This is a genomic window from Paraflavitalea pollutisoli (assembly GCF_029360705.1).
In the GTDB taxonomy this organism is placed as follows: Bacteria; Bacteroidota; Bacteroidia; order Chitinophagales; family Chitinophagaceae; genus Paraflavitalea; species Paraflavitalea pollutisoli.
In genome coordinates this window covers 461,371-519,041 of the sequence record NZ_JARKMX010000004.1, presented here as the reverse complement: position 1 = coordinate 519,041, position 57,671 = coordinate 461,371, and the positions used below count along the sequence as shown (strand labels likewise).

The following is a 57,671-nucleotide window of genomic DNA, read 5'->3' as shown; positions in this document are numbered from 1 at the left end:
GCGCGCAGTTCTTCGTTCTGCTCGGGTTTGGTGTAGTCGCGTTTACCTTGTACACCTGCTTTTTCACGCAGTTCGTGTTGCGCTTTGATCTGGATGCGGATCGCGTCGTGTGCTACTTCGAGAGCCTTTACCAGGTCTTCTTCGCTGCACTCTTTCGATTCACCTTCCACCATCATCAGGTTCTTTTCAGTAGCTGCGATGAGGAAATCCATATCGGCAGTGGCGAGTTCAGTGCGGCTGGGGTTGACAACGAAGTTGCCACCGATCCGTGCTACACGCACCTGAGAGATCACTTCTTTAATCGGAATATCTGATACGGCGAGGGCAGCAGAAGCGGCGAGACACGCGAGCGCGTCGGGCACTACTTCTTTATCGCTGGAGATCAGCGTTACCAGCACCTGTACATCGCAGAAATAATCTTCGGGGAACAGGGGGCGCAGGGAACGGTCGATCAGGCGGCTTACCAATACTTCATAATCGTTCAGGCGGCCTTCTCTTTTGAAGAAAGAGCCTGGGATACGGCCGGCAGAGGCGAATTTTTCGTTGTAGTCTACTACCAGGGGGAAGAATTCTTGTCCTTCTTTGGGTTCTTTGTTGGCTACTACAGTGGCCAGCATAATGCTGTTGCCCTGGCGAACGGTAATGGAGCCATGAGCCTGGCGTGCCAGTTTACCGGTCTCGATGGATACCATACGGCCACCACCGATGTCGAATGTTACACTAATAGGTTGAGAGAGCATGTTGTCTCATTTTTTGATTGGCGCACGCAAGCATGCAGGCGGGAAGTTGTGGCTTGCGGGCAATCGGTTTAAAATACAATTTCTGTGTGCTGGATCAGCAGGTCAGTAAAACAAGTATTCCCAACCGGTAACTTCAGTTGGGAATAATATCTTAGAGCTTGTTCTGACTATTTTCTGATTCCGAGTTTCTCGATCAGCGCGCGATAACCCTGGAGGTTATGCTTGCTCAGATAGGTCAGCAGGCGCTTACGTTGGCCTACCATCTTCATCAGACCACGCTGAGTAGAAAAGTCATGCTTGTTTTTCTTGAGGTGGGCGGAAATTCCGTTGATGCGCTCAGTCAGCAAAGCAATTTGACCTTCGATAGAACCAGTGTTGGCAGCTGTTCCACCATACTGCGTGAAAATATCTGATACTTTTTCTTTAGTTAAATACGGCATCTCATTTTTTTTTAAAAAACATCCAAATTTTTACTTCTTCTATAATTTGGCGGCAAAGGTATGGTTTTAATCGCGATTTCAATATCTTGCCAGCCCGTTTTTTTTACACATCGTGGATAACCGGGGCACGGAAACGATTGACTGTCCAGATCGCAGTATCCGGCTTGTGCTGGCCGCGAAAATACGGCATATCGACCGCTATCACCTTTAAAACCAGGCATGAGCTATCACTTTGCATTGATCGGTTGCGGCCACATCGGCCAGCGCCATGCAGCACAGATTGCCCGCTTCGGCCGGCTGGATGCCGTTTGTGACCTCGACGAGGCACGCTCCCAGTCCGTCGCCAACCAGTATGGCGCCCGGTCGTACACCTCCATCTCAGCGATGCTGGCTGCCGAAAAACCGGCCGTGGTCAGTGTCTGCACGCCCAACGGCCTGCACGCCCCCCACACCATCCTGGCCCTGGAAGCCGGCTGCCATGTATTGTGCGAAAAACCCATGAGCATTTCCCGCGAAAGTGGCCTGCGCATGATCGCCGCCGCCGAAAAGGCCGGCAAGCGCCTGTTTGTCGTCAAACAAAACCGCTACAACCCGCCCGTAGAGGCGATCAAAGCCCTGATCGAAGCCTGTAAACTGGGCCGCATCGAAAGTTTCCAGGTCAACTGCTTCTGGAACCGCCCCATCGCCTATTATACCAACAGCTGGCACGGCACCCGCGAACTCGATGGCGGCATCCTCTATACCCAGTTCAGCCATTTTATCGACCTGTTGTACTGGCTGCTCGGCGACGTGAAAACCGTACAGGGACTGCGTGCCAACTACAGCCATGGCGACCACATCGAATTTGAAGATACCGGCGCGGCGCTGCTGCAGCTCGAAAACGGCGCGGTCGGCACCGTGCAATACACGGTCAACAGTCACCACAGTAATATGGAAGGATCGATCAGCATTTTCGGGTCCAAAGGCACCGTGAAGATCGGTGGCCAGTACCTGAACCAGATCGACTACTTTTCCGTGACCGGAGAGCAGGCACCTGCCTTGCCGGCCGGACAAAGTGCCAACCATTACGGCTTTTACCAGGGCAGCATGAGTAACCATGATAAGGTGTACCAGCACTTGCTTTGCGCACTGGACGATCCCGCTTATCGTTTTGTAGAGGCCGCGGAAGCGTTGAAGAGTGTCGACATTATTGAAAGGATCTATGCGGCATCTCCCCTCCTACCTTAAATTGCAGCCCCTGGTATGAAGCAACTCGTATTTACCGTCACCAACGACCTCAATTTTGATCAGCGCATGATCAGGATCTGTACGTCGTTGAGCCAGGCAGGATACGGGGTCACTTTGGTGGGCCGCACCATGCCCGACTCGATCCCGCTGCGGGAACAGCCCTTCCGGCAGAAGCGCCTGCGCTGCTTTTTTTCGGCTGGTAAGGGTTTTTACCTGGAATACAACATCAGGCTCTTTTTTTACCTGCTATTCACCCAATTAGACCTTATTTGCGCCATCGACCTGGATACCATCCTACCCTGCTATGGGGTGTCGGTACTGCGCCGCAAACCCCGGGTATATGATGCCCATGAGCTGTTTTGCGAAATGAAGGAAGTGGTGACCCGGCCGGCCATTTACCGGATCTGGAAGCGGGTGGAGCGCTTTGCCGTACCTCGTTTTCCGAAGGGATATACCGTCAACGAACCCATTGCACAAGTTTTTAAAGATTTGTACGGCGTTGACTATGAAGTAGTAAGAAATGTACCGGTAGAAAAACCGCTGACCATACCGCCCAAGCCCGAAAAGTACATCTTGTACCAGGGATGGGTCAATGAAGGCAGGAGTTTCGAAACGCTCATTCCCGCCATGCAACAGGTCGATGCCCGCCTGGTCATCTGCGGCGACGGCAATTTTATGGAACAGTCAAAGTCACTGGTAGCGGCACATGGGCTCGAAAACAAGGTCATTTTCAAAGGACGGGTACTACCACACGAATTAACTCATTATACCGTTAATGCCTGGATTGGCGTGACCCTGTTTGAAAATAACGGGCTGAGCAACTATTTTTCGCTGGCCAACCGGTTCTTTGATTATATGCAGGCAGGTATTCCACAACTGGGTGTGGATTATCCAGTTTACCGGGAAATAAACAATCTGTACCAAATCGCTGTTCTTATTGACGATCTGAGACCGGACAATATTGCGGTTCAACTTAACAGGTTGTTAAATGATGAACAATTGTACAGGGACTTGCAACAAAACTGCCTTGCAGCGAGAAATGTATTTAACTGGCAACAGGAGGAGAAAAAACTGATTGCTTTTTATTCATCGTTTAGTTGAGCATAAAAATATTTTGGAAAAGTTCTTACATATCGTTTCTTCCGATGTTCCCTTTCCCGTCGATTATGGCGGCGTGATCGATGTCTACTGTACCGTGAAGGCCCTGCACGAAGCAGGTGTAAAAGTGCATCTGCACTGTTTCGATGATGGCAAAGGCAAACAGCCTGAACTGGATCAGTACTGCGAAGTCGTTCACTACTATCAACGCCTGAGTGGCCACAAATGCATTTCGCCCAAGCTGCCGTACATGGTAGCTTCCCGTAGCTGTAACCAGTTGCGCGAAACCTTGCTCAAAGACGATTACCCCATTTTACTGGAAGGCATTCAATGCACCTATCTGTTGAATGACGAACGCTTTGACAAGCGGCAGGTATTCGTGCGCCTCATGAATGTAGAGCACGAATATTACGAACAGCTTTGCAAGACGACCACGGTACTGCAGCCGCTGAAAAAGATCTACTACCACCACGAAAGCCGTTTGCTGAAGAATTACGAGAAAAACATAGCCGACAAGGCCGTGTTCCTCGCCCTATCGGAGAAAGACGTATCGATCTACCGGCAAAAATTACAGGCTCAAAACGTGATGTGTCTGCCCCCCATGTTGCCCTTTACCGAAGTGGAAACAGAAGCGGGCATCGGTTGTTTTTGTTTGTACCATGGTAACCTCTCCGTAGAAGAAAACGAAGAAGCCGCCATCTGGTTGCTCAATAATATCTTCAACAAGATCGATGTGCCCTTCATCATTGCAGGCAAACACCCTACTGCGCGCCTGCAACGGGAGGTGGACCTGCATGGGCACGCCTGCCTGATCGCCAATCCATCGGCGCAGGAGATGGCGGACCTGATCCGCAAGGCGCAGATCCATGTATTGCCCTCTTTCTGTCGCAAGAGCCGTTCCGTAAAACTGATGAATGCCCTGTTTGGCGGTCGTCACTGCGTGGTGAACCCTACGATGGTGGCCTGCTCGGGCCTCGATACCGCCTGTCATGTGGCTACGACGGCCGAAGCCTTTCAATCGATCATCATCCAGCTGTACCACCAGCCATTCGATGAGCACGAGCTGAAGTTGCGGAAAGAGATTCTCACCCCGTTCATGAACCAGGGACAACTCACGAAGCAACTGATGAACATCATCTGGCAGAAACAACCCGAAAGCAGCAGCGGTTGCTGTGGTGGTGGATGTCATGATTAAGAAAGGCAACCAGGCAGAAAGGCAACGAGGGAACAAGGTTTGAATACAAGGCAACGAGGCAGAAAGGCATCAAGGCAACGAGGACTACAGGAGTTTTTACAAGCCGATGAAGTAACGCAGCCTATAGAGATCGAAGCGTTTCAAAGAAGGATTGCCCGACCGCAGGTTACGTTGAATCATCTTACCAAATAATTGATAGTATAGTACCGGCGCCCATAGCAGGCGCCATTTTTTTAACCATAGGTACACGCGAAAGAGCTTTATATGCCGGGCCAGCAGATCGGGTGCTACTTCCCGGCTAATCGCTTTTAAATTAACCAACGCCTGTTCCGATTTACGGATAAAGACATCGGCCGTTTCCAACCCTTCATGCACCACCGGATTATCGATATAGACAATCGGAATATGTTGCTGTTCCAGTTGGATACCGATCAGCGTGTCTTCATGTCCATAGCCTTCGGTAATGGCTGCATCCCGCCAGGTATCGAATACCGATCTGGCCACAAGAAAATTATTGGTCATAAAAGCAGGCTGGTGTTGCTTACCCGGGTCCCTGCTTTCCCGCGCTGAACCATACCGCCAATGCAGGCGCAAGGCTTGGTCATCAGGTGGGTGCTGTTGATAGATGCGTCCGCCAACTATCACCGTAGCCTTGGCAGTCAGAGCCTGCTCATACCGCCGCAGAAAATCATCGTGGGGGATGCCGCTATCCCCGTCGAGAAAGAGCAGCCACTCCCCTTTCGCTTCCCGTGCCAGCAAGTGGCGGATGCGGGCGCGGCCCTGGTTGCTGAACTGCGCCACACAACGTACGCCCGGCAAGGCAGCGATGGGGGCATTGGTCATCAACGTAGCCTGATTCGATCCATCATCCATCACAATGATCTCGCCGCCCCCCTGTAAATGGGAAAGCCCGGCGCTGAGCCGGGCTATCAAATGATTTACATCCTGGTTGTATACGGGGATCAGTATGGAGATCATACTATACGATGTCGATGCTGGCGTTGTCGATGACCCGGCCACGCTCGGTACGCACCATGCGGGCGGGAAATTTATTGATCACGATGTAATCATGCGTTGCCATCACGATGGCCGTACCATAATCGCGGCTGATGTGGAAGAGCAATTGCATGATCTCGTCGGAGGTTTCCGGGTCGAGGTTGCCGGTAGGCTCGTCTGCCAGGATCAGTTTGGGCGAGTTGAGCAGGGCGCGGGCTACATCCACCCGTTGTTGCTCGCCACCACTCAATTCAAAAGGCATTTTAAACCCTTTGGATTTAAGGCCCACTTTATCGAGTACATCTATGATCTTTTCATCCATGAGCTTTTCGTCCTTCCAGCCGGTAGCGCGCAACACGAACTTGAGGTTATCGTTCACATTGCGGTCGGTCAGCAGTTGGAAATCCTGGAACACCACGCCCAGGTTGCGGCGCAGGAAAGGCACTTTCTTCCAGTCCATCGTGCGCAGGTTGAAGCCCACTACGGAGCATTCCCCTTCATTCAGCGGCAGGTCACCATACAGGGTTTTGAGCAGGCTCGATTTGCCGGTACCGGTCTTCCCGACCAGGTAAACGAACTCCCCTTTCTGTACCCGCAGGTTGACGTCCTGCAGTACGAGATTGGTGCCCTGGTAGATGTTAGCGTGCGATAATTCTATGATAGCATCCTGCATAATAACCGGTTAAGTCAAACAAAAATAAAGAATTATGGCATAAGATGGTAGCGTCGGGCGGCATTTCCGGGTATATCACAGCACTGGCGGCCCTGGTCGTTGGCTTGCCGGGGTGTATTTCGTCAGTGCCTTTCAGTCGCGTCGCCACCAAACTGCGGCTGGGGGCGCCCTCTGTTGTTGTGTCGTGTCTTGCCCCTTGCTAGCTGGTTGTCGCGTCTCGTAGCCGACTGCTCCCCCTTCAACAGCCCTGACAGCCGCCGGTTACAGCCTTCTTCCCATCAGCACCAACGGCGTTTGATCACCCGGCATGGTGATATGTCGCTGGTAGGCAAAACCCAGTTTTTCCAACAGCCGAATGGAGCGCCCGTTGTCTTCGTTCGCAATGGCCAGCAGTTGTTTGAACTGCAGTTGTTCCCGGGCGTAATCGATCACGGCTGTGGCCGCTTCCTGCGCATATCCTTTGCCATTGTGTGCAGCGAGAAAGGCGAAACCGATGTCTTCATGTTGCAGGGCTTCACGCCTTATGAGGCCACACATACCGATCGGCTCCAGCGTCTCTTTCAGCGTTACTTTCCAAAGGCCAAAGCCATTGTCCCGGTAACTTTTCAGCGGTACATTGTGAATGTAGTTGATGGCATCATCGATGCTACGCACCTGTTTGTCGCCGATAAAGCGCAGCCAGGCGGGCTCATTGAGCAGTTCGAGAATAAAGGGCGCATCGCTGGTATCGAAAGGCTGTATCAGGAGTCGGCTGGTCGTGGCAATGGTCATGAAATGTTTTGCTTGTTCTTGTTGATGTGCCGGTGATGGACTCACCGGGTTGGTTGTTGGGTAAACGTAAGATAGCTGTTTATTCGCTGCCACAAGCCCTTGAACGACCCGATACTTGTGCGCGACTGACCCGTCAGTTGGGTGGATCGCACTGGTGTTCTATCTGATAAGGCAAGCGGTGGCTTCCGCTACTGGATTACCACTTAACCCACGGCGGAGGTCGCTTCAATGATCCGCTTGATGGTAACCAGCACGTCTTCCCACCCTGCCATCGAGTTGCGCCACCAGTCTTCGCTGCGAAAATTGGTTTGTTGGATGGTTAGTACCGTCTTGTTATTCGTCTCTTTCAGACTCATAGTGATGGTCGTGTAGTTATCGGGCAGGTCTTCCAGGCCGGAGTAGGGCGTCCAGTAAGTATGGCGCAACAAATGCGGCGATACGGCATCGAGTACGATGCCTTTGTCGATGATCTCCATGCCGCCTTCGCGGTGTATGTATTGAACGGAGCTACCGGGTTTCCAGTCGGAGACGACCTCTACACCGGGCAGGTACTGCGGGATCAGGTTTGGGTTGATCAGGGCGTTCCACACCTTGGCGGCGCTGGTGTTGATCTCAATGGATTTTGTAATGGTCTTTTCCATATTTGCCGGATTTTAGCGTACGGTTAAAGGTACGTACACTAATCACGTTCCCAGCGTCTTTTGGGTGTACCCTCCTGGCGGATGACTGTCCAATCCTGACTGCTGGCCTGTTTGAGCAATCTTTTCCGCAGTTTCTTTGGGTAAAAGATCTTCAGGGCTGTTTTCTTCGGAGGGTACCTTTTGAGCAGGTCCAGGCGCGCCAGGATCTCATAGGCGGCCGAGCCACAACGCATGCCAAACAGGGCATAATCGTAAGGTGTTTGCTGTTGATACGCGATCGACAGGCTGTCGAACAATTGCTTTTGCGGCATCGTCACGGGAATGACGATCACCTGGTAGCTTTGCCTGTTCGTGGATCGTTTAGGAATGGGGTACCTCGATCAAATCCCACAGATTTCCATAGAGGTCGGCAAAAACAGCGACCTTGCCCCAGGTTTCCTGCACCGGCTGACGGACGATGGTAATGTTGTGTTGCAACAGGTTGCTGTAAGCGCTGTCAAAATCGTCGGTATGAAGAAACAGGAATACGCGACCGCCGGTTTGGTTGCCTACCCGGCTGGCTTGCTCGTCGTTCGCCGCCTGGGCGAGCAGCAGACAACAACCGTTGGCATCGGTGCCAGGCGGCGCCACCACCACCCAACGCTTCGTCGGCGACAGCTTCGTATCCTCTATCAGGGTAAAATGCAGCTTCTGGGTATAGAATTCGATGGCTTCATCGTAGTCTTTCACGACCAATGCTATGCGGGCGAGCGTTTGTTTCATGTCCTGGCTTTTTGCGGGTGCAAATTACTACGCGGCACCTGATCTTCGTCCGATTTTTGCCGGTCCTTTTCTCGCCGACTGACTTTTCCGCCAGGTTTTCTGGCCATTTACTACGGCCATGACCTGTCATCTCCAACTATTCACCCATCATTACGCCCTTATTCGGCCCCGAACGGCCTGCTAATTCCTCATCTTATTGTGTTTCAACGGCGCTCAATATCATATCGGGTTCATGCCCGCTTGCGGTCATATACACAGATGTTCCGTAGATATCCCGTATATGTCTCGTAGATATCTCGTAGATATTCCGTCCCTATATAGGTACGAGACATCTACGGGATAAGTAGCTGTTATCATCTTGACAGCTACGGAATATCTGAGTATCGTTGGTACATCAAAAGGCCTTTCGGCATGCGGGGACGCCGAATAAACGTAGCGGAATTAGCCATTAAATGGTGGTAAAAAGGAAGAATTCGAGCGGAAACTAGCGGATTAAGCGAATCAGGGCGAGATCGTCGCCAGGTTTTAGCCCAAACTGGTGTTCGAGCGTTTTCAGCTTTTTTTCGGGCATATCAGGATGGTCTTTGCCCTGCTGATCGATGGTGAGGAAGGCGATCGGGTCGATGGCGGGCGCGGCATCGGCGGTTAGTTCGGTGAACGATCCGAGGCCATGGGTAGCGATTGTAATATCCTCTATCGACGATAGTTCCATCTTTTGCGGCAGCGAATCGTACCAGGTAGCAGCGTCGTCTGCGAGGTGAAAACCGAGGTAGTCGGATCTGTTGTCGTGGTCGTAGGCAGTAACCGTACCGTTCACTACCACATACCCATCTCCTACGCCAACGAGCATGCCATTATTTTCCTGGGTATCTACCACCAACAACACGAGCGTCGTGAGCAGTTCGTCGTTGTCGAGCAGGAGGCGGTTTTTCATGTCCGTTAATTCGGTCATCAGTTCAATAAACACCGAACGGAGCAATATTGTGGCAGAAGTCGCCTGGGTTTCGGGACGGGCATGTTCCAGCTCCTGTCGCTGGCGAAGCACTTTTCGCAGCAGCTTGCCCGTGAGCGTTGATGCAAAATGGCTATCCGTACCCATGGTGCAGCCATCCATGACGGCGCCAATAACGAAGCGCGCCCCGAGGTGATCGACTAAAAAAAAGTCCTCGCAGCGGTTACTGTTTAAGTGACCAATCTGTAAAGCCGTATATATGTGCATGGGGAAGTAGCACAAAGGTAGCAGAATTCCTGCTACCAATACCATCATGAAGCCAATATGCTTCAGCACGTAGAGATGCCCCTACTCTACTTTCCGCATCTTGCCAATGATCTTTACCTGTTCAGATACGATGGAATAGATCAGCTGGTATTGGTCCGTAATGGCCTTGAGGTCTGATAAAGTTTTGCGGACCGACTGGGCAGACTTGTCGGCGCCGGGTGCCATCTCCTGCCGGCGTTGCTCCAGCAACTGTTGCAGGCGGGCGCGGATGGGATATTCGCTGGCCTTCTGGTCGAGCTTGACCAACTCCTGTTTTTCCAAGACCTTCTCGGCATTCTGAAACTGGTCGTCGACCTGCTTGACCAATGGTGCAAAATCGGGTGATGCATACTGTGCGGCCGACCGTTGTGCGTAATACGAGAGGGAAGCAATATGCGAATTGAGCAAATGGCTGGTAGCTACAAACTGGTGGTAATGCGGCAATCCGGGTTGCTTGTTCTTCGGCTCGGAGAGCATCCGCTGAAAATGATCCGACATATTCGCCAGCGCTACAAAGGCCTCTTTGCGCGCCAGGCGGTAATTGCTGTTGGCAGGCACCTGTCCGGTGAAATACGAAGCGACTACATCGAAATAACTGCGGCTCGCCTTGATGGTCTGCTGGATATAGGTATCGATCTGCTCGTGCTCCCAGAGGGGCAATACAAATTTCGATACCAGGTAAGCAATGAGTGAGCCAATACCGGTATCGATGATCCTATCTGTGAGGGCTTCTGTCAGACCGCTGGGGTTCATAAAGTGCAGGCTCAATACCACGTAGATGGTGATGCCGGCCGATCCGATGAGGTAATTCAGTTTGATATACGTGTAGGCCAGGATCATGGCGATGAGCATGATGATGAAGATGGCCGTATTGTCTTTGATCAGGTAGAGCGACCCGAAGGAGATGGCAGCACCGATCAAGGTACCGGCCAGGCGGTGAATGTTGCGCTGCCGCGTGATGCTGTAGGCCGGTTTCAGGATCGTGACGATGGTCAACAGGATCCAGTAGCCATGTCCGAGGGGATACAGCAACGAGATGATGTACCCGATCATCATGGCCAGCGTGACGCGGATGGCGTGCCGGAAATGGGAGGATTGCAGCGACAGGTTGTCGACCAGGAGGCGGATGTTGAATTCCTGTCCGGGTGAGTCTTGCTCCTCCAATCGATCAGGATCGATCTTTTTGTTTTTACTGATGCTGCGGTCGTAGGTAGAATAGTGCGCGAGGATGCCGATGCGCTCTACCAGGTCTTCGATGCTGTACAGGATATGGCGCAGCTTGATGAGCCCTTCGATGGTATGCGGATTGAGGGCCGCATCGCGGTGGGCGAAGAAGGTCTCGCTGGTGGCTTTAAAGGCTTCGTCGAGCGAGTTATCGTCTTTATAGGGCAATCCCTCCTGCACGGCCAGGCCAATGCGGTGCAACTCGTCGGAGGCCTGCATGATCATCTTGTGGTAGACCTGGAGGATCTGGCTGTCGTCGAATTCTTTGTGCAGGGCGTCGTAGTCTTGCTGGGTGGTCATGATGCGCTCGAAGAGGTCCATGCTGTCGAGGAACATCATCATGAGGATGCGTCCTTTGCTGGTGGATTCGAATAGGACACGGCGGGCGCGGAAAAGCATTTCGCGGAGCTCATCCTGGTGCAGGTGTACGGATACCTGGATGCGCATCATGTCGCGGTAGAGGGCTTCGTCGTTGCGTTCGCGGTCGTAGAAGGCGGCTTTGATGCGGAGGTAGTCCGCGATGCCCATGAGGTTTTCGCCCAGCAGTTGCTGAATGGGTTTGTAGGGCCGCAGGGAGTACAGGGTAAGGCTCAATATCGCATACCATATGCCGCCGACGGAAAACCAAAGGGCGTCGCGCCAGATATTGGCGGAGGCCAGGTGGCTGTCGACGTTGAAGATGAATACGAGCAGGGCGATGAGACCGATGGCGTTGACGCGGTTGCCATACACGCCCACCAGGGAAAAGAGCAGGCCAAAGATGATGATCTCGGCACTGATGAACCAGGGTGAGTGGCGGGTGAGGCCTACGATGACGACGATGATGAAATTGAGGAGGATGCTGACCAGCATGCCGTTGCGGCGATGCTGGGGCGGTCCGGGGGTGTCGGTGAAGCTGACGACGAGGGCGCCGAGGGGGATGGCCATCATGCGGTCGAGCAGACCGAAGTGATGGAGGATAAGGGCGGGAATGATGGCGCCGGCCGTGATACGAACACCTGCATACAAATACTGACTACTGATAAACTTCCTGAATTCCCGGGTATAATCCATAGCGTGTAATCATAACTAAATTACACCGGGAATTGTTGCGGACCGATGGTGGGGCGGTTTAAATTTCTGTGAACCATCTTGTTGTAAAATATTTTTTTCGAACATGGGTGGAGGGGCGGTTTCGAAAACGCAGACGGGATGTGGGTTTCAAGGAATTGTGAAAAAAACAAGCAATTTTCATCCACAGGCTGTGGATTTTAAATCTAAAATAATTTTGGTGCAATGTAATTTCTCCCTACTTTTGCACTCCCAACAACGATATAACGGTCCTGAAAATGAGACAGTTACCAAGTTGAAAGGAAATGGTTAGAACTCGTAGCTCAGTTGGTAGAGCACAACACTTTTAATGTTGGGGCCCTGGGTTCGAGTCCCAGCGGGTTCACTAAGAAAAGAGATCATCGGAAGGTGGTCTCTTTTTTTGTGTTCATAGTAATCTTTTGCGTATACTTTTTCGCTTTTCTAATGTTCATAATACGATTATTAATCCTGCTACTCCACTGCAAATGGAAGCAACAGGACTTCGTTCCTGACAAGCCCTACATTTCCTGCCGTACGATATGGAGCATTTCTATTTTGAAAAGTGATCTTATCAAACCAAAAAGTATCTTGTCCACTAAATAAAAATCGTTACCTTCTCATTTTTAAAGATTTACATTCGCGTCTCAATATGGGCAAAATCCCCTTTAAAGTCTCGGCGAGGACGGCTAAATTGATTGGGCAGGAGAACTTTGCAAATGCCGACGGTGCAATCATTGAGTTGGTTAAGAATTGCTACGACGCAGATGCGACTCACTGTATGGTTTTTTTTGATATTCCTTATCCCAAAGTCCCGGAAACCCTTAGCGTTCAAGAGCACAAACATCTATCATCCATCAAAGGATTTAGTGCTTCATGGTATCAGGCCAAAGGGAAAAATTATATACTTTCTCAGAAGATCAGGGAACAACTTAAACCTCTGCAAGATTTTCTAAATTCTCAAGCATCAATTTACATTGTCGATAATGGAACGGGAATGAATGAAAGTACTATTCTGAACCAATGGATGGAGATAGGAACCGGAAACAAGGAAGTAACATTCACATCGGATAGTGGACGCGTAAAGACCGGTGCGAAAGGTATTGGTCGTTTTGCCTTGGACAGATTAGGTACACAAGCAGAAGTCTATACTTATTCTCGTCAAAAAAATAATAAATCAGGTTATTATTGGTACATGGATTGGCAACAATTCAACCAGCCTAACAAGAACTTAACTGAAATTACTGCAGAACTAACAGAAAAAAACACAAGCCTTTTTGACTACATACAATCGAGTCTATCCCAATATACCAAGGCAATTGGCCTTTTTAAAAGTAGAGCTTTTGCCGGCGGCACGATAATCAGGATCACTGATTTAAAAGATGCTTGGGATGAAAAAGCAATTGCTGCCATATTTAAGAGCTTGGAAGCTCTAGTCCCACCAATAGAAACAGGTGTTGAATTTAATTTGCAATTACAGCATCTTCAATCACCAAAAGAATATGGGCAGGTAGAAACAGCTTATTTTGATGATTTTGATTATAAAATAGAAGGACATTATGATGCCGTAAAATTAAAGATGGCGTGTGTGATCACGAGGAACGAACTGGATATGAATATTGTTAAGCGCGAATATTCTCACTTATTTAAAGGGGCGAAAGCCCCTTATGACCTAACCAGCTTGTCAAAGCCTTCTGTCAAAATTTCTAAATCCATTTTCGAGCTTTTAACTTGGCCTAAAGACAATGACAATACATATCGGCTGCAAAAAGTAGGGAGTTTTTCCTTTAGCTTTTACTACCTAAAAATTCGAAATTCATCGAAAGAAGAATATCCGAATAAGGATTTTAGTGGCAGCGAAAGAGCAGCCATTATGGAGAAATTCGGAGGTATCAAAATTTACCGCGATTCGTTTAAGGTAAGACCCTATGGGGAAAAAGGGAATGATTGGTTAAAGCTCGGAGAAAGGGTATCCCAAAGCCCTGCAGGGGCAGGTCAAAGGATTGGAGATTGGCGGGTTGGGCCCAGGCAAATAGCAGGCGCAGTCTATATATCTCGAATTGCCAACAAGCAAATCATAGACAAATCTGACCGCGAATCTCTGGTAGAAAACGACTCTTTTAAAATTTTTACCAGCATAATCATCGAGGCTATCCATCTTTTTGAATATGATCGCTCAGTTATTCTCAATAAATTCTACAAAGACGCTACAATTCGAAAAGAAAATGAACGCAAGAAGGCAATCCAAGCAGAAGCCGAGAAATTAGCTAATAAGATGATTGAAGAAAGGAATAAAGTATCTCAAAAAAGAAATACCGATTATTCTGTTCAAGGTAGGCGACAAATAGCTGCTCAAGAAAAAAAGGCCATTAAAAAAATCATAACTTCTGGCCTAGAAAGCTTTACAGCAGCTGAAAAAGATAATGGAGAAATAGCGCAAGTGCGCGCCCTCGCAAGTTTAGGATTAATTGTAGCCTCTTTTTCACATGAATTAAAAGGAATAAAAAATAACGCTGAAGAGATTGAAGTATTGGAAGACATATTTAAGCAGTTAGAGCCAACTAGTCGCCAATTATCCATGGAATATAAGGATGGCTTAAAAATTATTTCCGTACTACGGAAAGACATGAACAAGATTTTGCACTGGATGAATTATGCTCTGTCCTCAATCAAAAGTGATAAAAGAACAAGAACTTTATTAAATTTCGATACCTATTTGAAAGGATTAAAACAAAGTTGGGAAAAAGCGCTAACAGACAGAAATATACAATTAAAAACTTTTGATAGAACTACAACATCTTATGATTTTCGAGCTAATGAAGTAGATATGGACACCATTTTTTCCAATCTCATATCCAATTCTGTAGACGCCCTCAATAACGCAAAGGGAAAAAGAGAAAGAACCATAAAAATATCAGTCGCATTTAATAACAACAATATCCGAATAATTTACGAAGATACAGGTCCAGGGCTAGATAGGGTCTTCAAAAAAGATAAAGACCAAATATTTTTACCATTCATTACTTCTAAAAAAGACAAGGAGGGTAAGAGCATTGGAACAGGACTGGGCATGTACCTTGTTAAAGGCACTGTAACTGATTATAACGGCACCGTGACAATCGTAGATTCAGCCCACGGCTTTAAATTAAGGATTGATCTTCCAGCAAGAAAACACACTTCCTATGAAATATAAAATTGGATTCATCGATGAAGACGCAGATCAGGTCGATACATATGAAAGACGACTACGAAAGAAAGACTTTGAGGTCATCGGGTATAAAATTGAAAAGGGGGTTACATTAGATAACCTACTAAGCCAAGTTTATAATTCCAACATTGACCTTTTAATGGTGGATTTCCTCCTTTCTGATAGGGGAATACTTGATTTTAATGGTGATGAGGTAGTACGAGAATACCAGAAGATCAAACCAGGCTTTCCAACAATTGTGTTCACCAATTTAGAAGGACAGGCTTTTCCAAAAGTAGACAACCCAAACATTGTATATGAGAAGGAGATGACCCTTAAAGAAAATATCGACAGATTTACGGAAATTCTCCGGAAAAACATCCTCGTTTACCAAAGGTATATTCAAGAACGGAAAGATCTCATCGCAGTATTGTCGGAAAAAGCGGCGACCAAAGGACTTGATGCTAAAGATAAGCATTCATTGTCCGTAGCGCAGTTTGAGTTACAAAATCTGGATAAGCGCGCTGCTCCCGAGGCTCCTATGCAGTTATTGAATATCGACAAAATCGAAACCCTTACAGAGACAACAAAAGAAGCTGAGGCTTTTTTAGAAGAACTGATTAAAAATCAAAAAAAGAATGACCCTAAGAGGTAAAATCCCTTGCAGGCGACTAAACCCCAGCCGCAATCCTTCAGGAGAAAACTGGCGAGAACACAAAGCAGACCTTAAACAGGATTTTAATCGTCATTGTGCCTATTGTGACAGTTTTGACGGATTCAGAGATGCTTTTTTCGAAGTAGACCATTTTATCCCAAAGGATTTCTTGTTGCTACATGGCACTATTAGCCTGACGGCTTACCGCAATCTGGTATATTCTTGCCGACACTGCAACAATGCTAAAAGAGCCCAATGGCCTTCCGCCAGTGAGACTGTATCGCACAACGGCAAAGAAGGCTTTATTGATCCTTGCTCCGTAGAGCTGGACGACCATCTATACCGCACAAAAGAAGGAGCCATCTTGTGGAAAACACCGTTAGGTAAATGGATGTGTCAAAAAGGATTTAAGTTTGACGAAAGACAGGATGTCATCAAGCTACTATATAACCTTAACAGGCTTCGCGTACTCATTGAAAAATTGACAGCCATCAACGAAACAATGGATAAAAAAAGCAAAGAGTATAAAAAGGTACAGCTCAAAATAATGAAGTTAGCTGTCACTTATTGCGAATATCATCGTGAATTAATGGATTTTTATAATTAGATGAACAAACAAATTGCGCTTGCACTCAGAAAGAATTGTTCTACGGAACCATATAATGTTGATCGAGTAATTGTATCTGCATTTGTTTATATAAACAGGATCAATGTTAGATATAATGAGTTTTTATTAAAATATATTATAAGAGCTGATGAGGAAACGGAGTATAAAACCCTTGTTTGGTTTTTAGGACTTCTGAAAAAGCACAATGTATCTTGCACCATCGAAGACCTGATCGAATTATTTGAGTTTGTGATTTCCCCTGAAGACCGTGTAATCACAGGTGCAGTGTATACACCTTCCTTGATCAGAAATTTTATCATTGACAAAACTATCCCTGACACCCCAAATACAACTATCCGAATTGCAGATATTGCCTGCGGTTGTGGTGGCTTTTTGTATGATGCTGCTAAAAGATTAAAAGAACTTACAAGCAAAACCTATGCGTCAATTTTTGCGGAACAGCTTTATGGATTAGACATACAACCCTACTCCATAACGAGAACACAATTGCTATTAACATTGCTAGCAGTATCTTCAGGAGAGGACAAGTCCCACTTTTCTTTCAACTTATATACTGGCAACACTCTTGAATTTGATTGGAAACATGTGATCCCTTCCTTTCAGGGTTTTGATGTCATCGTAGGCAACCCTCCTTATGTATGTTCAAGAAATATAGATGACCAATCAAGGCTTTTATTACCCAACTGGAAAGTCTCAAAAACTGGCCATCCTGATCTCTATATCCCTTTTTTTCAGATAGGTCTGGAGAATTTATTACCAACTGGCAAGTTGGGTTACATTACTATGAATACTTTTTTCAAAAGTGTTAATGGTCGCGCAATACGAAATTACTTTGGGGAAAACTCTTATCAATTCTCTATCATTGACTTTAATAAAATACAGTTATTTAAGGCTCGCTCCACTTACACTTGTATTTGTCTTTTGGAGAAGAAATACTCGTCCACAATCTCTTACTTTCGATGCACGAATTTAGAGCAATTAAAAACTCCCATTAACTATATTAATTTTCCCTACGCAGACTTGAACGGATGGAAAGGCTGGAACCTTAATCTCAATCAAGCACTTATTAAGGTCATTGAAAATACTGGAACTGCTTTTCACAAAAAATTTAAGACAAGGAATGGACTAGCTACGCTTAAGAATAACGTTTATTTATTCAATCCGAGTAGTCAAAACAAACGTTATTATTACTTAGAAGACGGCGATTTTGTTTACCCTATTGAAAAAAACATTTGTAAGGACGCAGTAAACACTAATTTGTTAACTACAGAAGCTACAATAAATAAAATAAAAGAAAAGATAATATTTCCTTACGAATATATTGAAGAAAAGGCGGTACCAATATCGCTGTCAGTATTGAAAAAAAAATACCCCAATGCCTTCAATTATTTAAATCAAAAAAAGAAAATATTAGCTACCCGTGATAAAGGCAAAGGTGAAAAATACACTCCCTGGTTTATATATGGGCGTAACCAATCACTAGAAAAACTTCGACACAAGCTTTTTTTTCCTCACATCACACCACAGACACCCAACTTTGTTTATAACGCAGATCCTGATCTACTTTTTTACAATGGAATGGCTGCTATCGGAGCTAATAAAAAAGAGTTATTGGTTTTGAAAAAACTGTTTTCTTCAAGAATATTCTGGTTTTATATTTCAAACACTAGCCGGTCTTATGGATCAGGCTACTACTCTTTATCAAGAAACTATCTTAAAGATTTCGGCATCTTCAATTTTACAAAAAAACAGACGATTTATATACTGTCTGAAAAAGATCCAAGAAAATTGGATGCGTATTTTGAGAATCTATACCAGATTCAACTTCCGGATTAAATTTGTTGAGTAATATAAAAAAACAAAAAAACAATCGGAAAATGCAGCAACGCTGCTCAAAAATGAGGCGCTCTCTCGAGGAGTAAGCTTATAAATGCGACCTCATGCCAACTAACCACTATAGAATTGTCCTTCTCAAATAAAAAGAGACTGCTCACTTTGTGCAGTGCATGAGACAGTCTCTTTTAGGTAAGTATAACCGATTGGTCACCTGAGCCAATCAACCAATCTTTCCTATATTATTTAAGGTATCCATAATATTCATCATCCGTTGCACAATCCCACCAGATAGGCATCGACCAAATGTTCGGATCTGCGGCATGCGGATTTAAGGCCAATGTATTTACCGAGTTGTAATTGATTTCATACGTGGGCGGCAACATCCAACGACGCATCCAATACCTGGGGTCCGCTTTAGTGGTGCCTGTTAATTGTGCTGTGCCTGTAAACAATGGCCCTCTGTCGTACCCGGGATAAACAACGCCAAAACCACCTACATTACCGGCGCTGAAATTAAACCGGCGCATATCATTCCAGTTTTCAATACTGCACCCCATGGCAATGAATTTTTGCAACATGATGTCCTGCATCGTCAAGTTTCCCGCCCCCTGGCTAACTGCATCGCTTGCCAGATAGGTAGTGATGTCTGCCGGATTCATAGGCTGCATATCGGGATTGGTGGCACCGTACGATCCCCGCCACTCGGTCAGCTTCGTTTGCATCATATCCAAATGGGCCTGAATACCTGCTTTATAGGCGGTGTAAGCATTCGCAGGGTCATTTTTCCGTAAATACACCTCTGCTTTAATGAAACACATTTCATGGTACGTCAGTATCTCAAAATCGGACACAGGATGGATCTGAAACGATCCGGTAGAACCGACCACACCCGCACCATAGGCTGCTGTATTAACATACCAGTTGACATCGGTAGCAACCTGCGTGGCTATGCCTGATGTAGGCAGGGAGTTACTACGCAAACTGACAAACACCGTATCGCCGGCATTCAGATAATTGGTATTATTGACAAACATGGAACCAGCCGTATAGGTTACCGTAACATCGCTTCCGTTAACAGTAAAGATCTTCTGTGCTGCGGTGATAGCAGCTATGAAATTAGCCCGTTCTGTGGCATCGGCGATGGTATATTTAATATTCGTATTGGCAGCAGCAAACGTTGGTGTTGCAATGGAAGTAGCACCACCTTTCAACAAGCGGGTGGCAGGTCCATAAGAATCGACGCCGATGGAACGTTTCCAGGTGAAAGAACTAACCTTTCCGCTACCATCCAGCTTAACATTCGACATGTAAGCCGGCACAATTTTAGTCATGCGTGGGTCGGTTATCCCTGCATTACGCATATTGGTCAACAGGTTGTAATGGAATTGGGAAATACGTTGATTGTTGCCATACGCCGCATAATTCCAGTTGCCGTTTGTTACCACCGGATCACCTATCAGGTAATCGGTGACCGTGCTGTTGTTGAGGCCTGGCTCTGTTACGTTGTCGCTAATGCTTTGTGGACCTTTCGACAAACAGTATAGTATTGAATCGGCATTGTACAGGTCTGCTTTTTTCGACAACTTCAGCATGTACCGGGCTTTCAATCCCCAGCATAACTTTGTCCATTTGTCTACATCGCCCTTGTTAATCATATCACCGATGGACAGCGCCGGGGCTCCGGCTTCCTGTGTTTTACCGAACAGACTGATGGCTTCGTTCAACTTGTCCATGCAGCCCTTGTAGATAGTTTTACCGTCATCAGGCTTTGGGCTCGGATTGCCGGTAGCCGACTCGATGTAAGGCATTTCGCCATAGAGATCCAACATTTGCATATACCCCAATGCATGGAATACATCAGCCGCCGCCATATAATGATAGGCTCCTTGTTTCTGGGCTGTGTTATACATATCAACGATATTGGAAGAGGTAGCTACAAACCACGATTGGTAAGGCGTGGTAGAATTGGCGTTGGAGCATTGCCAGGTGGTGGAAAAGGTGTTTTGAGCCGCAGCAATGGCATAATAAACGCCCGACTGGCAGGATGTACGGAAATTGGCTACTCCCGCAGAATACATATAAAAATGTTCGATCCAGGGAAGCCTGTTTTGAACCAGTACGCTTTGGTTATTCGGATTGTCAGGATCGGTATTTACATCCAACCACTTTTTACAGGATGCCGTTCCCAATACCAGTATGCAACCGAGTATGATATATTTGAATTTATTCATAACCTGTTTTTGTAATGATTTAAAAAGAAAGATTTACCCCGAATGTGAAACTGGCTACTGCAGGCACGCCCAGGTAGTCGATACCCGTAGAGCCCGAACCTCCTGTGCCACCTGCGGCGCTTACTTCGGGATCCATTCCTTTATAGTTGGTCAATGTAGCCAGATTGGTTCCGATGGCCGATACGCTGAGTCCTTTGATGATCTTTTGCCCCTTCAACATACTGGTAAAGTCGTAGGTGACCGATGCCGAACGCAGCTTTAACCAATTCACGGAATTAAGGAAGTTATAGGAGTTGGCTGCGTAGTTGGCCCAATAGCGCTGGATCATTGCCTTGCCGTCTACCTGTGTAGTTCCAATGGTATAGGTCTTACCGGCTTCATAGGTTTGCGTAAATTCCGCACCCGTTGAGCTGTTAACCCCGGAAACTGTCACCGATTGCCTGTCGTTCAGCAACGTTAATTTGCTTAACCCATTTAACACCAACGCATATTCGGAACCATTAAATACATCCCCGCCCTTGCGGATGTCCAGCAGAAAAGAGAAGGACAGATTCTTATACCTGAAGTTGTTATTAAATCCACCAATGAAATCCGGTTCACGATTCGCCACCACCGGGTTCAGCGTATTCAGTTTATACAATCCGGTAGTGGGATCTACCTGGTAGCGCCCGGTGGGAATTTCAACGCCTTTTGCATCTACTTCACGCAGATACGGCTGGCCGGTCAGGCCAAGGAAATAACCGCCATTGGGAATAGAAGCAGCTTTTACAGTTCCGAACTGGGCATCGGTAGGATAAAAATAGGCTACACCAGGAAGGAACGCACCCAGCCTGCCCCTGTTGTAAGAAAAGTTCAATGTTGCCTCCCAGGAAAAATCCCTGTTTACGATCGGTTTACCAGTAACCGCTATTTCCATACCCTTGTTGATGACAGAGCCGGTATTGAGGGAGCTGAAGATGAACCCACCAGATTGTGCGAGACGTGGTTGCGCAATCTGGTTCTTTGTCTGGCTGTGGTAATAGGTATAATCCAAACCAATACGTCCGTTCAGCAACCTCACCTCTCCGCCTACTTCCCAGGAATCCTGGATCTCGGGTAACAGAATAGGATTGCCAGCGGCCCACTGGTTACCCACCGCAGTATAGGAGCCAATGGTATAAGGAGGATTTACGTATGTAAGCGTGGCATACGGGTTGGCATCTTTACCCACCTGCGCCCAGCTTGCCCGCACTTTACCGAAGGAAAGAATACTGTTCTTCGGCAGCAATTCCGTAAAAACCAAAGAACCACTGACAGAGGGATAAAAATACGACCTGTTCTCTATCGGCAACGTAGACGACCAGTCATTGCGTCCGGTCACAGTCAGATAGGCAATATCCTTGTAAGACACACCCGCTTCTCCATAGGCGCCCACCAAACGCTTTTTCGTGGTGTTGTCGGTAAAGAATTTATTGGTCGTTGCAATATTATTAAAGCTGATGGTGCCGGCAGTAATAAAGTTGTACCCCCAATGATTCTGGCCAGCTGTCTGCGTGTTCTCTGAAGTGGTTCCCAGCATCAGGTGCGTATCAAAATCGCCGAATTTCTTTTGGAAATTACTCATCACGGTCGTTGTGATGAAAGTATAATTGATCATGTCTTTGCTCAGGCGTCCGTTTTGGTATATGGGAGACAGCGCAGATCCGGGAGCGACATACGTATAATCATTGGTACTGTACTGGTCGTACCCCAAACGCGCTGAAATATTCCACCAGTCGGTTATTTTATAATTGCTATTGATCGCCCCTGTGATGCGCTTCGTTTGCGAGGTCAGCTTGTCTTTATTGATGATCCAATAGGGGTTGTCAATATCGCCTTCTAATGCAAGCGTTCCCGCATAAGGCCGGTATTGCGTTCCATCCTGGTTGACATACCGCTTCATATCAAATTTTAACGGCCAGTTGTACAATGCCTGCATACTGCCTACACCACTTCCATACAGCCCGGCAGTCGTCAACGTTCTATCGATGTCGGCAATGGAATAGGCTACATTGGCACTCAGGGTTAAACGCCCATATTTCTGTTCGCCATTAAAGCGAAAAGTAGTTTTCTTAAAGCCTGTACCGGGCACGATACCAGTTTGATCGAAATTAGAGCCTGATAAAAAGAAGGAGCCATTTTTAGAACCGCCGGATACATTTACGCTGTTATCATACACCATACCGTGTTGAAAGAATTCACCGATATTATCGTACAAAGTATCTGCTGAGGTGAGTTTTTGCCCCCATGAGCTGTACGAATTCAGATCGCTGAAAACGCCGTTGGTGGCATAAGAGCCGGTACCAAACTGGTTTTGAACTTCCAGCAACTTGTTGGCCCAGGAGTTGCCCACCTTGCTGGCAATATTAACCCTTGTAGAGCCTTCCGCACCTTTCTTGGTGGTAATGATGACAACACCATCAGCCGCGCGTGACCCATACAAGGCAGCTGCAGCAGCCCCTTTCAGCACCGACAAGGTTTCGATATCCTCCGGATTAACATCCATCACACGGTTGGAGTAGGTGGTATTGCTGCGGGATAACCCATCCGTACCCGTATTACCGGTAACCGTCGTTGAGTTATCATATATTACTCCATCAATTACAAACAAGGGTTGGTTTTGCCTGCTCTCTGAGGTGGAGTTGCCACCCCGGATGGTGATGGAGGCACCGGCGCCTGCCGAGCCACTGAATTGGGTAATGTTTACACCCGGCACTTTGCCAACGAGTGAATTGACGATGTTGGTATTTTTATTTCTCATCAACTCCTGCGCATTCAACTCCGTCACCGAATAGCCCAGGGCTTTCCGCTCCTTTTTTATACCCATCGCCGTCACTACAACATCTACCATCTGGCCGGAATCTGCTTTTTTCAGGAGCACCTTCATGCCGCTTGCCGCTTTTTCTTTTTTTGTGACATAGCCGATAGAGCTAAACTCCAATTGAACGCCTGCATTGGCCGTAATCGTAAATTTTCCATCGCTGCCCGTGGCAGTTGCCTGCGTAGTGCCACTGACGGTAACTGTTACGCCTGCCAGTGGTGTACCATCATCAGCATACACAGTTCCGCTAATGGGAACCTCCTGAGCCATCAGGTTGTTGGTGATCATGTAAAGCATGATAAACATGATCAAACTACAAAGCTTTCTTTTTTTCATACCGTTACTTTTGGTTATTTTATAAAATCCATATAGCCCTACTCCACCAACAATAAGGCTGCTGCCTGTCACGGCAGTATCGCAGTCTATACGGTTATTGAACGAATAGCCTACATGAAATGGCTGCCAGCAATCATTTGTCTATTCAACGGATAAAGGAGATACGGCCAAAAGGTACTTTTATAACACTTCAATGCCTGCATCACGATAAGGTTTGAGGACCGGATCGTCGGGAGGCAATTCGGTGATCAGTGTATGTATCTTACTGACTTCGCAAAGATGGATAGGTTGTAAGGAATTGATCTTTTCTGCAATAGACAGGCACACTATTTTACGGGACGACTCGATCATGGCTTTTTTCAGGTGCACCACTTCCCAATCGCTGTCCGAAATTCCATCTTTGATGTTGATGGCGTTCACACCAAGAAAGCAGATATCGGCCCGTATGCGCCTGATCTGCGCAATAGCTTCACTACCCACCGTAATCTTGGAGTTTTTAGATACCTTATCACCAATCAGGATGATCTCGATAGTTGGGTGTTGCATGTATTCCAGCACGACAGGTATGCTGCCAGAAATAAACGTGGCTTTCAACTGTGGGTCCAGGGCCCGGGCCAGCTCAATGATCGTAGTACCCCCTGAAGTGAGCACAAACATGCCATCTTGAACCAGGGAAGCTGCCTTCTGCGCAATGACTTTTTTATGATCGTGTGAGTAGACATTGTTAACAGGATAGTACACCTGGTTGAACGAATGCGATAGAGCACCTCCGTGTACCTTGATTATTTTTCCTTCATCGGCCAGTTCCTGCAGATCCCGACGGATGGTATCTTCAGATACATTGATATTCAGACTGAGGCTGGAAGAAAGCACTTTGTTGTGCAGGTTGACCTGGTGCAATATATACGCCTGACGTTCCTTTTTTAGCATCGGTATAAGCAGTGTGGTATCTGTACAATTTAGGCTAATTGGCGCAGACTCCAGTAGGTCGACGGGATTAAATTGCACAATGCCGCAGAAAACACACCCGATTTTACATTTTCTGGCAAGCTTATGCAAGAACTGGGTTTCTTTGTGGGAACGATAACCGCTATTTTATGCTATTTTGCCCCTTGTGCATCTATTGAGATGTCTATCCCAAACCATGCTTATGCTTAAAAACTATTGGACCGTGGCCTGGCGCAGCCTCGTCCGCAACAAGTTATACAGCCTCATCAACGTATTGGGCCTCGCCCTGGGCATCTGTGCCTGCCTGTCCATCTACCTTATTGTGCGGCACGAATTCAGCTACGACACCTTTCACCCCGACCGCGACCGCATCTTTTGCGTAGACGCCACCCTACGGGGTAATCACCTCAACAGCACGCCAGGCCCCATGGCCAGCGCCATGCGCAACGAAATGACGGGCTTCGAGTCTATCGCGGCCTTTCAGCCTTACCCTGCCAGCGTGACGATACCCAACGGGCTTCAGGGAGCCTCCAAATACTTTGAAGACGATGGCAGCCTCATGATCGCCGAACCGCAATATTTCGACATCCTCCAATACCATTGGCTAAGCGGCAACGCCCGTACCGCACTCACCCAGCCGCATTCCGTCGTGCTGACTGCCAGTAAAGCCCGTAAATACTTTGGTGAACTGCCTGCCGATAGGGTCATCGGACAAACCATCTATTACCAGGACTCGCTCCTGGCCACTGTAACGGGCGTTGTGGCTGACTGGACCAACAACAGTGATTTCAATTACAGTCAATGGATCTCCTATGCCACCATCCCCGTTAGTCTTTTGAAGAACGAGATCAAACTGGACGCCTGGAATGAAATGAACCGCTCCAGCCAGATCCTCGTCAAGCTGACCGCCCCTACCCAACCCGCCCAGATCAATACGCAATTCGTCGCTTTCACCAAACGTCATTACAGCGCACAATTACCCATCACCTCCCGGCTGCAGCCGCTATCAGGTATCCATTTTCACCCTGAATACGGCGGCAACGGCCGCAAAGCCAGCCTGCCTGTACTTTACACCCTCATTGCCGTGGCAGGCTTTATCCTCCTGCTCGCCATGGTCAATTTTGTGAACCTGGCCACCGCCCAATCCATGAAACGAGCCCGGGAGATCGGCGTTCGCCGGGTACTCGGCAGCAACAGATCGGGCATCGCCTGGCAATTCTTTACGGAAACCTTCTTACTCACGATAGCTGCCGTGCTACTGGCCGCCCTCCTGGTAACGCCGGCCTTCCGCTTCTTTACTGACTTAATACCAGCGGGCGTTCATTTCACGATGGATATACCCACGCTCCTATTCTTGCTGGCGGTAACGGCCCTCACTACCCTACTGGCCGGATTCTATCCAGCCCGGGTATTGGCCCACTACGAACCTACCGCCACCCTGAAAGGCATCACCGCTGTACCTGGCGGCGGGAAAGGCAGGTTACGTAAAGGCCTGATCGTTTTCCAGTTCACCATATCGTTGTTGTTCATCATCGCCTCTGTCGTCGTGGGTGCGCAACTGCGGTACGCTTTGCACACCGACCTGGGTTTTACAACAGACGCCATCCTTACCATCAGCAGTCCACCGGAGCAAAGGTTGTCAGGTATGGGTTTCGCATCGGATAAAGCCAGGAGCCAGCAAACAGCGAGTGTAACACCTGCCAAAATCGCCTTACTGACCGAGCAGATCCGGCAACTGGCTGGCGTAGAACAGGTGATCCGGCAATGGAAACCACCCATCGGACATGGTCACCGCGGATTTGAAGGCGGCAGGCTGAAAAACAGCGAAGAAAGACCAATCAAACTCTCCTATCACTACGGCAACCAGGACTACCTGCCCTTTTATGGCATGAAGCTGATCGCCGGACGCAACCTGCTACCCAGCGACAGTACCCGGGAGCTGCTGATTAGTGAAACCGGTGTACGTGCATTGGGCTTTTCGGATGTCAGCAAAGCCATTGGTCAACAGGTCGTCATCAATCCCTTCGAGACCTATCCCATAGCCGGTGTAGTGGCCGATTTTTACGAGAACTCATTTCACCAGGCTACCTGGCCCACCATACTCTTACACGATCCCGCGCAGGAGAAAACCATTGCCGTTAAGATTGCTACCAGCAATAGGACAGCAGGCGACATAAAAACGCTCATCGACCAAATTGAGCAGCACTGGAAACCCCTCTTTCCCGGACAACCGATGAGCTATGCTTTCCTCGATGAAGCCATCGCCAATATGTATGCAGACGATCTGCGAACCGAGCGACTGATCAATATCGCCATGGCCGTCACCGTCTTCATTTCCTGCCTGGGTTTGCTGGGCCTGGCCATTTTTTCAACCGCCAGAAGAACCCGCGAAATTGGCATCCGGAAGGTATTGGGCGCCTCCGTATCGGGCATCCTGTACCTATTGTGCAAAGACATCGTAGTACTGATCCTCCTGGCACTCGCCATCGCCAGTCCGCTGGCCTGGTACCTGATGCATGACTGGCTGCAAGGCTTTGCCTACCGCACGTCGCTGAGCGCCTGGATGTTTGTCGCGGCCGGACTCGCAGCCATTGGCATCGCCTTACTGACCGTCGGCTTGCAAGCCCTGCAGGCAGCGCGGGCCAATCCGGTGAAATCCCTGCGTACAGAATGAGCACCGGATGATGTAAGATGTATGCGCTGAACTGCCTAATTTCGCGCAACATGAATATCTATACCACGCCAGGGATGGTCACCATCACCTGTCACAAGCGGACCATGGTTTACCTCGAACAGGAAGTCAAAGAGCTGGGATTTGAGCCCATCGAGACTTTTGTGACCGGGGTGAAGCTACGGGCCAGCGTGAATGAATGCATCCGTCTCAACCTCAACCTGCGTTGCGCCAGCCAGGTACTGTACAGCCTTCAATCATTCGAGGCCCGCAATGCCGATGATGTATACAACAACCTGATCCACTATCCCTGGGAAGAGATCTTACCCGACGGCGGTTATTTTTCCATCACCAGCAATGTCCACAACGATACCATCAATAACAGCATGTACGCCAACCTGCGCGTAAAAGATGCGATCATCGACCGCATGCGCGACAAAAAGGGCATACGTCCATCTACCGGATCGGCCCTTACCGGCGCTGTGATCCATTTGTTCTGGAAAGAAGACCAGGCCGAAGTATTTGTCGACACCTCCGGCGATTCCCTGGCCCGCCACGGCTATCGCAAAATACCTGGTCAGGCCCCGATGCTGGAATCGCTGGCTGCTGCCACGATCTACGCTTCGCGCTGGGACCGCGTCAGCCCGTTTGTGAACCCGATGTGTGGTTCCGGCACCATTGCCATCGAAGCCGCTATGATCGCCACCAACCGCCGGCCTGGCCTCTTCAGGACCAACTACGCCTTTATGCACCTGCAAGGCTATGATGAGCAGGTCTACTTTGCGGAAGATGCACGCCTGGAAGAACAGATCAAAGAGGTGCCGGGTCTTCGCATCATCGCCACCGATTACAGCGACCGGGCCATCGAAAATGCCCGTAAGAATGCGGTAGCGGCCGGCGTTGCCAACCTGATCGAATTTGCCGTTTGCGATTTTGCTGCTACCGAAGTGCCGCAAAACGTTCCCGGCGTCTTTTATGTAAACCCTGAATATGGTGAGCGCCTGGGAGAGATTGCCGAACTGGAAAAGACCTACAGCCGTATCGGCGATTTTATGAAACAACAGTGCAAGGGTTATTTTGGCTATGTCTTTACCGGCAACCTGGAACTGGCCAAAAAGATCGGATTGAAAGCCACCCGGCGGATAGAATTTTATACCAGTATTATCGACTGCCGCCTGTTTGAATATGAGCTCTACGGAGGATCGCGCACGGAATCAAAAAACAAGTAAGCTGATTGCGGAATGAACGGCCTGGAGCACGGTTATCGTTCGAAACAGCACAGTTACCGGCTGTTTCTGCACGGTTATCGGTTTGCCCCGCGCTGTCTGCCTGTTTCCAGTAGATTTGGCGGCAATCAACCCCTCATCACATGAACGCTGCTCAATCCGCCGGCACGATACAACTGCTGTTATTACTCATCATCCTGACTATTGGCGCCTTGTTTTTTTGGACACAACACAGAGCCTTCCTGGCCGTACGGCCTGAAAATCGCCGCATGGAACCGGGACTGGTCTGGTTGCAGTTCATTCCGCTGTTTGGCCTGGGTTGGCAGTTTTACGTCATCGTCAAATTATCAGACTCTATCCGGGACGACCTGAATGCGCCTAGCGGAGACTCCCTGTTTGGCGATGACCCCGTTCCCACACATACCCGCCCCACCTACGGCCTGGGCATTTCGTATGCCATATTGATCTGCATTTCCCTGCTGCCACTCGGCCTCATAAAAAGCCTGTTTTCCCTGGCAGGATTGGTGCTGTTGATCATTTACTGGATAGATGTTGCCCGCTATACCAAACGATTAAAGAACCGGATCGTGTAACAACATGGAGTTTGAAAGAGGTTACCGATAGGTGCCTCTTTTTTTGCCTAATTTTGCTTGCAGTATATTCACCCGCATAAAGCTCCGCGTATGGATTTTCAACAACTGCAACAACAGGTCAATTTCATCTATGAAATCGATAAGGTAAAGTATATCGAACGTAAGACAAAACTGTTCAACAGCGATCGTCGGGAGAATGATGCGGAGCACAGCTGGCATCTTGCGTTGATGGCGGTCGTCTTGTCTGGCCACAGCAACCAGGATATCGACCTCCTGAAAGTCATCAAAATGCTGCTGATACACGATGTGGTGGAGATCGACGCAGGCGACGTCTTCCTGTACGACAGTGTAGTGAGTCATACCAATACAGAAGCCGAAACACTGGCTGCCCGCCGCATATTTGGCCTGCTTCCCCCAGCGCAGGCGGAAGAACTGATCGCCATCTGGGAAGAGTTTGAAGCCGGAGAGACGCCTGAGGCCAAATTTGCCCGTGCTATGGACCGCTTTGAACCCTTGCTCCAAAATCGGTCCAACCAGGGAGGCACCTGGAAAGAGTTCAACATCCCCTACGACAAAGTGCTCCAGAAAAAAAGCATCATCAAAGAAGGCTCAGAAGTGCTGTGGGACTATGCCAAAACACTGATCGACCAAAGTGTGGATGAAGGGATTTTGAAGAAAGATTGAGAAAACTTCCCGAATCCTATTTAGGAATAATAGCACCAGCATAAAGGCAATGTTCAATGATTTCATCCAACGATTTTGATCATTTTTTAAGAAAGGGCTACATCAAAGGCCTGCCAGCAGGCACTTCGGTAAAAAAACTGATAACAGTATACGGTAAGAAATACTGGGGTGTAAAGGAAAGAGACACCAATGGACTCATTTATGGAATTATCAAAGTTGGGTTTATTGAGTTCCATATCTATGATGAAAAGATTAGCGGAATCAGCTATCGGCCAGACATCATCTACTCAAAGAAAGATTTTAATGCCGTACTCGTTCCATGGATTGAAAAGAAACGAAGTTTACAAGCCGTAGAAGCAGCATTGACAAACCGGAAGATCCAGTTCAAAAGATTCACAATAACTGGACCATTGGATAGCCTGACGACTGCAGGCGGCGACTTCTTCTATGTCGAACCTGGCGAATATACTTTAATCGATACAGAAGGGGGCGTTACTTGGGTTTTTGAAAAAAACGAAAGTACCGGACAATTAGAGGCACGCCAAATTTGCAAGTATTACAGACGAACAAATGAGATCAACTCCCAATAATGTTTTGGAACCAATCGAACATATGGACCTATGTTAAGATGCCTAAGATGCCCCGCTACAATTTGATCGCTTGACTCCCCGGCTTCAAGGCCAGGCGCTTGCCCTTCCAATAAAAATTGCCTGTCATGCCTTTGGGCAAGGTGATCTTTCCCTGTATACCGGCGGAACCGTTGCGTGTAAGCGTAAACTGTATCTCACCGGCAGGTACCGGTAGTTTTCCTTCGATGTGATTGAGCGTACCGAGGTGGGGCGCGATCTTGACCGTACCAAAACCTGGTGAGGCTGGTTCAATGCCCGCAATGGTGGCCAGGAAATCATAATTGGGACTGGCGCTCCAGGCATGACAATCCGAACGCGTAGGCTCTGGTCTTTCGGAAAAGGTAGTAAGCCCCAGATTGAGCATATCCTTCCATGGCTGCAGCATCGCAACATAATCATCACCCCAACCCGCTTTTTTCATAGCCTGGTTCAGGTAAAAGCGATAATAATAGGTGCATTGTATCAGCGTACTATCATACGCTACGCGTTTAATCAGTGCTTTGCCTGTTGCCACCGGCACCGCATTGGTGAGTACCGCCAATACATTGGCATGCTGACTGTAATCTTTCATCTTCGGATCATCTGCCAACAACTTCCTTTCGTTGTTCCAACAATGCTTCAGCGTAGCAGCCTTTATGTTTGCCGCCAACTTGCTGTAGCCGACCAATTCGTGCTCCCATTGGAACGCCTTGAACAGCTCCACGGCCCGGTCGATCGCATACGCGTATTGCAGGGTAAGGATGGATGAATTACCTTCTACCGTACCAGCCGGTACGCCACTGGTTTCCTCGACACCCGTCCATGGCCATTGCGCCGGCCAATCCACAAAATTCCAGTAGGGCATATGCCCCAGCATAGAATCCCTGTTCAGGTAACGCTTATGCCAATCCAATATCTTTTTTACATCTACTAAATACTGTTTTACGAAAGCGGTATCCGGGCGGTGACGCCAATAATCATGTACCATGGAGATCCACAGCAAGGAGAAGGGGGGTATCACCTGTTTCATCGACTCCGGGTAGCGGGAATGCGTCAACCCTTCTGCCAACATAGAATGGCTAAATTGTTCAATCGCATTACGCACCAACCGGTCGTCGCCCGATACGTAATAAGAGATCAATGCCTGTATCCGCGTATCGCCCACATATTGCAATTGCTCGTAGTAGGGGCAATCCATATAGGTTTCGTAGGCACAAAGTCGTGCCGTGCGCCAACCCGTATTCCAAATAGCTGTCAGCGAGGGATCGTCGCTTACAAACGAGGCATTTTCTTTAAATGGATAGGCGGTGAAAACGGACCTGAGATCATGCAGCTGCAAGGCGGTGGCGCCAGTCTTAATTTTCAACTCGATGTACCGGAAGGTGCGGTAGTATAGCGGCCTGAAAAGCCTGTTGGTTCCACCATCAGGCAAGTATTGATCGGCATTCCCCCTTACCCTTTTTCCTCGTATTTCGTTGCGGTTTCCTTTATTGCCGGCGCTATCGTACAACGCTTCTGCATAGGTCAGGGTAATGGAGGCTCCTTTGCCACCACTTACCAACAGTTCAGGGAATGCAGTAGTCAATATACCCTGATCGATGATCGCCGTGACCGAATCATTGGCTGGCACGGTGACGGAGTAACTGCCTTTAATGAACTGATCATCGAGGCCCCCCAACGTGGAGCGACGCACACTGCGGAATCGTTGCGCGTTCTCTTCGGGGAAAGGCAGTCGATTGGGCACTAACCGATGAGCGGTTCCACCCTCCATTATTTTTGCGGATTGCCAAAGCCGATCGTCGTAGCTCGTATATTCCCACCCCCAGGGATATTGATCTGCGTGTACTTTCTCAAACGGCGTAACGACCTTGTTACCTGCGGGAATCGGTTGGTAGGCTCTGTTCTCCATGACCTTCCAACTCGTGTCCGTATTCGCCAAGGGCGATGTCACCCCTCTGATCATCAATCCAGACTGGTAAGTGATCTGCGACCAGGCCAGGTGTTCGCCCTCATTCCAGGTCAGTGCGGCAATCGTATTACGACCTTTTACCAACGCAGGTGCAATATTTACCGTCTCATACCGCCAATGCTCCACATCGCCTTTGGCCGGGCCGAGGGCGATCCGTTTGCCATTGACAAATAGCTGGTACCGGTTGTCGCCCGAAATATATACAATAAACTGCCTGGGTATAACGGGCAGATTAAACTGTTTACGATAATGGAAAACGCCGTAGGCATGTGGATCTGCTGTTGGATGGAAGATCCATTGGGCCGTCTTCAGTGGTTCCGGCGACGTTTGGGCGAACGTAAAAAGCGATGATAATAGTAGCAAAGGTAACAGCAGGCAGGTTCTCCGGGCAAGCAATACAGGCATGTAGTCGATTTAAAACAGTTAGGGTTGTCCTAAAAATAACAAAGTGTAACGAATTTTGGGCGCAATTGTACTACTGCCTGGTGATTCGTACATTTAGATGCAAATTACCCTACGTCCGTAGCTTGGTTACCAGATCCTGTCTCAAATATTCCAGCTTTTGTATCATCCATGGCGGCATAACTGGCGTATAGGCAGATTGATCCCGCTGCTTTGTTGGAAGCCGCAGGGAATGGAACGTCCATTTAAAAATTGGTTAAATCAAACCGCCCCCCGTCGATCGCCGCATAACTTTTGCGAGGTTTGTACAAACCTGTTTGTATGAAAACAAATTTCTACCTGTTTAGTGTGGTGGCTTTCGTTTCGGCTGTCTTCCTTACCAGTTGCAAAAAAGAGGTCAGTCCAACCACCGGAGAAGTGATTGCCCAGGAATTACAAGCTGTTATTGAAAAGAACAACCTCCGGTATGTATATCCGGTCATTGCCAGCCAGCCTTTTCCAGACCGGTTTTCCGCTGAAGCCGGCAGAGAATGGTCCTTCTCCAATGGCTTTGTCCATTTTCCCAAAGGGTATCAGGCACACTTCAACCTTACTTATTTAAAGCGTTATGCCATCACGAACGTCAGCATCGATGGCGGCATTGGCACCACCTATGCGCTCATTCTTTTCCTGGAATAACATGAATCAATTCAATTGCCTGTATTCCCGGGGAGAGTGTCCCGTCTTGTTCTTAAACAACTTGGTAAAATGGGAAGGATGCTCGAAGCCCAGCTCGAAGGCGATCTCGCTAACCGGCTTCTCCGTACTCCACAACAGGTGTTTGGCCTTGTCCACCAGCTTCAGGTGAATGTGCTCCTGCGTAGACTTGCCCGTGTATTTATGCAGCATATCCGACAAATAGTTGGGCGACAAATGGAGTTGTGCCGCAAAGAACTTTACATCGGGTACCCCGGATGCCACCAGGTTATCCTGCGCAAAATGATCATCGAGCAGCCTGTCAAACTTTTCTACGATATCATTGCCCGCCTTCACACGGGTCAGGAATTGCCGGTCATAAAAACGGGCACAGTAAGACAACAACAGCTCGAGGTTGGATAGTATGAGATGATGGGAGTGATTATCCAGGTTGTTGGATATCTCTTTTTCGATATTACGAACACATTCCTCCAATACATTCTTTTCCGCATCGGAAATATGGAGTCCTTCATTGGCATCGTACCCAAAAAAAGAATACCGGGTTAACTCATATCCTTTCGGGCTGGCATGCAAAAAATCAGGATGCATATAGATAGCCCAACCAGCAACTTTATTTTCAATACCTGGTATCAACACCTGGTTGGGGGCCGTGAACATCAGCGTCCCTTCCGAGAAATCATAGTGCGTACGACCATATTTGAAGGAGCCTTCCACTTTCTTGCAGGCAATGGAGTAGAGATCGAGCCGGTAAGCCGCATCGGGCACCCTTTCGGTCCGGTCAACCTTGGCCAGGTCGACCACCGAGATCAACGGATGCCGCGGTTTTTCACACCGGAAAAACGCATGCAAGGCGGCAATGGAAGGAATATCTGTGTACTGCATAACATGCTATTGATGCCTTATCAAATGTAATCATTTCCCAGGCAACAAGGCTGCCCGCTATCCCATCAGATCATGATGCCGCCACCCACTTCGATGCGCTGCGCATTGACATAGCGGCTGTCGTCTGACAACAAGGAAGCAACAAACAAACCAATATCATCCGCCACACCCAGCCGACCAAGTGCAATACCGGCAGCTATCTGTTGCTTATGCGCTTCATCACCTTTGCCGCCGCCAAACTCCGTATCGATGGCTCCCGGCGCTACGGTATTCACCCGGATCTTACGATCTGCATATTCCTTCGCAAAATAACGCGTCAATCCCTCCGTGGCCGCCTTCAGGGCACCATACACCGCTACGCCCGGAAAAGCAAAACGCGCCAGGCCCGAGGAGATGTTGATGACCTGCCCGCCATCGACGAGGTAAGGCATCAGCTTTTGCGTCAGGAAAAATACGCCTTTGAAATTGACATTGACCAGTTGATCGAATTGTTCTTCTGTGAGGTCTTTGATCAGGGTTCTTTGGGCAATGCCTGCATTGTTAATGAGATAGTCTAACCGGTCGCGACCCCAGAAGGTTTTGAGCGCCTCCACCACCTCACCGATAAACCCATCCAGGCTCGCGATATTGCCGGCCTCCAGTTGTAACGCCACTGCTTTTCCACCCTTGCCATTGATCTCATCGGCAACGGCTTTACCCTGTTCGGGCTGACTGTTGTACGTAAGGATGACCCCGAGACCACGTTGGGCGGCGTTGAGGGCAATGCTTTTTCCGATCCCGCGGCTACCACCGGTGACCAGTACGATCTTCGATTGTTCGTTTGTTGCTGACATGGTATCTTGTTTTTGATACCACAAAGTTCTGCCAACCCAAACGGCCATACTTACACTTTTAACGGCAACACTTATACATTTTCCAGTTTAACCCGACGCGCCCGAACGATCTGATAACCATGCAGCTACTCCAGGGCTCTTGTTTCCTGCTGAAACGATGACCACGATCTTGTCCCCATTGTTTATCTTTAGACAGCCTACACGACTCATAAATTATACGAACATGAAAGCCTTTGCCAAACAGTTATTGCTCCAGCACCAGGTATTCAACGCCGCCGCGATCGATGCGCTGCTGGACCACACCACGGTGGAGACTTTTGACAAAGGCGCCGTAGTGATACAGGAAGGACGTGTTTGTCACAAATGTTATTTTGTGCTGAAGGGCTGCCTGCGGCAATACCGCAATGTGGAAGGCATAGAAAAAACCTGTGGCTTCTACCAGGAAACAGACCAGGTGGTCATGTACTCCAGTTACTTCTCGGGCCTGTCGGCAGACACCAGCATACAATGTATGGAAGATTGCATCCTGCTAAGTGGCACCAAGGCACAAGAGGCTGCCATGTACGAAGCTCATCCCGCTACCGACAACCTCGTCTTCCGACTTTTATCGGATGACTACCGCAAAGCCGAGGAATACATCAACCTGCTCAATGCCTATAATCCCGAGCAACGCTACCAGGCCCTGCTGCAATCAAAACCAGCTATCCTCAACCGCGTACCACTGGTGCATATCGCCTCCTATATCGGCGTAACGCCCGAGTCGCTCAGCAGGATCAGGAAAAGGATCGTCGACAATGCCGGTAAAGTATAAGCTGGTTTGCGCAAACCCTGATAAAGCAGCAGTGCCAGACCACCAATGACCAGCTCACCAATCGCTACTCCCACCAGCACGGGGTGCGGTATACCATCTACCAGCATACCATACACCCGCGCAATGCCATAACCAAGGCCGATCAATACCGTCAGGATCAACGATACACCACGTAGCGAAGTGCTGAAAGCACCCATTATGATCAGGATCCCTCCACCCAGCAATACCCCACCGGCACCGCGCATTTCACTGAGCAACGATACATTCCCCCCGAGATCAACGCCGGAGGAAGCTTCAAACGCCACCGGAAAGAAAAGCTGACCAATACCCACGATGATGGAGATGATCCCCGCAATCACCAATAAAGATTTCACAACCATTAATTGACGCATAGCTTGTAATTTTCCTCAAAACTACTGGCTGCTACACGCAGGCTCCTTGACTTTAGGTAAGAAATAGAACGGGTCAGCCAACTACTGACATATCCGGAGCGGGTTGTTGGCGGGATAACTGAAGTCATTCTCTATAAACCAACGCGCTTTGTATATCTTAAGTCCGGCCTGTTTGAAAACGATCTTCCCGTCGGTGGAGCGAACCTCATTGGTCCACCAGCTGCCAGGCGTACCGTCTGGCACCACCACTACGACGGGCGCGTTTTTGGGACCTGTGCTGACGCTTTTCACATCATGCCAGGGGATAGAGATGGCTGTCAGCGCCTTTTTGCGCAGGTCATATTGGTAGGTAGCTTGGGTATTCGTTAGCCACAGGGCTTGTTTACCCCCAACAGGAAACAGGTCATGCGCGCCCTTCTGCGGTAATGGGATAGAATCCAGGGGAATCAATTCGGGTTGACGGCAATCACCATTGTAGCGGAAAGTCTGCAATTTGTCCTGCGCAGCCGACCACAACAACTGCCGCTTGTTGTCCCAAACGACGTTGTGACCAAATTCGAGGTATCGTTGTTGGCTGTACACCTTTTCGGGAAACTGTAGCGTATCGGTTCTGAATACGGTCATCAGGTTACCCGTGCTGGAGGCCGTTACGATATTCCCGTCGGGCAACAGTTCGGAGGAATGTGGATTGCCGCCTGCATACGCATAGAACATGACCTTCTTATCGGCGATACGGATCAACGCTACGCCCCCACCCGATGCATTCATGAGGATCGCTGTACCCCCATACACCACTTTGGCATCCGAGGGAAATCTAAACCAACCCACATGCGCAGGCTTGATAGCAGGCGATTGATCGGGCAACCACTCCCAAACAATACGTTGGGCAGCCAGGTCAAGTATCGCCACCCGGTTCACCGACTGTTCGGACAATACCAGGCATTGCCGGCAGTTCTTAAAGCCGGGAACGAAAGCTGACTGTGCCAGCGCTGTGTAGGCCACTGCGCCACAAACGAAACATAAAACGATGGAAAGAAGCCTGCGAATAAAAGACATATGTATCAGATTTGTCAAAGGCGTAAACAATGTGCCGCCAAATTTAATGATTGTATCATTTGGCCTCGATTAATTGGTATTATACTTGTTTGATGTCTTTCGGTAATGGGATGTCACAAGCGTAAAAACTTACCGCTATGAAAAAGAATATATTACTCTGGTTATTGACTGTAGTAATGCTGGCTACCAGCACAGCCTATGGCCAAACCAGCAAGCTGGAAGGCCTGTACGCAGGCGCACAGATCTACAATACGCCGTACAACGGCATGCAAATAGACAACATCGTCCTCTACTTCCGCAACAACGGCAGCTTTACTACCCAACTAAACGCCCCGGCCTGGAAAACCCATGTCAGCGGCCAGTACACCATCAAAAATGGATTGGTGCAACTAAACTTTACCGATGGGTCCGAAAGTCAAACCTACAAGCTATCGGCAAACGGTAAGCTACAAACCACCAGCGGCGTAGCCTCCACCCTGCACCAAATGATACTGGTAACCAACCTGCCGGCGGCTGGATATGAAAGTCGCGGCGCGGCTACCAGTGGAGGCGCCGGAACCGGCATGCCACAGGTGGGTACCTTCTCCTCCGACTTCCTGTATTTCGATGGCAAGGGACGCTTCACCCTCGACCATGAAGGCATCTTGGGCATTGGCGGTGATGCAGCGGGTGGCACCATCGGCGGTAAATCCACCAGCAAAGACGCCTTGCAGGGCACTTACACGCTGGGAGATGGTGAAATAACCCTTCGGTTCAACAATGGCAAGACGGCGAAACAAAGCTTCTTTTACAGCCCGCCTACCGAACAGAACATGATCGTACTGGGTGGTGCATTCTATTTCCGGGAAGATGGGCAGGCCAAAGCTGGCACACGGCAGGAGCAGACAGCGACCGGCACCGATACCAAAACCAACAGCCCATCGACTAACAAAACCCTCACGGCGGCCTCGCTGGTAGCGCAACTGCGCCAACGCTATGGCGGCGCCAATCTCGACAAAGTGAACACCAGCCGGGAAACCGCAACGATCACGGGCGGATTCCAGGTAGTTGCCCAGGCCGATATCGTCAACAGAAAATTACGCATGGAAGTAAGACAACAAAACAAACTGCTACTCGTCAAACAGCTCATAGGCGACGACGGCTGGCAGTGGTCCAACGGTAGCCTGCAGCCTTTATCGACAGCAGAAAAAGATGAGTTGATGCTGAGCTTTCATCAGGGCGTGATGGGGCTGCATCAATCACTGAACACCGCGTTGTTGACAGGAACCGTGTCGACCGTGAAAGGAGACCAGGCGATCACCTGCACCATAAAAGGCTATCAGATCGTGTACCTGATCGGCACAGACCTCACCTTGAAAGCCAGCGCCTATACGGTGGGCAGCACACCTACCTTCAACGTGTACCGGCAATACGCACAAAAAGACGGTGTCAGTTACCCGACCATCACCGAGTCGTCGAGTGGTGATCAAAAGCTGACGACCACCACCACCGCCATCGAGTTCAATCCTGTACTGACGGAGGTGCATTGGCAAAAGCCCTGAGTAAGCAGCAAGCACCATCAGGGGATATATTCCTTCATAACGTCATAAACATGCATCAGGTGCTTTCGCCCGCCATGGGGGCGCTGCCGCATCATAAACAAGCCGGCGCTCATCAGCGAGTTGCCGGTAAAGTTCCGTTGCGCGATCGCCAGTCCGCGGCTGGTATCGATCAGCAGGAACTGTCCACCATAACCATCGGCCCAGATCGTGTTGTTGTCTTTGTCCAACCACCACAGGTATCCGTAGCCATCGAATGGCCACATACTTTCATGAAGTTCCGTCGTGTATGCCCGGGTACTTTCGCGTATCCAATCGGCCCCTACAACCTGACGCCCCTGCCAGCGCCCCAACTGGGCCACCAGGGCACCGATACGGGCCAGGTCGCGGGCGCTCAGGTACATCCAGTATACCCGATAATCCGATCGATCGTCACGCACCGGCCAGGGATTTCCATACACCACATTCGTGGGAGCAAAGTCCTGCATGCCTAAGGGCTTCGCCAGGTACTTTTCCATAAACGCACCGATCGACAGACCACTTTTCTTTTCCAGGATCGCCCCCAGTACATTAAAGTCGAAGTTGTTGTAAAAGAAAAAGGCGCCTGGTTCATATTGCCCGCGCCGGGGCCGGTTGGCTTTGGCAAAATCGGTCTCCGCTTCCGCCGGCAGGTACACGCCCGAGCGGGCCATCAGCAAGTCACGGATGGTAGCTGTTTTTTCCTGCGCGGTCAGCGGCGTACGGCTTTCGTCGATCCCCAGGTCGCCCAGCGTTTCCGTCAGATGTAGCAATCCTTTTTCCTGCGCGATGCCCATCAGCAGGCTCATAATGCTTTTCCTCGCCGAGTGGCAGTTGATGAGTTGACGAGCATCACCCACCTCAAAAATGACTTGCTCCCGCCACAGGGCCACCACCTGTTGGCCCGCAGCATAGTGCTGGGCGGGGTCGTTCAGGTATTGATGCAGGGAGTCTTGTACGGCCGAGGGCAGGAGCTGGCTGGTCGCCAGCGCACGCCCATAAATACTATTTGCAGCACGCACCCGGGGCAGCGAAGTATAGATACCGGTGACGATAACTACCAGTAATAAAGACAGCAACAAGCGTCGAAGCAGTCTGCGGAAGTTGATCATGGGCTATATTTTGCAACAAATCAACCACTTCACATCCCCATTTCCCACTCAAAACGGGTTTTGAGTGCTAATAAAAAGCATTCATAAACTGTTATGGCTCTTTTGTGCGCAATGCGCTGTAGGATTTGGGCGATTGCCCGGTAAACTGGCGGAAGATGCGGTAGAAACTGGCTTCGGAGTTAAAGCCACAGTCGAAGGCAATGCCGGTCATATTGAGGTGCGCAAAGGCGGGATCGTTGAGACGTTGTTTGACTTCCTCCACCCGGTACCCATTTACCCAGTTCCTGAAGTTTTGTCCCAAACCACTATTGATGACCTGCGATACCTGGGTCGCCGGTGCCCCCACCAGTGAGGCCAGGGTGGCAAGATTCAATTCGGGATCGAGGTAAGGCTTTTGCTCCTGCATCAGTTGCAGCAATCGTTCCTGCAATTTATTATCCTGTTCGGATACCTGAATGGCCGGCAGCACCTGTACAACCTCTGCAGAAGGAACGTTTGTTACCACCTGTTCGGAGCCTGGCGAGGCCCACCCTGCTTCGCGATAAGAAAGATAATAAATCAGCAAAATGAGGTACACATAAAATACAACGAGGTAGTAAAAGCTACCCTGCCAATAAAGGATATTCGCGGCAAGTGAAGAGACAGTCAGCAAGATAACCAGGATTGCGGTCACCAGGAGTAGGTTACGCAGCCAGGTCAATTCCTGGTATCGGGTGGCCGACTCATGGGCAAATAACCATTGCCGGTATCGCCGTACTTTGATCCAGGACAAGGTCCAATACAGCAGCGCTGTAATAAGCGTCACCACATCTTCCCACCATTTCACTTCATTATAGCCCATGCTGGCAGCCATTACGTCTTTGGCAGCAAGGTCACCAACACCCAAGGTCACACCGTACACCACCAGCGCATGTACCATAAATATGGTTGGGATGGCAACATGCGGCCACCATTTCTTTGACAGCTTAAAATCCTTATTGACCAGGGAACCTGTATAGGCGTAGAAAAGGGGCGCCACCAGGGTATCGATCGCCAGCGGGAAATACCGCAGACCAGGAGCTTGCCACCCGCCAGCAGTATGCAGGAGAATTTTGACCGCCAGTAGGCCCAGCACCACCAATAGTACGCGCAATAGTTGCAGGCTGGTATCTTTTAGCGGCCGCCGGCCAAGAAACCAGCAGGCTGCTATCGCCTGAACGACACCGGCCGCAATCAATCCATTGAATATACCGGGGTATTGGCTCAAATAGGAGTAGATTAAGTCGTGGGTTGGCCGTATAGCTGCTGGTAACTATCAATCACCAGGTCGGCTTCATATAATTGCGCCGCAGTATGGGTAGTGGTGATCGCCACACAATGCATGCCCGCCTGTTTAGCGGCGCGCACGCCATTGGCAGCATCTTCAAAAGCAATACAGTTTTCAGGAGCGATGCCCAGGCGCTGGGAAGCGGTGAGGAAAATTTCGGGAGCAGGTTTGCCGTTGATCACCTCGTCGCCGGTGACGGTCACATCAAAATAGCCAAGCAAGCCCGCCCGCTCCATCACCAGGGTCATTTTGGGCCTTCTGGAACTGGTGGCCAGGCCGAGTTTTACCCCTTGGCGACTCACTTTTTCTACCAGTTCTTTGGCGCCTTCTATCATTTTAAAACCGTGGGTATCGATCACCTCGTTGAAGTAACGCATCTTGTCCGACAGGGCGGTATCAAGCGCAGCGCCTTCCAGCCCCAGCCCCTCTTTCACCACATCGTGGCTTCTTCTGCCCAGCAAGGGGAAGTATTGCTCGAAGGTCAGGTCAACCTGGTGCTCGGCAAACACACGCTTCCAGGCCAGGTAATCCGCTTCTGTGCTGTCGATCAGCGTACCGTCCATATCAAATATAACTGCCTGTGCGTCTGCTATTCTTTGTAATACCTCGTTCATGGGGCCTGGGAACATATTAGTAAAAGTATCAAAGATAAGCGCTGGCGGCAAAAATTCCCCCTGTTATTATGTCCAATGGACGGAAGCCGCTTTTGATCGTATCTTGCGCCTTTTACACCATGGCCTACACACGCGAAGAAGCTTCCAAAATAACACAGTCTTTCTGGACCTCTTTTGGCCGGTACATGCAGCCAGTGACGTCTGTGGATGGACTACCTGTCAACTGGATCAACTACAAGACCGGCATCAACGGCATCAGCTTTAAGATGGATGCCGATCGTGACCAGGCCATGATCATGATCCAGCTGTCGCACAGCAACACGGAGCTGCGTCATGCCCACTACGAGCAGTTGGTGCAGCTGAAAGCGATGCTGGAAGAAGCGCTGGGTGAAGATGACTGGCTTTGGAAGGCCGACCGGGAATTGAACGGCAGGATCGTTAGTACGGTGAGCAAATCGTTGGAAGGTGTGAATATTTTGCGACAAACCGACTGGCCCACCATCATCTCTTTCCTGAAGCCGCGCATCATTGCGCTGGATGCATTATGGAGCACCGTAAAGCATTCTTTCGAATAGCTGGTAATAAACGAAGGGGACCACCGCTCGGCGATCCCCTGATACATTTGATGACCTGATTAGTTTACCCTGGCAGGATGCGCCTTTTTCAGAAAGGCCAGTATCTCCGGAAAGAAGGCCGCAAAGTCCTTGTATTTACCGCTGTTGACATAGTTTTTGGTAATGAAAGGTTCCAGCTCTTCCACGTAGATAAAATCACTCAGCAACTCTTTGGCCATTTGTTTTTTATAGGACCGCTCATCGCGGTATTTGCGGTAGAGGGCTGCCGTCACTGAACGAACAATATTTTCATCGAGACAATAAGCCCAGTTGGATATATTGTTGCGCCGCATGCCTTCATCGTTTTTATTGAACAGGTAGCTAAGCGCCTCGATCTGCTGATCGTATTGCTTCAACAGGTCGTTGATGTAAATATGACTGCCTTCATGAAACACCAGGTTGTCGAAGTTGGTGAACTCGAAATAGGGATCCTTCAGCGAATCTGCATTGCGGACAAAATAGCCGGTATTGTACACCACCCAATCGGCGTAATCCGGATTGAGGGTCTTGGTCGTAATGGCATGTGAGCCCCAGTTATTCAGTGGGTCGATACAGATCCACCAACGCACGTCGGAATCGTATTTATAGAACCCCTGGAGCATCTGTACCAGGCCGGCCGAATCTACTTTATGTTTCAGGTCATCGCCCCATTGCTGGTACCTGGCCTGATGTTGCTGGAAGAAATCCCAAAACCGGGTATCATTGAAAAAATCACGGGCAAGCCGGATGTACTCCAGTACGTTTTCCTTGCCGTAGTGTTTGTACCAATTGAGGTCTGCCGCCGGTTCGTAGATCTTGATGGCAGGAAAGCCGGTCATACACCAACCCAGCTCCACCAGGTCGGTATAGGTTTTCTCGAAGGAGCCTACCTTCCTGACGGCCGGATGATCTTTATACCGGCCAAAATAAGCCATGGCCTCTTTGGCATAGGCAGAAGGATTGGGGTCCGGGTATTTTTCAGCGAGTATCTGGATCACGGTAAAAAGCTCCACACCGGGATGCACCTCCACTTTCAATTTCTTTTCTACCTGGGCAGTAGCCTGCAAACTCACCAGGAGCAGCAGGAACAGGGTCGTTTTTTGTATCATGGCGTTGTTTTACACCAAAGATGATGGTGAATGCAGCACGGATCAGTGAGCGATTGCTGAACCGGTCGAATCGATTGACCAATTGGCCGGCGACCATTTTGTCCCTGCAAATCGCCCATTCGTCAATTTGCCCATAGGGAGGCCGCCATTCCGGGTATTCGGCAATATATTTACGGCATGAAGCGAAAACATATCGTATGGCTGCACGTAGCCATCTGGCTGCTGCTGGTGCTCAGCGATATCATTCAGGACTACATCAACAACGACACCCGTTCGTTCGCCGGACACGCCAAGGACATGATCCTGCTGGGCCGTTATGCCCTCATCACCATCGGTTATGAATCCATCGCCGCTTTGTGTTTTTATGGTAGTTACCTGGTAGTGGCCAGGACCTTTTTTAATCGCAAGCAATACTTCCTGGCTATCCTGTATGCAGCGTTGCTGCTGGTGGTGATGATCGGGTGGCGTTTTACACTCGAATATGGTATCTTCAAACCATTCCTGGGCTTCGACAACTATTTCGGCCGGCCTATGCAAGTATGGGACTTTTCCACGAATATTTTCTGGTTCTATTTCCCGAAATACTTTGTGTACGGGATACTGTACTTCTTAGCCGAAACCTATATCCGTAACCGGCAACGACAGGCAGCCCTGCAGCGCGAAAAGCTCACCACCGAACTGGCTTTTCTCCGCTCACAGATCAATCCGCATTTCCTCTTCAATACCCTCAACGATATTTATGCGCTGACGTACCAGAAATCGGACCAGGCGCCCGAAGCCGTGTTGAAACTATCGGAATTATTACGCTATATGTTGCGGGAAGGCGCCGGCGATTTCGTGCTCCTGCATCGGGAGATCGATTATTTGCACAACCTGATCGAGCTGCAACGCATCGGCGCCAAGGGAAATGCCTTCATCGACTTCACCACCCATGGCCCCGTGGGCGATCAGCGGGTAGCTTCGCTGATCTTCGTGTCGTTTGTAGAAAATGCCTTTAAACACGGTGTATTGAATGACCCCGCGCATCCGGTACGCATCCAGTTGGATACCAGGCAAAACAGGATCAGTTTTTGGGTCAGCAACAAACCCCACAAAAGCCAGAAAGATGTTACACCGGGCATTGGACTCGCCAATGTACGGCGCCGGCTGGAGCTGCTGTATCCCGACAGGCACGAGCTGCTCATCCAGGATACCAACGATACCTATTCCGTTCACCTGACCCTATCCCCTACAGCATGATATTGCGTTGCCTCATCATAGACGACAAACCACTGGCCGTAGACATCCTAACCGACTACGTACAAAAAACATCCTTTCTCGAGCTGGCAGCGGCTACCACCAACCCGATCGAAGGACTGGATATACTGCGCGAGCAATCCATCGATCTCGTGTTCCTCGATATTCAGATGCCAGAGTTGAGTGGGCTGCAACTGATGAAGATCATTGGCAAGCAGCGCTTGTTCATTCTCACCACGGCCTATCCCGACTACGCACTGGAAGGATACGAGCACGATGTGGTCGACTACCTGCTCAAACCCATTTCCTTCGACCGGTTTTACCGCTCGGCAGAGAAAGCCCTCAAACTGGCACAGCTCACTGCACTCTCCTCCTCGCCTGCCACGCCGGTGCCTGACCCACTGGACTACCTGTTTGTCAAAACCGAACACCGCATCCAACGGATTCTCCTCAGCGAATTGCTGTACGCAGAAAGTTTACAGAACTATGTATCACTGTATACCACAAGCGGCAGGATCATGACGCTGCAAACCCTCAACGCCATCGAAGAACAACTGCCCCGCACCAGCTTTTGCCGGGTTCACCGGTCGTATATTGTCGGCTTACGACATATTAGCTCCGTAGAAAAAAGCCGTATCGCAATCGGCGACACCATCATCCCCATCGGCGACAAATACCGGGACAGCTTTTTCCAGGCGATTAAAGCCTGATGCGCGGGATAGCGCGTGAACTATCCGAATAACAAAGGGCCAGCCAACGGCCAGCCCTTATCTATTATCAGGAATTTCCCTGGTTATTTAGAGGTGATCTTACCTACAGCCAGTTTGGTTTTTCCAAACAAGCGGTCTGTTTTGCCCACCACATACATATCCTGACCGATCACAGCGCTGTGACGCGGCATGGAGGTAGGCACATCAGCATTGGAGAAGAATAGCTTACGCTGGAATTTTCCGCCCACTTCATCCAGCGAGACAATGAAGCAATCTGATTTGCGGTAGGTAGCGATCCCTTTCACACTTTGTCCCGGCTGTGTTACACCGGCATTTTTGGTGTGATCATTAAATACCAGGTGAATCTGGTTTTTAGTTTGAATAGCGCCAAATCCTGCATAAAAAGGACGTGCGCCGGAAGCAAAGAAACTGCTGAACGAGACGCCAAATCCCGCGCCCGTAGAGCCACCGCTGCTCCGGATTACTTCCCGTTGCGCCTTCGGCACTATCTGCAGCCAGCCGATATTGTTATTGGCATCGATCTTACACATCAGTATTTCGCCACATTCGTACACATAATTGTAGTACGTAGTCCACCGGCCTGGCGATCCATTCGTGCCAGCTGTATAGGATTGAGAAATATACTCGTAGTGATGGTATTTCTCTGCCAGCAATACAAGTCCGTTATCTGCCGTATAGAAGATGTTGCGAAACAACATAAACTTGGAAAAACCCTCGCCTTCATCCTTGATCTTCGCCAGAGACTCTCTTTCCTTTCTTTCTGCCTTACTTTCCTTGTCCTTGTCATCATCGTCGTCCTTTTCCGCCTCACCACTGTCTGTCGCGATCATCGAATAGTTGATATCTTTCTCTGCCGTGCTGAGCACTTTTCCGGTAGATGCGTCGATGCGTTGTACCAACAAGCCATTGGTAGCTCCTTTCTTTTCCTTGCTGTAAAAGCTGGCCAGGATCAGGTCCTTACCCTTGCCGAGCATCAGCTTGGTAGAGTTGAGCCATTTACCATTGACGTTGGTGTTAATCTCATTCAATTGTTTGCCACGGTCATCGTAGATGCGGATGTTGTAGTTGGCAAAATCCAGGAATTTCTCCTTTTTCTTTTTGCCCTCCTGGTATTCGAATACCCGGCCAACTAAAACGATCTTCCTGTCGGTCGTGTACAACACATCTTCCAATTGGTAGGTCTTTGCCTCAAACTCGTTAGAGATGGTTGCCGGTTTTGTGATTGCCTTCAGGCTCTTGTCATACTCCTGTACCTGGTAAGTATTTTTTTCCTTTCCCGTGATGCTGCTGATCATGACAATCTTTGTTGTATCTGAATTGGGGATCAGCTTAAATTCGATCGCGTTCTTCTTCTCTTCTTTCTGAAAACTGGTCAGTGGTTTGAAGGATTCGCGCAACTCCCCTGTCCCCTTGTCGATCTCCGCCGCAAACACCTCCATGGTTTGTTCGCTTTTATGATATTCGGAGGCGATGATCAACAACTTATCACGAAAAGAAAAGAAGGTTTCAAATTCTTTTCCCCGTAACTCTTTATTGAAGTCATTCCGATACAACTCCTGTAGTTTGCTGTCCAGCTTGACCAGGGATGCAGAACCGCGGTACGACGCACCGATCAGAAAATACGATTTCATGACTACGTGGTCTTCCTGCAGATAAACACCACTGGCGTCTGTATGCACCACCGCAATGTTGTTACTGCCCTTCTTGAGTTTGAATTCTTCGCCCCAGGTGATGGATTGCTTTTGGGCGTAAGCGCTACCCGCCATGGCCGTGGCGGCCAGGATTAAAAAATACCTTAACATGTTCGTTTAGTCGGTTTTTGGGTTAAAGGGTCAATAAATGGTACTGGCGCTTTTTTCTATAGTCTTAAGGCCGGCAAAGATAACTGTTTCAGTATCGGATAAACGCTCCCTTCGGCCACAGCACGAACGGCAGAAATGGGTGGTGTATTGTAGCAGATGTAACATTTTACGCCCCCTTTTCAACCCATCCTGGATGCCAGGAACAACCAGCTACGGGTTTACCGGTAGTAAAACCTCATGGTATCGGGCAAGGGAGAGACAGTGGTAAAAAGCCTTGTTTCCCGGTATTGGTGCGCGCAACGCACCCGGCTACTTTTGCTGTTATTAAACCATTTTTCAAGCCATGAAAATGCAAACAATGACAGTTACCCGATTACTTCGTCACCTATGCCTGCTCCTGATCGCCGGACTGCTCAGCACCGGCTGCAAAAAAGACAAAGACAATGCAGAACCACCCGCCAACACCCGCGTACCGATGAAGTTCACCCTGAAGGTGACCGGTGCCGATGCCAATGACGTACTCAATTTCCAGATTGCCGGAGGCAATAACGATGCGAGTCAATATGGAACTGTAGTATGGAAAGTCAATGGCACCGCACAGGGCAATGAAAGTGTATTGTCATTCAAAACGCAGGATTTTATCGGCGGTACCAAAACCATCGTGGTTGAGTCCGTGAAGGGCTTCGACTTCGGCTCCCTGAACATCTATTGCGCCAATGGAGACGCCAATACACTTACCGTCAGCTACAAGGCGGAGGTAGACGGCAATGTGGAAACCAATGGAGAAAATATTGCCATCGTCAACGGCACTACCCACATCAAGAATTTTACCTACCGGAAGCGATAATAGCCATCAGAAACAAAAGCTTTCGTTCACGAAAGGGTGTTTACGCAAAGAGGTTATCGCTGGATAACCTCTTTCTTGATGTCTTTAATTGAATGATTGCCGGAATTCGCCCGGCGATTGGTGGGTTTTCAGCTTGAACAATTTACTGAAGGATTGCGGATGCTCGAACCCGAGTTCAAAAGCGATCTCACTGACTGACAAGCTCGTGGTAGAAAGTTTCTCCTTCGCCTTTTCAATCAGCTTCTCATGAATATGCTGCTGGGCACTTTGGCCCGTCAGCGAGCGCAACATATCGCTCAGGTACCGCGGAGAAAGATGCAGTTGCGCTGCCAGGTAGTCGACGGTCGGCAATCCTTTGTGCAGGGCACGGGCATCGTTAAAATAGTCCTGCAGCAATTGCTCCATATTGGTCAGCAGGTCATGGCTCACCGCTTTACGGGTAATGAACTGCCGCTTGTAAAACCGGTTGCTGTAGTTGAGCAATACTTCCACATAAGACAACAATACATCCTGGCTGAAATCATCGATCGGACTGTCCAGTTCCCGCTCGATCAGTTTCAACACTTCCAGGATCGTCGTGCGCTCTTTGTCTGACAAATGCAGCGCCTCGTTGGATTCGTAAGAGAAGAAACCATATTTACCAATCGATTTACCCAGGGCATGGTTGCGTAAGATATCGGGATGTATCAGCAAGGTGGCGCCGAAAAACTCCGCATCGGGATCGATGGCAATCACCTGGTGCGGCGCCGTAAATACCATGCCTCCCTCTTCGTAGTCATAATACCCTTGACCATACCCCATCCTGCCTTTCAGGATCTTCTTATAGGAGATCTTATAAAAGCCCAGTACGAATGACTCCGGCAATTGATCCACCGCCACGGCAATCTTTGTATTATCGACCAGGCTGATCAGTGGATGCTGGGGGCCGGAAAGGCCCAGCTGCCGGTGCAGCTCGGCGATCGAATCGATCTTGTGGGGAATGGATGGATGTTTTTTCATCGTGCGTCCTTTACCAGTTACAAACCTAGTACATTTTTACCCATCTCTTTCCGGAAGGCCTCGTTACCCAGCTCAAGCCGACGGGCGTACAGGGCTTTGGCATCTTCGCCGGCCACATACCGCACCTGGTCTTTGCCATCGGTAGCGGCTTCCCACACCACCTCCGCAATATGCTGGGCCGAAGAAAGCTTTTCGACATCAAACAGGTCCCATACTTTTTTCATCGCTGCATCGTACAACGGATGCGCAGCGGCATCGATCGACCGACCGCCAAAATCGGTCGCAATACCACCGGGTGCCACTGTTTTCACCCCGATATTGAACTGACCCAGCTCGAAGGAGAGACTTTCGCTCCAGCCTTCCAGCGCAAATTTGGTAGCATGGTAGATAGATCCAAACGGGAAGGCAAACAAACCGCCCATAGAGGTAGTGGTGATGAAAAGCCCTTTTCTCTTTTCCCGGAAATAGGGAATAAAGGCCCGCGTTACGCGCATAACGCCCAACAGATTGGTATTCAGCTGCCGGATGATCTGCTCGTCCTGGATCGCTTCCATGGGTCCCATGAGGCCATAGCCGGCATTGTTGAAGACCACATCCACGCCAAGTGTTATGGCCTGCTGTACGGTACTGTTGACCTGTTCGGGATCGGTCACATCGAGGGGCAACAGGGTCACATTGTCGAGGGTGGACAATTCCTTTTCCTGCTCGGGGCGCCGCATGGTGGCAATCACTTTCCAACCTTTTTGTTGAAATAAGAGGGCGGTGGCTTTTCCCAGTCCGGCCGAAGCGCCGGTAATAAAGATCGTGTTCATTTGTTATCTCATTTTGTTACCACAAATGTCAGCCGCCCTCCGCAGGCCCGCGAAGCCATATTGCCGCATCTTGTAGCCAAAACGACGACGTAGCCATTTTAACAATTTGTAACCTGGGTTACACCCACTTGTAACAAGTGTTACAGGAATTCCCTGTGGCGTGTCGCACATTTGTGGGGTACTATTTCAAACAAATAAATACCACCTATTATGAGTCTGCTATTAAACGACACCGCTCCCAATCATCCGTGCTCATCCTGCCCCCACCAGCAGATCAGTGATGAGCTGGGTAACAACCGGGTCGTGATCAGCAGGATCAATGCCCGGCAACTTCAAGGTTATAATTACCGTCTGCCACCTCAAATACAAATCCCACACCGTACACGTTGGCGATTTGTACACTATTGGAATGGCTCAGGTATTTGCGCAGCCGGAAGATAAATACATCGAGACTACGACCGAGGAAATAGTCGTTCTCACTCCATAAACGGGTCAATATATCCTGACGCTTCACTACCTGGTTTACATGTTGAAAGAAATAGTCCAATAACTCGGCCTCACGGGCTGTGAGGGTGATGGTATGCTCCCGGATAACGAGCTTCAAAGCATCTTTGTAAAACTTAACATCTCCCCGCTCCATCACCGATCGCTGTGGCACCACCGTCAGGGCAGGTTGCCCCCGCTTGATATTGTTCCTAATGCGCAATACCAGTTCATCGATATCGAAGGGTTTCACGATATAGTCTACGGCACCCAATTGCAATCCGTGCAGTTTATCGGCCCGTTCATTGCGCGCCGTCAGGAATATGAAAGGAACCTGGCTGTTGAGCTGGCTGATTTTGGCAGCTAACTCAAAACCATCCATGAAGGGCATCGATACGTCGAGCAGTACAATATCGTAGGCGGCCGGCTGGGCCGTAAACCGGTCGAGTGCTGTTTTGCTATCGAGGTGCCAGTCCACGTCAAACTGCAGTATCTCAAAATACTTTGCCACCGCATTGCCCAGATCGGCCTCATCTTCTACAAATAATATTCTCGATTTCATAGCAGTATTATAGCGTTACATGGCCGACATCGGCTGGCTGCCAGCAGCAGGCATGACCGGCTCTGCCACCCGTGATAATTGAGCTGGTATGATCACCGTAAAACGCGTCCCCTCGCCGGGCACACTGTCTACCTGGATCTTCCAGTTGTGGGCAGAAACGGCTTGATGTACATAAAACAACCCCAACCCAAGCCCTTTTACATCGCCGGTTTGATGTCGCTTGTGCCGGTAAAACTTTTCAAAAATGTGCTGCAGCTCTTCTTTAGAGATGCCAATGCCATTGTCACTCACCACCAGGTAAATATTCCGACGATCGCTGCTCGTTGACACCGTGATCTCCTTAACCGGTTTATCATTATACTTCACGGCATTGTCAAGTATATTCAATAACAAGGTCGTAAACCAGAACTGATCCAGTTGAACCTGGTCGTACTTAGCGTCTTTATGAAAGTGGAGTAACAGGTTATTGGCAGCATATTTAAGCCGGTATGCCAGCAGGATCTCGTCGGTCACCTGGTGTATCGAATACCGTTCTTTTTGAAGTTTGAGCTGGTTGGTGGTGGTAATATCCAATACCCGTTTGATCAGGTGCTGCAGGCGTTCCGCCTGCCGGCCCACCACCTGGGCCATCGACCGGATGCTTTCCCGGTCCGTACTGATCTCATCTTTCAACAATACTTTATTGGCGACAATAATCGCTGAAATGGGCGTATGAAACTCATGGGTAATACCATTGATGAAATCCGTCTTCATCTCTGACAGCTTCTTCTGCCGGATCCAATTGCGGTAGGTAATGTAAAACGTAACCACCATCACCAGAATGGAAAACAGGGAAAGCGCCAGCGGCAGCAGCATTTGTTTGAAAATGGCCATACTCCTGTTCGGCACATCCACGTTCAAAGTGAAAAATACCCGGCAATTGTACTGGTAAGGTGAACTGACCATCAAGGTCACAATCTTGTTCTGATTGTTGACCTGTGTCAGGCCACCACCGATAACAGCCCCGAATGGCTTTAGTACCGTATCACTGATCAACGGATTCGGTTCCTTGTTGTCGAACAAGCTGACATACTCATTTTTCTCAAAAGCGATGGCCATAGACTGTATCGACAATACGTACTGCAGATCGTCACGCAAATGCTCCTTTTTGCTGATACGCGCCAGCACGGTATCGAAATTATTGGCTTGCCGCAAGGCCCCGAAAAATCCATCGCACAGGCGTTGACGCAGAGAATCGAACCCAGGCCGGTTGGTGTGGTAAAGGTGTTCCAGTTGCATCCGGTAATCCCACACATAGCGGTCCATGATCTTACTCGCCCCCGGAAATACGATATCGTTGCTCAGGTACTCCATATATGATCGGTGTACCTGGTCTCTTTCGCTCAGAATATACTTTTCACCTTTCAGCTCGTAGGTATTGTACATGAGAAAGACCTGCACGGCAGACAGGATGAGAAAACCAATGATCGCAGTTGTTTTATGTGCAGCAATGGTGTACTGCATAGGGCTTGGTTAGTTTGGGGCTAAAGATAGAACAGAATCCCATACAACAACCGACACAGGCCATTCCAGGGCAGTTTTCCCCTTTGTAATTTTTCATTAACAATTCGTTGTATTTCGTTAAGTATTCGTTGAATTCTGTTAACAGGCCCTGCCACCAACGCATAATACCTTAGGTGCCGCAAAAGCCAAATGGCTTTCGCGAATCCAGCCTATATAAAACCACAGTACATTTTTCACAATCAACCAAACAACAAGCTTATGGAGAAAAGAAGGTGCAGGCACCTGCTTACTTGTGCAGGCTTTCTGCTACTGCTATTGCTAGCCGCGCGACAGGGATTGTTCGCACAGGCCACCGGCAAAACGATCAACAAGGTTACCGTCAACGGCACCATTAAAGACCAGTTGGAAGCCCCCATGCCGGGCGTTACCGTACTGAACAAAACCAGCGGACTCAGTACCACCTCCAACAACCAGGGCTACTATACGATCACCGCCACCCAGGGCGATTCCCTGCAATTTTCCTTTACCGGCTACAACGTATTCACCACCGTATTCCGCGACCAACTGGTCATTGCTGTCACGCTGGAACCACAAAGCGGCAGCATGCAGGATGTAGTGGTCGTAGGGTATGGCAAGCAAAAAAAGATCAGCACGATCGGCGCCCAATCCAGCATCAAGGCGGAAGACCTCAAGATCCCTGCTGCGAATATTTCCAATGCCCTGGCCGGCCGCGTTGCCGGTATCATCGGCGTTCAACGCAGTGGCGAACCCGGCTATGATGGCTCTCAAATCTATATCCGGGGCATTTCAACTTTCACCAACAGTGGTCCACTCGTACTCGTCGATGGCGTCGAACGTTCCTTTGGCAATATTGACCCGGAAGACATCGCCAACTTCACCATCCTGAAAGATGCGTCCGCTACGGCAGTGTACGGTGTACGGGGGGCCAATGGCGTCATCCTGATCGAAACCAAGAAAGGGAAAGCCGGCAAACCCCGGGTGAACCTGCAACTCAACCAGGGTATCACCCAATTCACCAAAGCACCTGAATTCGCCGATGGGGTTACCTACCTCCAAATGGCGAATGAGGCCTATAAGAACACAAACCCCAACGCTACCCGCCCGCTTTATTCTGACGAGCGGCTGGCAGCTACGGCCGATGGCAGTGATCCCGACCTCTACCCCAACGTGAACTGGATGAAGGAAATGTTTAAAGACTATGGCGACAACCGGAGGGTGAATGTCAATGCCAACGGAGGATCCGAAAGAGCCACTTATTACCTCTCCGTAGGCTATTACGATGAGCAGGGTCTGTTCAAAACAGACCAATTGGCACAATACAATTCGGCCATCCGTTTTACGCGCTACAATTTCACCAGCAACCTGACCCTGAAACTCTTTCGCGATACCCGCGTTGACTTCGGCGCTTCGGGTTGGATCTCTGAAGGCAACTACCCCGGTACCAGCACCGGCGATATCTGGAACGCAGCTTATATCATGCCGCCCACAGTTATTCCATTGCGCTACTCCAATGGTCAGTTCTCGCAGGCCCGTGGAGAAGTACGTAACCCATACGATCTGCTGACCCAGACGGGCTATGTAAATGGTGTCAATAGCCAGCTTTGGTCCAATGTGCGGGTTACGCAAGACCTCAGCCCCCTATTGAAAGGATTGAGTGTGTATGGTATGTTCTCCTTCGACAACAACAACTCGCATACCATTTCCAGGACCAAAACGGTGGATACCTGGTTTGCCAATAGCCGTGGCGCCGATGGCAAACTCGTATTTGAACAAACACGTGTAGGATCAAACTACCTGGGGTATTCACGCACCAATGGTGGCAGCCGCCAGTTCTATGCTGAAGCAGCCATCAATTACAACGCCAGCTTCAATAATGGCCTGCACGACGTAACCGGCATGTTCCTGTACAACCAAAGCGACCGTACCGATGCGTTCGCCGGTGATTTTATCAATGCTATCCCCTACCGCTACCAGGGTATTGCCGCCCGTGCCACCTACTCGTACGACAACCGCTACCTGGCAGAAGTGAACCTGGGATACAACGGATCAGAAACTTTTAATGCAGGCAAGCGTTTTGGCTTATTTCCCTCCTATGGCGCGGGCTGGGTGGTATCGAATGAAAAGTTCTTTGAACCATTGGCCAATGTGGTCAGCTTCCTGAAGTTCCGGGGATCGTATGGCATGGTCGGCAATAGCAATATCGGAGGACGCCGCTTTGCCTATATCTCCACCGTTGCCACCACGACCGGATACCAGTTTGGCAGAAATACTTCCAACAACTACGGCGGTCTCGACATTGGCGACTACGCGGTAGACGTGACCTGGGAACGTGCTAAAAAGGCCAATATCGGCATGGAGTTGCGCACGCTCAACAATGACCTGTCATTAACCGTCGACGTATTCTCCGAAAACCGGGAAGGTATTTTCCGGCAGCGGGGCGACCTGCCCAACTATGCCGGTATTCAACGGGCTCCTTATGGCAACCTCGGCGCTATCCGCAACAAAGGCATCGACGGCACCATCACCTACAACAGGAAACTGTCGCATAACCTTACGATGGAGTTCCGGGGCAATATGGTCTGGAACCGGGCCATGGTATTGCAAGATGCCAATGCACTCTGGCCGTATCCCTGGCAGCAGGTGATCGGGCGTAAATACGGTCAACGTTTCGGTCTTACGGCACTTGGATTATTCGAGTCCAAAGGGGAGATTGCCAACAGCCCTGTACAAACTGGCAACATACAACCCGGCGATATCAAATACAAGGACCTTAACGGCGATGGCAAGATCGACAACTACGACAATGGACCCATCGGTTATGGCTCCATTCCGGAAATCGTTTATGGATTTGGTCCCTCCTTTACCTGGAAGAACTGGTCGATTGGGGCCTGGTTCAAAGGTATCAGCAATGTCGATATCTCCCTCAACGGAGAAGGTCTGCAACCCTTCCAGCAAGAGGGTATTCGTGGCAATCTCTTCAGCAATATCACCGATCGCTGGATGCCCGATGGCTCCAACCCTGATCCCTGGTACCCACGCCTCACCTACCCATCTACCTCCAACTCCAACTACGCCAACAGTACCTGGTGGTTGAAGAACGGCGCGTTCCTGCGTATTCAAAACGTGGAGATGAGCTATACCTTCCGCAAACAGGGTTGGCTGGACAAACTCGGCATCAGTCACCTGCGCTTGTATGCCGTAGGCTACAACGTAGCAACGTTCAGCCAGTTCAAATTGTGGGATGTGGAATTGGGAGACGGAAAAGGGGCACAATACCCCCTGATGAAAACATACAGTTTCGGCATCGACTGCCGCTTTTAAATCAACCAGCCGATTATTATGAAGAAGCATACGATCATTTGTACGATAGGCCTGATCGCCGCCATCGCTCTGCTGCCGGGCTGCAAAAAATTCCTGGACCAGGTTCCCAACGACCGGCAAACCATCGAAGAGGTCTTTCAAAAAAAGAAACCAACAGAAGAATACCTGGCCAATGTATACAATTTTGTCCGCGACGAAAGTGATCAGTGGAATGGAACGCCCTGGACAGGCAATGTGGATGAAGTCAATGTGGCCTGGGCCAAATGGACCATCTACCAGCTTAACGTTGGTAACTGGACGCCCGGCAACTCCCATTTCTATTTCTGGCAATCCTATTACAACGGTATCCGCTCAGCCACTTATTTCATGAGCCACATCGATGGCAATAAGGAAATACTGAACCTGGATGGCCAGGCCCTCATCGACCAATACAAAGCCGAAGCCCGCTTCCTGCGCGCCTGGTTCTATTTCATGATCCTGCGTCAATATGGTCCTGCCGTGCTGATCGGCGAAAAGGAGCTGGCGCCCGATGCCACGGCTGCCGACCTTCAGCTGCCACGCAACTCCTATGACGAATGTGTAGACTATATCGTGGCTGAGCTGGACAAGGCTGCAGCAGTATTACCAGTAGTCCCTGCTACAGATCGTGACTATGGCAGGGCCACCAAAGGTGCCGCCCTGGCTGTCAAAGCCCGCCTGCTGCTCTATGCTGCCAGTCCCGCATTCAATGGCAATACCGAATTCGCAGGCTTTGTCAACATCGATGGCAAACCCTTTATCAACCAGCAATACAACAAAGAAAAATGGAAACGTGCCGCCGATGCGGCCAAGGCGGTCATCGATCTGAATACCTATGCTTTGTACGAGGATGCGGCGGGCAACCCCGTCGCCTCCTACCGGGGTATCCACCTGCAACCCTGGAACAATGAAACCATCTTTGCCCGTAAGAGCAATGGATTGTGGAACTGGGACTATAACTGCTCCCTACGCTCTGCCGGTGGTTGGAATGGCATATCACCCGTACAGGAAATGGTAGATGCGTATTTTATGAAAGACGGTCGCTCTATCCAGGAATCACCCTTGTATGCCGAAACGGGTTTTACAAAAAATGTGTTCAACATGTATGTGAACCGTGAGCCCCGCTTCTATGCATCGGTATTGTACAATGGCGCGCGGTACAAAGGTGGCTCCATCACGGGCGACTCCATCACCGTTGACATGACCTACTCTGGAAGGGATGGCAAAAAGAATGGCGGAGAAGACTACTCACACACCGGTTACCTCGTATTGAAAGGCGTATCACCGGTCACCAACCGGATCGCCAACATCAGCTTCGAACGTCCGTTCATCCTGATACGGCTCGGCGAAATGTACCTGAACTACGCAGAAGCGGTGGCGGAATATGGCAACAACGACGCCGAAGCCATCAAGTACCTCAACCTGATCCGTAAGCGGGCTGGTATTCCTCAATATGGCAGTGCCGACCTG

General features: G+C 49.4%; 48 protein-coding genes and 1 tRNA gene (2 of these 49 only partly in view). 22 read left to right on the top strand and 27 right to left on the bottom strand.

Features of this window, described 5'->3' with window-relative positions; translation table 11 throughout:
- Positions 1-740, bottom strand: the 5' portion of a protein-coding gene (gene pnp, locus P2W70_RS11980) for a polyribonucleotide nucleotidyltransferase (protein WP_276481698.1). The gene continues 1,432 nt to the left of window position 1, outside the view; the window shows 740 of its 2,172 coding nt (coding positions 1-740); it begins with the start codon at positions 738-740; its stop codon lies off the left edge, out of view.
- 167 nt (positions 741-907) lie between these two features.
- A complete protein-coding gene (gene rpsO / locus P2W70_RS11975; RefSeq protein WP_276481697.1) occupies positions 908-1,180 on the bottom strand; it encodes a 30S ribosomal protein S15 in 273 nt (90 codons plus the stop codon).
- Positions 1,181-1,399: 219 nt separating this feature from the next.
- Between rpsO and P2W70_RS11970 the strand changes: the two genes are divergently transcribed.
- The 3 genes from P2W70_RS11970 to P2W70_RS11960 are packed head-to-tail and all read left to right on the top strand — an operon-like array spanning position 1,400 to position 4,700.
- Positions 1,400-2,407, top strand: coding sequence for a Gfo/Idh/MocA family protein (locus P2W70_RS11970; protein WP_276481696.1), 1,008 nt, complete (start codon positions 1,400-1,402; stop codon positions 2,405-2,407).
- 15 nt (positions 2,408-2,422) lie between these two features.
- Positions 2,423-3,508, top strand: coding sequence for a glycosyltransferase (locus P2W70_RS11965; RefSeq protein WP_276481695.1), 1,086 nt, complete (start codon positions 2,423-2,425; stop codon positions 3,506-3,508).
- Positions 3,509-3,521: 13 nt separating this feature from the next.
- On the top strand, positions 3,522-4,700 hold the full coding sequence (locus P2W70_RS11960) for a glycosyltransferase (RefSeq protein WP_276481694.1): 1,179 nt from the start codon (positions 3,522-3,524) through the stop codon (positions 4,698-4,700).
- Positions 4,701-4,796: 96 nt separating this feature from the next.
- Here P2W70_RS11960 and P2W70_RS11955 read toward each other — a convergent pair whose 3' ends face one another.
- The 8 genes from P2W70_RS11955 to P2W70_RS11920 form a co-directional block, all read right to left on the bottom strand.
- The gene (locus tag P2W70_RS11955) at positions 4,797-5,678 is read right to left on the bottom strand and encodes a glycosyltransferase (protein WP_276481693.1); all 882 of its coding nucleotides are present in this window, start codon (positions 5,676-5,678) and stop codon (positions 4,797-4,799) included.
- Between the two features lies 1 nt (position 5,679).
- Positions 5,680-6,369, bottom strand: a complete 690-nt coding sequence (locus P2W70_RS11950; protein ID WP_276481692.1) for a cell division ATP-binding protein FtsE — start codon at positions 6,367-6,369, stop codon at positions 5,680-5,682.
- Positions 6,370-6,630: 261 nt separating this feature from the next.
- Positions 6,631-7,140, bottom strand: coding sequence for a GNAT family N-acetyltransferase (locus P2W70_RS11945; RefSeq protein ID WP_276481691.1), 510 nt, complete (start codon positions 7,138-7,140; stop codon positions 6,631-6,633).
- A 203-nt stretch (positions 7,141-7,343) separates the two neighbouring features.
- Entirely contained in the window at positions 7,344-7,781 is a 438-nt protein-coding gene (locus tag P2W70_RS11940) for an SRPBCC family protein (protein ID WP_276481690.1), read from the bottom strand.
- A 38-nt stretch (positions 7,782-7,819) separates the two neighbouring features.
- Positions 7,820-8,113 (bottom strand): hypothetical protein, encoded by a 294-nt coding sequence (locus P2W70_RS11935; protein ID WP_276481689.1) that lies wholly within the window; start codon positions 8,111-8,113, stop codon positions 7,820-7,822.
- Between the two features lie 28 nt (positions 8,114-8,141).
- Complete coding sequence (locus P2W70_RS11930) at positions 8,142-8,543, bottom strand: VOC family protein (RefSeq protein WP_276481688.1); 402 nt, start codon at positions 8,541-8,543, stop codon at positions 8,142-8,144.
- A 484-nt stretch (positions 8,544-9,027) separates the two neighbouring features.
- Complete coding sequence (locus P2W70_RS11925) at positions 9,028-9,762, bottom strand: protein phosphatase 2C domain-containing protein (RefSeq protein WP_276481687.1); 735 nt, start codon at positions 9,760-9,762, stop codon at positions 9,028-9,030.
- An 81-nt stretch (positions 9,763-9,843) separates the two neighbouring features.
- The gene (locus tag P2W70_RS11920; protein WP_276481686.1) at positions 9,844-12,078 is read right to left on the bottom strand and encodes an FUSC family protein; all 2,235 of its coding nucleotides are present in this window, start codon (positions 12,076-12,078) and stop codon (positions 9,844-9,846) included.
- Positions 12,079-12,387: 309 nt separating this feature from the next.
- Here P2W70_RS11920 and P2W70_RS11915 point away from each other — a divergent pair.
- The 5 genes from P2W70_RS11915 (at position 12,388) to P2W70_RS11895 (ending at position 18,399) form a co-directional block, all read left to right on the top strand.
- A tRNA-Lys gene (locus tag P2W70_RS11915) sits at positions 12,388-12,460 on the top strand.
- Positions 12,461-12,745: 285 nt separating this feature from the next.
- The gene (locus P2W70_RS11910; protein ID WP_276481685.1) at positions 12,746-15,286 is read left to right on the top strand and encodes a sensor histidine kinase; all 2,541 of its coding nucleotides are present in this window, start codon (positions 12,746-12,748) and stop codon (positions 15,284-15,286) included.
- Complete coding sequence (locus tag P2W70_RS11905) at positions 15,276-15,935, top strand: hypothetical protein (protein ID WP_276481684.1); 660 nt, start codon at positions 15,276-15,278, stop codon at positions 15,933-15,935. Before P2W70_RS11910 ends, P2W70_RS11905 begins: the two co-directional genes overlap by 11 nt.
- Complete coding sequence (locus tag P2W70_RS11900; RefSeq protein WP_276481683.1) at positions 15,919-16,542, top strand: HNH endonuclease; 624 nt, start codon at positions 15,919-15,921, stop codon at positions 16,540-16,542. The genes P2W70_RS11905 and P2W70_RS11900 overlap by 17 nt, the downstream gene beginning before the upstream one ends.
- Positions 16,543-18,399, top strand: coding sequence for an HsdM family class I SAM-dependent methyltransferase (locus tag P2W70_RS11895; RefSeq protein ID WP_276481682.1), 1,857 nt, complete (start codon positions 16,543-16,545; stop codon positions 18,397-18,399).
- Positions 18,400-18,638: 239 nt separating this feature from the next.
- Here P2W70_RS11895 and P2W70_RS11890 read toward each other — a convergent pair whose 3' ends face one another.
- From P2W70_RS11890 to P2W70_RS11880, 3 genes are all read right to left on the bottom strand, one after another.
- Complete coding sequence (locus tag P2W70_RS11890; protein ID WP_276481681.1) at positions 18,639-20,630, bottom strand: SusD/RagB family nutrient-binding outer membrane lipoprotein; 1,992 nt, start codon at positions 20,628-20,630, stop codon at positions 18,639-18,641.
- Between the two features lie 19 nt (positions 20,631-20,649).
- A complete protein-coding gene (locus tag P2W70_RS11885; RefSeq protein ID WP_276481680.1) occupies positions 20,650-23,805 on the bottom strand; it encodes a SusC/RagA family TonB-linked outer membrane protein in 3,156 nt (1,051 codons plus the stop codon).
- 180 nt (positions 23,806-23,985) lie between these two features.
- Complete coding sequence (locus tag P2W70_RS11880; RefSeq protein ID WP_276481679.1) at positions 23,986-24,735, bottom strand: DeoR/GlpR family DNA-binding transcription regulator; 750 nt, start codon at positions 24,733-24,735, stop codon at positions 23,986-23,988.
- 220 nt (positions 24,736-24,955) lie between these two features.
- Between P2W70_RS11880 and P2W70_RS11875 the strand changes: the two genes are divergently transcribed.
- The 5 genes from P2W70_RS11875 (at position 24,956) to P2W70_RS11855 (ending at position 30,517) form a co-directional block, all read left to right on the top strand.
- Positions 24,956-27,427: an ABC transporter permease gene (locus tag P2W70_RS11875; RefSeq protein ID WP_276481678.1), complete on the top strand. Its 2,472-nt coding sequence runs from the start codon at positions 24,956-24,958 to the stop codon at positions 27,425-27,427.
- A 50-nt stretch (positions 27,428-27,477) separates the two neighbouring features.
- On the top strand, positions 27,478-28,653 hold the full coding sequence (locus tag P2W70_RS11870; RefSeq protein ID WP_276481677.1) for a THUMP domain-containing class I SAM-dependent RNA methyltransferase: 1,176 nt from the start codon (positions 27,478-27,480) through the stop codon (positions 28,651-28,653).
- Between the two features lie 140 nt (positions 28,654-28,793).
- On the top strand, positions 28,794-29,243 hold the full coding sequence (locus tag P2W70_RS11865) for a hypothetical protein (protein ID WP_276481676.1): 450 nt from the start codon (positions 28,794-28,796) through the stop codon (positions 29,241-29,243).
- 90 nt (positions 29,244-29,333) lie between these two features.
- Positions 29,334-29,927 (top strand): HD domain-containing protein, encoded by a 594-nt coding sequence (locus P2W70_RS11860; protein WP_276481675.1) that lies wholly within the window; start codon positions 29,334-29,336, stop codon positions 29,925-29,927.
- A 56-nt stretch (positions 29,928-29,983) separates the two neighbouring features.
- Complete coding sequence (locus tag P2W70_RS11855) at positions 29,984-30,517, top strand: hypothetical protein (RefSeq protein WP_276481674.1); 534 nt, start codon at positions 29,984-29,986, stop codon at positions 30,515-30,517.
- 55 nt (positions 30,518-30,572) lie between these two features.
- Here P2W70_RS11855 and P2W70_RS11850 read toward each other — a convergent pair whose 3' ends face one another.
- Complete coding sequence (locus tag P2W70_RS11850) at positions 30,573-32,909, bottom strand: family 78 glycoside hydrolase catalytic domain (RefSeq protein ID WP_276481673.1); 2,337 nt, start codon at positions 32,907-32,909, stop codon at positions 30,573-30,575.
- A gap of 318 nt (positions 32,910-33,227) precedes the next feature.
- Between P2W70_RS11850 and P2W70_RS11845 the strand changes: the two genes are divergently transcribed.
- Entirely contained in the window at positions 33,228-33,584 is a 357-nt protein-coding gene (locus tag P2W70_RS11845; protein ID WP_276481672.1) for a hypothetical protein, read from the top strand.
- 6 nt (positions 33,585-33,590) lie between these two features.
- Here P2W70_RS11845 and P2W70_RS11840 read toward each other — a convergent pair whose 3' ends face one another.
- Together P2W70_RS11840 and P2W70_RS11835 are read right to left on the bottom strand one after the other, a co-directional pair.
- Complete coding sequence (locus tag P2W70_RS11840; RefSeq protein WP_276481671.1) at positions 33,591-34,484, bottom strand: helix-turn-helix domain-containing protein; 894 nt, start codon at positions 34,482-34,484, stop codon at positions 33,591-33,593.
- A gap of 65 nt (positions 34,485-34,549) precedes the next feature.
- Positions 34,550-35,317: an SDR family NAD(P)-dependent oxidoreductase gene (locus P2W70_RS11835; RefSeq protein WP_276481670.1), complete on the bottom strand. Its 768-nt coding sequence runs from the start codon at positions 35,315-35,317 to the stop codon at positions 34,550-34,552.
- A 223-nt stretch (positions 35,318-35,540) separates the two neighbouring features.
- Here P2W70_RS11835 and P2W70_RS11830 point away from each other — a divergent pair, with 223 nt between their 5' ends.
- A complete protein-coding gene (locus P2W70_RS11830; protein ID WP_276481669.1) occupies positions 35,541-36,128 on the top strand; it encodes a Crp/Fnr family transcriptional regulator in 588 nt (195 codons plus the stop codon).
- On the opposite strand, the gene P2W70_RS11825 is transcribed toward P2W70_RS11830, so the two are convergent.
- Together P2W70_RS11825 and P2W70_RS11820 are read right to left on the bottom strand one after the other, a co-directional pair.
- Positions 36,056-36,520, bottom strand: a complete 465-nt coding sequence (locus P2W70_RS11825) for a DUF4345 family protein (protein WP_276481668.1) — start codon at positions 36,518-36,520, stop codon at positions 36,056-36,058. The genes P2W70_RS11830 and P2W70_RS11825 overlap by 73 nt on opposite strands.
- 81 nt (positions 36,521-36,601) lie before the next feature.
- Positions 36,602-37,576, bottom strand: a complete 975-nt coding sequence (locus tag P2W70_RS11820; protein ID WP_276481667.1) for a DUF6528 family protein — start codon at positions 37,574-37,576, stop codon at positions 36,602-36,604.
- A gap of 137 nt (positions 37,577-37,713) precedes the next feature.
- Between P2W70_RS11820 and P2W70_RS11815 the strand changes: the two genes are divergently transcribed.
- On the top strand, positions 37,714-39,117 hold the full coding sequence (locus P2W70_RS11815; RefSeq protein WP_276481666.1) for a hypothetical protein: 1,404 nt from the start codon (positions 37,714-37,716) through the stop codon (positions 39,115-39,117).
- A 17-nt stretch (positions 39,118-39,134) separates the two neighbouring features.
- Here the strand turns inward: P2W70_RS11815 and P2W70_RS11810 are convergent, their stop codons facing one another.
- From P2W70_RS11810 to P2W70_RS11800, 3 genes are all read right to left on the bottom strand, one after another.
- Positions 39,135-40,244, bottom strand: coding sequence for a serine hydrolase domain-containing protein (locus P2W70_RS11810; RefSeq protein WP_276481665.1), 1,110 nt, complete (start codon positions 40,242-40,244; stop codon positions 39,135-39,137).
- A gap of 91 nt (positions 40,245-40,335) precedes the next feature.
- Positions 40,336-41,490 carry a helix-turn-helix domain-containing protein gene (locus P2W70_RS11805; protein WP_276481664.1) on the bottom strand — a complete coding sequence of 385 codons (1,155 nt, stop codon included), beginning with the start codon at positions 41,488-41,490 and terminating at the stop codon, positions 40,336-40,338.
- A gap of 11 nt (positions 41,491-41,501) precedes the next feature.
- Positions 41,502-42,164, bottom strand: coding sequence for an HAD family hydrolase (locus P2W70_RS11800; protein WP_276481663.1), 663 nt, complete (start codon positions 42,162-42,164; stop codon positions 41,502-41,504).
- 119 nt (positions 42,165-42,283) lie between these two features.
- Between P2W70_RS11800 and P2W70_RS11795 the strand changes: the two genes are divergently transcribed.
- On the top strand, positions 42,284-42,739 hold the full coding sequence (locus P2W70_RS11795; protein ID WP_276481662.1) for a DUF4268 domain-containing protein: 456 nt from the start codon (positions 42,284-42,286) through the stop codon (positions 42,737-42,739).
- A gap of 59 nt (positions 42,740-42,798) precedes the next feature.
- Here P2W70_RS11795 and P2W70_RS11790 read toward each other — a convergent pair whose 3' ends face one another.
- On the bottom strand, positions 42,799-43,866 hold the full coding sequence (locus P2W70_RS11790; RefSeq protein WP_276481661.1) for a DUF4932 domain-containing protein: 1,068 nt from the start codon (positions 43,864-43,866) through the stop codon (positions 42,799-42,801).
- A gap of 177 nt (positions 43,867-44,043) precedes the next feature.
- Here P2W70_RS11790 and P2W70_RS11785 point away from each other — a divergent pair, with 177 nt between their 5' ends.
- Both P2W70_RS11785 and P2W70_RS11780 read left to right on the top strand, forming a co-directional pair.
- Positions 44,044-45,105 (top strand): sensor histidine kinase, encoded by a 1,062-nt coding sequence (locus P2W70_RS11785; protein WP_276481660.1) that lies wholly within the window; start codon positions 44,044-44,046, stop codon positions 45,103-45,105.
- A complete protein-coding gene (locus P2W70_RS11780) occupies positions 45,102-45,812 on the top strand; it encodes a LytR/AlgR family response regulator transcription factor (RefSeq protein ID WP_276481659.1) in 711 nt (236 codons plus the stop codon). The genes P2W70_RS11785 and P2W70_RS11780 overlap by 4 nt, the downstream gene beginning before the upstream one ends.
- Before the next feature lie 83 nt (positions 45,813-45,895).
- Here the strand turns inward: P2W70_RS11780 and P2W70_RS11775 are convergent, their stop codons facing one another.
- The gene (locus P2W70_RS11775) at positions 45,896-47,635 is read right to left on the bottom strand and encodes a hypothetical protein (protein WP_276481658.1); all 1,740 of its coding nucleotides are present in this window, start codon (positions 47,633-47,635) and stop codon (positions 45,896-45,898) included.
- 343 nt (positions 47,636-47,978) lie between these two features.
- Here P2W70_RS11775 and P2W70_RS11770 point away from each other — a divergent pair, with 343 nt between their 5' ends.
- Positions 47,979-48,482, top strand: coding sequence for a hypothetical protein (locus P2W70_RS11770; protein WP_276481657.1), 504 nt, complete (start codon positions 47,979-47,981; stop codon positions 48,480-48,482).
- A gap of 84 nt (positions 48,483-48,566) precedes the next feature.
- Here the strand turns inward: P2W70_RS11770 and P2W70_RS11765 are convergent, their stop codons facing one another.
- The 4 genes from P2W70_RS11765 to P2W70_RS11750 all read right to left on the bottom strand — a co-directional run bounded on the left by P2W70_RS11765 (position 48,567) and on the right by P2W70_RS11750 (position 52,841).
- Entirely contained in the window at positions 48,567-49,481 is a 915-nt protein-coding gene (locus tag P2W70_RS11765; RefSeq protein ID WP_276481656.1) for a helix-turn-helix domain-containing protein, read from the bottom strand.
- A 17-nt stretch (positions 49,482-49,498) separates the two neighbouring features.
- Entirely contained in the window at positions 49,499-50,293 is a 795-nt protein-coding gene (locus P2W70_RS11760) for an SDR family oxidoreductase (RefSeq protein WP_276481655.1), read from the bottom strand.
- A 316-nt stretch (positions 50,294-50,609) separates the two neighbouring features.
- Positions 50,610-51,338, bottom strand: coding sequence for a response regulator transcription factor (locus P2W70_RS11755; RefSeq protein ID WP_276481654.1), 729 nt, complete (start codon positions 51,336-51,338; stop codon positions 50,610-50,612).
- 15 nt (positions 51,339-51,353) lie between these two features.
- Positions 51,354-52,841, bottom strand: coding sequence for a sensor histidine kinase (locus P2W70_RS11750; protein WP_276481653.1), 1,488 nt, complete (start codon positions 52,839-52,841; stop codon positions 51,354-51,356).
- A 258-nt stretch (positions 52,842-53,099) separates the two neighbouring features.
- Here P2W70_RS11750 and P2W70_RS11745 point away from each other — a divergent pair, with 258 nt between their 5' ends.
- Both P2W70_RS11745 and P2W70_RS11740 read left to right on the top strand, forming a co-directional pair.
- Positions 53,100-56,183, top strand: coding sequence for a SusC/RagA family TonB-linked outer membrane protein (locus P2W70_RS11745; protein ID WP_276481652.1), 3,084 nt, complete (start codon positions 53,100-53,102; stop codon positions 56,181-56,183).
- An 18-nt stretch (positions 56,184-56,201) separates the two neighbouring features.
- Positions 56,202-57,671 carry the 5' portion of a RagB/SusD family nutrient uptake outer membrane protein gene (locus tag P2W70_RS11740; protein WP_276481651.1) on the top strand. The gene runs 279 nt beyond the window's last position, so the window shows 1,470 of its 1,749 coding nt (coding positions 1-1,470); it begins with the start codon at positions 56,202-56,204; its stop codon lies off the right edge, out of view.

What these genes read in the sequence shown, in the direction of transcription:
- rpsO (WP_276481697.1), bottom strand. Translation starts at nt 1,180, where the DNA reads ATGCCGTATTTAACTAAAGAAAAAGTATCAGATATTTTCACGCAGTAT.
- P2W70_RS11970 (WP_276481696.1), top strand. Translation starts at nt 1,400, where the DNA reads ATGAGCTATCACTTTGCATTGATCGGTTGCGGCCACATCGGCCAGCGC.
- P2W70_RS11965 (WP_276481695.1), top strand. Translation starts at nt 2,423, where the DNA reads ATGAAGCAACTCGTATTTACCGTCACCAACGACCTCAATTTTGATCAG.
- P2W70_RS11955 (WP_276481693.1), bottom strand. Translation starts at nt 5,678, where the DNA reads ATGATCTCCATACTGATCCCCGTATACAACCAGGATGTAAATCATTTG.
- P2W70_RS11950 (WP_276481692.1), bottom strand. Translation starts at nt 6,369, where the DNA reads ATGCAGGATGCTATCATAGAATTATCGCACGCTAACATCTACCAGGGC.
- P2W70_RS11945 (WP_276481691.1), bottom strand. Translation starts at nt 7,140, where the DNA reads ATGACCATTGCCACGACCAGCCGACTCCTGATACAGCCTTTCGATACC.
- P2W70_RS11940 (WP_276481690.1), bottom strand. Translation starts at nt 7,781, where the DNA reads ATGGAAAAGACCATTACAAAATCCATTGAGATCAACACCAGCGCCGCC.
- P2W70_RS11930 (WP_276481688.1), bottom strand. Translation starts at nt 8,543, where the DNA reads ATGAAACAAACGCTCGCCCGCATAGCATTGGTCGTGAAAGACTACGAT.
- P2W70_RS11925 (WP_276481687.1), bottom strand. Translation starts at nt 9,762, where the DNA reads ATGCACATATATACGGCTTTACAGATTGGTCACTTAAACAGTAACCGC.
- P2W70_RS11920 (WP_276481686.1), bottom strand. Translation starts at nt 12,078, where the DNA reads ATGGATTATACCCGGGAATTCAGGAAGTTTATCAGTAGTCAGTATTTG.
- P2W70_RS11910 (WP_276481685.1), top strand. Translation starts at nt 12,746, where the DNA reads ATGGGCAAAATCCCCTTTAAAGTCTCGGCGAGGACGGCTAAATTGATT.
- P2W70_RS11905 (WP_276481684.1), top strand. Translation starts at nt 15,276, where the DNA reads ATGAAATATAAAATTGGATTCATCGATGAAGACGCAGATCAGGTCGAT.
- P2W70_RS11900 (WP_276481683.1), top strand. Translation starts at nt 15,919, where the DNA reads ATGACCCTAAGAGGTAAAATCCCTTGCAGGCGACTAAACCCCAGCCGC.
- P2W70_RS11895 (WP_276481682.1), top strand. Translation starts at nt 16,543, where the DNA reads ATGAACAAACAAATTGCGCTTGCACTCAGAAAGAATTGTTCTACGGAA.
- P2W70_RS11890 (WP_276481681.1), bottom strand. Translation starts at nt 20,630, where the DNA reads ATGAATAAATTCAAATATATCATACTCGGTTGCATACTGGTATTGGGA.
- P2W70_RS11885 (WP_276481680.1), bottom strand. Translation starts at nt 23,805, where the DNA reads ATGAAAAAAAGAAAGCTTTGTAGTTTGATCATGTTTATCATGCTTTAC.
- P2W70_RS11880 (WP_276481679.1), bottom strand. Translation starts at nt 24,735, where the DNA reads ATGCTAAAAAAGGAACGTCAGGCGTATATATTGCACCAGGTCAACCTG.
- P2W70_RS11875 (WP_276481678.1), top strand. Translation starts at nt 24,956, where the DNA reads ATGCTTAAAAACTATTGGACCGTGGCCTGGCGCAGCCTCGTCCGCAAC.
- P2W70_RS11870 (WP_276481677.1), top strand. Translation starts at nt 27,478, where the DNA reads ATGAATATCTATACCACGCCAGGGATGGTCACCATCACCTGTCACAAG.
- P2W70_RS11865 (WP_276481676.1), top strand. Translation starts at nt 28,794, where the DNA reads ATGAACGCTGCTCAATCCGCCGGCACGATACAACTGCTGTTATTACTC.
- P2W70_RS11860 (WP_276481675.1), top strand. Translation starts at nt 29,334, where the DNA reads ATGGATTTTCAACAACTGCAACAACAGGTCAATTTCATCTATGAAATC.
- P2W70_RS11855 (WP_276481674.1), top strand. Translation starts at nt 29,984, where the DNA reads ATGATTTCATCCAACGATTTTGATCATTTTTTAAGAAAGGGCTACATC.
- P2W70_RS11850 (WP_276481673.1), bottom strand. Translation starts at nt 32,909, where the DNA reads ATGCCTGTATTGCTTGCCCGGAGAACCTGCCTGCTGTTACCTTTGCTA.
- P2W70_RS11845 (WP_276481672.1), top strand. Translation starts at nt 33,228, where the DNA reads ATGAAAACAAATTTCTACCTGTTTAGTGTGGTGGCTTTCGTTTCGGCT.
- P2W70_RS11840 (WP_276481671.1), bottom strand. Translation starts at nt 34,484, where the DNA reads ATGCAGTACACAGATATTCCTTCCATTGCCGCCTTGCATGCGTTTTTC.
- P2W70_RS11835 (WP_276481670.1), bottom strand. Translation starts at nt 35,317, where the DNA reads ATGTCAGCAACAAACGAACAATCGAAGATCGTACTGGTCACCGGTGGT.
- P2W70_RS11830 (WP_276481669.1), top strand. Translation starts at nt 35,541, where the DNA reads ATGAAAGCCTTTGCCAAACAGTTATTGCTCCAGCACCAGGTATTCAAC.
- P2W70_RS11825 (WP_276481668.1), bottom strand. Translation starts at nt 36,520, where the DNA reads ATGCGTCAATTAATGGTTGTGAAATCTTTATTGGTGATTGCGGGGATC.
- P2W70_RS11820 (WP_276481667.1), bottom strand. Translation starts at nt 37,576, where the DNA reads ATGTCTTTTATTCGCAGGCTTCTTTCCATCGTTTTATGTTTCGTTTGT.
- P2W70_RS11815 (WP_276481666.1), top strand. Translation starts at nt 37,714, where the DNA reads ATGAAAAAGAATATATTACTCTGGTTATTGACTGTAGTAATGCTGGCT.
- P2W70_RS11810 (WP_276481665.1), bottom strand. Translation starts at nt 40,244, where the DNA reads ATGATCAACTTCCGCAGACTGCTTCGACGCTTGTTGCTGTCTTTATTA.
- P2W70_RS11800 (WP_276481663.1), bottom strand. Translation starts at nt 42,164, where the DNA reads ATGAACGAGGTATTACAAAGAATAGCAGACGCACAGGCAGTTATATTT.
- P2W70_RS11795 (WP_276481662.1), top strand. Translation starts at nt 42,284, where the DNA reads ATGGCCTACACACGCGAAGAAGCTTCCAAAATAACACAGTCTTTCTGG.
- P2W70_RS11790 (WP_276481661.1), bottom strand. Translation starts at nt 43,866, where the DNA reads ATGATACAAAAAACGACCCTGTTCCTGCTGCTCCTGGTGAGTTTGCAG.
- P2W70_RS11785 (WP_276481660.1), top strand. Translation starts at nt 44,044, where the DNA reads ATGAAGCGAAAACATATCGTATGGCTGCACGTAGCCATCTGGCTGCTG.
- P2W70_RS11780 (WP_276481659.1), top strand. Translation starts at nt 45,102, where the DNA reads ATGATATTGCGTTGCCTCATCATAGACGACAAACCACTGGCCGTAGAC.
- P2W70_RS11775 (WP_276481658.1), bottom strand. Translation starts at nt 47,635, where the DNA reads ATGTTAAGGTATTTTTTAATCCTGGCCGCCACGGCCATGGCGGGTAGC.
- P2W70_RS11770 (WP_276481657.1), top strand. Translation starts at nt 47,979, where the DNA reads ATGAAAATGCAAACAATGACAGTTACCCGATTACTTCGTCACCTATGC.
- P2W70_RS11765 (WP_276481656.1), bottom strand. Translation starts at nt 49,481, where the DNA reads ATGAAAAAACATCCATCCATTCCCCACAAGATCGATTCGATCGCCGAG.
- P2W70_RS11760 (WP_276481655.1), bottom strand. Translation starts at nt 50,293, where the DNA reads ATGAACACGATCTTTATTACCGGCGCTTCGGCCGGACTGGGAAAAGCC.
- P2W70_RS11755 (WP_276481654.1), bottom strand. Translation starts at nt 51,338, where the DNA reads ATGAAATCGAGAATATTATTTGTAGAAGATGAGGCCGATCTGGGCAAT.
- P2W70_RS11750 (WP_276481653.1), bottom strand. Translation starts at nt 52,841, where the DNA reads ATGCAGTACACCATTGCTGCACATAAAACAACTGCGATCATTGGTTTT.
- P2W70_RS11745 (WP_276481652.1), top strand. Translation starts at nt 53,100, where the DNA reads ATGGAGAAAAGAAGGTGCAGGCACCTGCTTACTTGTGCAGGCTTTCTG.